The following is a 55,911-nucleotide window of genomic DNA, read 5'->3' on the forward strand; positions in this document are numbered from 1 at the left end:
GTTCACGCTGGCGGGCACGCCCTACCGGCTGGTGGCGGTGGACGGGACGGACCTGAACGGGCCGGGCACGCTCGCCCGTGCCGGCCTGCGACTCGCCGCGGGCGGCCGGTACGACCTCGCGTTCACGATGCCGTCGGGCCCCGTGCTCCTGCGCATCGACGACCGCACCGACTCCGTACGCCTCACCCCGCCGAGCGGACCGCTCGGTGCGGGCGAGGACACCGGCGCCGTTCCCGCCGCCGACAGCCCGACGGCGGACTGGCCGGAACTCGACCTCACCCGGTACGGCGCCCCGGCCCCCACGCCGTACACGTCCGGTAGTCGCTTCGACCGGGACTTCACGCTCGTCCTGGACAGGGGGTTCGCGCTGCCGAACGGGCGGCCCATGTACGCGCACACGGTGAACGGCCACGCCTTCCCCGACATCCCCACCGAGGTGGTCAGAGAGGGCGACCTGGTCCGGCTCACCGTGGTCAACCGCGGCCGGGATACCCATCCCTGGCACCTCCACGGCCATCGGGTGCTCGTGCTCTCGCGGGACGGCCGCTCCGTCACCGGCAGCCCCCTGTGGCTCGACACCTTCGACGTACGGCCCGGCGAGGTGTGGGAGGTGGCCTTCCGCGCCGGCAACCCGGGGCTGTGGATGAACCACTGTCACAACCTCAGCCACGCCGACCTGGGGATGATGCTGCACCTGGCGTACGAGGGGGTGACCACGCCCTTCCACGGCGCGCACAGCGGGTGACTCATCCCCTTCTCCCCGGTGTGTCGGGTAAAAAATCCAGGCGGGAATTCAACCGAGGTGTAAACGCTCGGTAATCAGATCAGAACTTCGGGTGAGCATCACTGGCCCCGGGTCCCCCCGGCCGGGCGTGGGCGATGCCGACCGAAGGGAGAGATCGTGACAGTGGCGAAGAGCATCGTTCCCGCGCTGGCGGCGTTGGCCGCCACGGGGTGGCTCGTCGCAGCCCACCCCGCGCAGGCCGCGGTCCGGCCGCCGGGTCCCGGTGAGCCCACCGCGTCGGGCCCTTACGGGCAGGTCGTGCACGAGGCCATGCAGGGGCCCGGTCTCGTGTGCGCCTACCGGCTCCGGCACGTGCACAAGGGGGGCTTCCTCAACGTCCGCGAGGGCGCCGGCGTCCACCACGCCCCCGTCGCCAAGCTGCGACCGGCCGACGGAGGGTTCTCCGGCGCCTGCACCGCCACCAACGGCTGGATCGCGGTGAAGACCGCCGGTGGGACCTCGGGTTTCGCCGCCGCCCGCTACCTCCACCGGCTCGACCTGAGCGGACGGCCCTCGCTCTCGTGCGCCTATCGCCTCCGGCACGTGCGCAAGGGCAGCTTCCTCAACGTCCGCGAGGGCGCCGGCATCCACCACGCCCCCGTCGGCAGGCTGCGGCCGGCCGACGGGAGGATCCCCGGAGGCTGCGACGCCACCCACGGCTGGGTCGCCGTGGACACCGCCGACGGCATTCCCGGATGGGCCTCCGCCCACTACCTGCGCAGGCTGTGACGGCCCGGGCCGCAAGGCCCGTGCCGCGCCGGCCGGCACTCGCCGGACGCGGCGAAGCCGCGCTGCCCTCGTCCCCGGTGTCCCCCTGGCCGGGGACGGGGGCACACTCCCTAGCCGAGGTCCGGATGTGGCGCGTAGCAGTCGAGCCGCATGAAGTCGTCGCTGGTCAGCAGCGTGTCCATGTCACCGATGTGCCAGCCCGCGTCCAGCAGCAGAGCGAGCAGCGGATGCGCGCCGGGCACCGCCACGTGCACCGGCCCGGCGCCGGGATGGGCGTTCGCCGCCTCCAGCACGATGTCGGCGCAGTCCTGCGGGGTCGCGCCCCCGGCCGGTCCGATGACGACCTTGTCTCCGGCCGTCCGCACGAACGCGTAGCCCGAGCCGCTGACGTGCAGGGTCACGCCCGGCAGCCCGGCATACCAGGTGAGTGTCGAGGTCCGGTCGCCGCCGGAGACGTGGGCGTCCATGGCCGCCGCCGCGTGGACGTCCGCCTCCCCCGGCGCCTCCTGACCGCTTTCCCGCCGTACGGACCGGTCGCCGAGCGGCCCCCGCTTCAGGTAGAACAGCGGGCAGCGCGGGCGCATCCCGTTCCTGACGTACAGCGCGAGCGCCCTCTTGTCGCTCGATGCGAAGGTGACCTTGGGCGTGTCGCCCGGCAGCAGGCGGGACAGGATCGTGCGGCCCACCCTCGACGACTGGTGGTCCGGCAGGACGAACAGGTCTCCGAGATGCGTGACCGTTCCCCGGCGCAGCGTGCCGCCGTAACCCACGATCTCGCCGTCCACCTCGGCGACGAGCACCTCGCCGAACGCGCGCTCGGCGTCCACGAAGTCCGGCTGCTCCGGCCACATGCCCAGAAGGCCGAAGTGGTTCGCGACGGCGCGAAGACCGGGCATGTCGGCGTCGGCGGCGGGACGGACGATCGGTTCCGCCATCGGTGCTCCCCCCTGCGAGTTCTTCCCTTGTTCCGGTCACCTTAGGGCGCGTTCATCCTCCCGTTCCCCGCCGGGGCATCGAACCGGGACGTACCCGGGCGGAGCAGGCGGAGGACACGTGAGGATCGGCGACCGGGCCGTACTGATCGTCCCGGCCCTGGCCGCGCTGCTGGGCGGTCTGTGGGGCGTCCGGCGCGGCTCGATGTGGCAGGACGAGGCCGCGACGTACGCCGTGGCGGGGCGGGCGCTGCCGGACCTGTGGCGCACGCTGGGGAACGTCGACGCCGTCCACGGCTGCTACTACCTGCTGCTCCACCCGCTGATCCGGCTCGTGGGGGACGCCGTCCCCGCGGAGGTGCTCATCCGGATTCCGTCCGTCCTCGCCACGGCTGCCGCGGCGGCCGGTGTCGCGGCCGTCGGGCGGCGGCTGGTCTCGGCCCCGGCCGGCCTGTACGCGGGCCTCGCGTACGCCGCCTCCCCGGTCGTCGTCTACCACGCCCAGGAGGGCAGGCCGTACGCGCTGGTCGCGGCGGCCGTGGTGGAGGCGACGCGCCTGCTCGCCGCGGCGCTGCACGGCCCGTCACGGAGGACCTGGGTGCGGTACGGCGCGGCGGTCGCCGTGGCGTGCCTGCTCAACCTGTTCGCCGTCCTGGCCCTCGCGGCGCACGCGGTCACGGTGCTCGTCGCCGTCGCGCGAGGTGGGGGCAGGGGCGTGGCGGCGCGCTGGGCCGGCGCCGCCGCGGCCGCCCTGCTCGCCGTCCTGCCGGTGGCGTGGACGGCGTTCGGCCAGCGCGGCCAGGTGGCGTGGCTGGAGCGGCCCGGCCTGCCGGAGGTGAAGGCGCTGGTGACGCGGTTCGCCGGCTCCGGCGTGCTGCTCGCGGCGACCGTCGTGCTCGTCGTGCTCGGTCTGACGACGAGTCGTGCGGGAGACCTGGCCGGAACCACCGCAGGACGAACACCCGGCGGGCCTGGCCGGCCGCCCGGGATCGCCGCGTTCGCGGTGCCGATGGCGCTCCTGCCGCCCGCCCTGCTGCTCGCCGTGTCGCAGATCCACCCGCTCTACCAGGACCGCTATGTCCTGTTCTCGATGGCGGGGCTCGCGATGGCGCTGGGCGCGGGGCTCGCCCGGGCCGTACGGCTGCTGCCGCAGGCGGCGCCGGGGTGGGTGCGGGCGGCGGCCGCGCCGGCGCTGCCCGCCCTGCTGCTGTGGGCGTCCCTGCCGGCCCAGGCCGCCGTCCGGCGGATCGACAGCCGCCCGGACGACCCGGCCGCCGTGGCACGGATCATCGGGTCGGAACGGCGGCCCGGAGACGCCGTGCTGTTCCTGCCCTCGATCCGCCGTCTGGTCGCCGAGGCCTACCCCGCCTCGTTCCGGGGCGTCCGCGACGCGGCGCTGCGGGCCGGCGGCGCGGCGTCGGGCACGCTCGCCGGGCGTGAGCTGCCCGCGGGCGAGATCGCCGCGTCGCTGGGCGCGGCGCCGCGGGTATGGGTGGTGAGCCGTCCCCATCCCGCGCCCGCCGACCTCTCGTCCTCGCGTGACTCGGCCAAGCGGCTGCTGCTGCGCGAGAGCTACCGCCGGGAGCGGACCGTCCGCGTGCTCGGCTACGCCGTACGGCTGTACACGCGGGTCAGCCCTTGACGGCCCCCGCGGTCAGGCCGCTGACGAGCTGGCGCTCGGCCACGGCGTAGAAGCCGAGGGCGGGCAGCATCGCGACCACGATGTAGGCCATGACCCGGGCGATGTCCGTCGCGTACTGGCCCTGGAATTGCTGGACGCCCAGCGGGATGGTGAAGAAACTGTCGTCGCTGAACACCACGAGCGGCAGCATGAACTGGTTCCAGCTGTTCACGACCGCCAGCACGGAGACCGTGGCGATCGCGGGACGGGCCATCGGCAGCAGGATCCGCCAGAAGAAGCCGAACGGGGAGCACCCGTCGAGGATCGCCGCCTCCTCGATCTCCCCCGGGATGGCCCGGAAGAAGCCGCGCAGGATGATGATCGTCATCGGCATGCCGAAGGCCGCCTGCGGGAGGATCACGCCGAGCGGGTTGTCGAGCAGCCCGAACATCCGCAGCAGCACGAACAGCGGCAGGATCGCCACCGCGAACGGGAACATGAGCCCGGCGGCGAACATCGTGAACAGCGCTTCGCGCCCCCGGAAGGCGAAGCGCGCGAACACGAAGGCCGCCAGCGCGGACACCGCGACGACCACGAGCGTGGTGAGCACCGCGATGTACGTGCTGTTCCAGAGCATCTGCCAGAACGATCCCGAGGCGAGGATGCTCGTGTAGTTCTCCGGCACCCAGGGGTCGGGCAGGCCGAGCGGGTTGCTCGAGAGCTGCCGGGTGGTCTTGAAACCGCCGAGCACGCCGTACAGCAGCGGGACGCCGACGAACAACGCCGTGATCACGACGATCGCGTGCAGGGAAAGGCTGCGCAGCGGACCGCCCGACGTCGGGGACTGCCGGTGACGGTTGGCGCTCATCGCTGGTCTCGCAGCACGGTGGAGGCTCCTTCGAGGTCGCGGCGCATGACGTATCTCTGGTAGAAGATCGCGAACACGAGGCTGATGAGGAACATCACGACGCTGATCGCGCTCGCATAGCCGACCTGGAAGCGTTTGAAGCCGAACTGGAACATCGTGACGGCCATGGTCTCGGAGGAGTGCGAGGGGCCTCCGCCGGTGATGATCCAGACCAGGTCGAACAGCTGGATCGCACCGATGACCGACAGGAACACGCTGATGCGGATCGTGGGTCCGAGCAGCGGCAGCGTGACGTAGCGGAAGACCTTCCACCCCGTCGCGCCGTCGATCTGGGCGGCCTCGGTGAGCTCCTTCGGAATGCCCTGCCGCCCGGCGATGTACAAGATCATGTGGAAGCCGAAGTACTTCCAGGTCATGACGATGAACACCGACATCATGACCGTCGAAGGGTCGGCGAACCAGTCGAGGGGATCGACCCCGAACCAGCCGAGGATGTAGTTGGCCAGACCGTCGGTGGGCGACAGGATCATCATGAACAGAACCGCGGTGATCGCCTCCGACAGCACGTACGGGGCGAAGAACAGCAGGCGGAAGAACGCCCGGCCGCGGATCTTCTGGTTGAGCAGCATGGCGATGCCCAGCGAGAGGGGAAGCTGGATCGCCACCGACAAGATGATCAGTAGCAGCCCGCGCCACAGGTCCCCGAGGAAGACCTCGTCGGCCAGCAGGCGGGTGAAGTTCGCCATGCCGATGAAGTCCGTCGGCAGCCCGCGCATGCCGTTCCACTTGAACACGCTCGCGTAGAAGGCGAGCAGGATCGGCGCCACGACGAGCCCGAAGAAGAGCACGAGCGCGGGCAGCAGGAACAGAAGGATCGTGGTGAACCCCCGGAGCCTGCGGCTCCGGGGTCTCGTCGTCTTCACGCGACAGTTACTCCTGCTTCGCCGTTTCCGTGATGGCCTGCGCCACCTGCTCGGGTGTCTTGGTCCCGGCGATCAACTGGGCCACGGTGTCGTTGACCTCCTGGCCGACGGCCGGCGGGAACGCCTGGTCGAGGTAGAGCTGGAACCCGGTGGCCCCGGCGAGGTTCTTGGCGACCACGCTCAGGTTCGGGTCCTTGACCGCGTCCTCCTCGCCCTTCAGCACCGGGAGCACGCCGCCGGTCCCGACCGCCTTGCGGTGCTCGGTGCTGTCGGTGAGGAACTTCAGGAACTCGATCGCCTCAGCCGGGGCGTCGGCCCCGATCGCGAAGCCACCGCCGCCGCCGAAGGCGTCGGTGACCGCGCCCTTGCCGCCGTCCACCGCGGGGAAGGGGAAGAACCCGAGGTCGTCGCCGAGGCCCTTGCCCGCGTCCTTCTGCACCGCGGGCGCCCACTGGCCCATCAGCTCCATGGCCGCCTTGCCGTCGCCCATCGTCGCGGCCTGGCCGCCCGGGTCGCCGTACGTCGCGCCGAGGTAGCCCTTCTGGAACGGCTGGAGATCGGCCAGTTCCTTGAGCTTCTGCCCCGCCTGCACGAAGGCCGGACCCGTGAAGTCCTTGCTCTCACCGGCCTGCTTGAGGGCGTCGAGGCCGCCGATCCGCATGGCGAGGTAGGCCCAGTAGTAGTGGCCTGGCCACTTGTCCTTGCCGGCGAGCGCGATCGGGGTGACCCCGGCGGCCTTCAGCTTCTTGACGTCGTCGATGAGCTGCGACCAGGTCCCCGGGGGCTCGGCGATCCCGGCCTTCTTGAACAGCGCCTTGTTGTACCAGAAGCCCACCATGCCGATGTCGTCGGGGATCGCGTACGTCTTGCCGTCGACCTGGTAGGCCGACAGCGCGGCGTCCGTGAAGTTGCCGAGCCAGGAACCGGCGTCGGAGGTGAGGTCCTTGACCAGACCCGCGTCGACCTGCTGCTTGAGCACGCCCCCGCCCCAGGTCTGGAAGATGTCCGGCGCCTTGCCGGACTGGGTGAGCGTCGTCAGCTTCGCCTTGAACGCCTCGTTCTCGTAGGGAACGCTCTTGATGGTGATATTCGGGTGCGCGGCCTGGAAATCCTTGATCGCCTGAGCGCCGTAGCTCTTCAGGGGTTCGGTGGTCCAGATGTTCCAGAACTCGACGGTCACCTTGCCGCCGGCTGAGCTCTTGCTCTCGCCGGCGTCGTTCCCGGTACTACCACATCCCCCGAGGACCAGTGCCGACGCCGCCATGAGCGCCGCACCTCGCCGACTCAACTTCACGGTGGTTTCCCTTCTGGATTCCGACCGAAACTTTCGGCAGTCGCCCGATAGTTTCTGCGATGGGGCAGACGTTACAGTGGGGTTAGGCTCAGATCAACGGCTGTTGTGCACCTGTTACGCACGGTCGACGGCGAAGGAAAGCACGACCGAACCACGACGCCCAAAAGGGATGAATAGGCAGCAATCAGGCGGCATTAAGGGGCAGCCGAAACCCGAACGGGCGCGGACCGCGCGGGAACCACAGGTACGGAAACGCCGCTTCGCCGCGAAACGTAAATCATGCGCGACGCAAGAAAGCCGCGCACGCGAAGAAACCCGGATGCCAGACCGGGTGAGGAGCCGGCGAAAGCGTCAGCGGGCGGCGGCGGTCGGGCGCTTGCCGTACGCGTGCTTGACGAGCTCGATCAGGACTTCCTTGCCCGATTCCCGCTTGCGCGCGTCGCACAGCATGATCGGCACGTCCTGGCTGAGGTTGAGCGCGAGCTTGACCTCGTCCAGGTCGAAGACCGGGGCGCCCTCGAAGCAGTTGACCGCGACGACGAAGGGCGTGCCGCGCCGCTCGAAGTAGTCGACGGAGGGGAAGCAGTCGGCGAGCCTGCGGGTGTCGGCCAGCACGACCGCGCCGAGTGCCCCCCGGGCGAGCTCGTCCCAGACGAACCAGAACCGCTCCTGGCCGGGGGTGCCGAAGAGATAGAGGACGAAGTCCTGCCCGATGCTGATCCGGCCGAAGTCCATGGCGACCGTGGTGGTCGCCTTCGCCTCGACCCCGGACAGGTCGTCCACGCCGACGCTGCGGTCGGTCAGCGTCTCCTCCGTGCGCAGCGGCCGGATCTCCGACACGGCCCCGACCATCGTGGTCTTGCCCACCCCGAAGCCTCCGGCGATCAGCAACTTGATCGCCGTGGGCATCTTCGGCGGGTTCTTCGCGGAATCAGAGCGCCCGAAGGCCATCGAGCACCGCCTTGTACATCCGCTCGTCGAGCACGTCCGTCTCCGGTTGGGGCTGCTGCACGGCCACGAAACCCCGGTCGAACAGGTCGCCGAGGAGGACCCGGACGATCCCGGCCGGCAGGTCCAGATGGGCCGCGATCTCCGCGACCGACAGCGGCCTGCGGCACAGCCGCACGATCGCCTGATGCTCGGGGTCCAGCCCGATCTCGGCTCCCGTGGTGGGCCGGATCGTCACCGCGAGCGAGATGAGGTCGAAGCGGTCCTGCGCCTCCGTACGGCCGCGTGCGATCACGTACGGCCGGATGGTCGGCGCGTCGAGTAAGCGCTCCTCGTCCGGGCTCCACTCGGGGTTCACCGGCGGACCTCGTTCCCGGCGGCCCGGTCCAGCGCGGCCCGGTCGATCGTGGTCCGGGCGGGCGAGGTCAGGTACTGCCCGACGCGCACGACGAGCATGGCCATCTCGTACGCCACCAGGCCGACGTCGGCGTCTCCCGTGCAGAGCACGGCCAGGCAGGCGCCCTGGCCCGCCACGGTCACGAGCAGGTAGGCCGACTTCATCTCCACGATGGTCTGCCGTACGGCCCCGCCCTGGAACCGCTCGCCCACGCCGCGCGCCAGGCTCTGCAGGCCGGAGGCGACGGCGGACAGGTGCTCGGCGTCCTCCACGTGGAGTCCCTGCGATCCCGCCAGCAGCAGGCCGTCCGTGGACAGCACGATGCCGTGCTCGACCTCGCGGACCCGCGCGACGAGGTCGTCGAGCAGCCACGCGAGGTCCGCGGAGGCCCCGGTCTTCTGCGTCACAGGTTGTCCTCCTCTTCACCCAGCATCTTCGCGGCCTCGGATCTGCCGCGCCTCGTCCCCGACTGGAACGAGCCCATGATCTTGCGGATTTCCTCCGGCGAGCGGTCCTCTTCCTCCTCCGCGTCGCTCGCTTTCCTCGGCTCCTCGGCGAGCGCGGGCGCGAGGTTGGCCTGCGGCACCCGGAAGGGCAGTCCCGACGGGGTGAACCCGGCCGAGGGCGCGGGCCCGTCCGGATCGCCGCCGCCGGAGAGTGGGGCGCTCTGCACGGGCCTGGGCGGCTCGGGAGCCCTCGGCACGGGAACCACCTCCTGAACTGGTCCGGGAACCGCCTCGGGCGCGCCGACCAGCGCGATCTTCCGGGAGCCGGGTTCCCGCCGCGGGAGACCGGGAGAGGTCTCCTCCTCGGGCAGGTCATCCCCGCCCTCGATGACGAGGTCGCGCGGCAGCAGCACGACCGCGGTCGTGCCGCCGTACGGCGACGCCTTGAGCGACACCTTGATCCCGTGCCGCTCGGCCAGGCGGCTGACGACGTACAGGCCGAGCCGGGCGGTGCTCGACAGGTTGAACTCGGGCGGATCGGCGATCCGCTGGTTGGTCGCGTCCAGGTCCTCGGCGCTCATCCCGAGGCCGCGGTCCTCCACCTCGATCGCGTACCCGCTGGCCACCACCTGGCCGCCCACCTGCACCATCGTGTACGGCGGGGAGAACGACACCGCGTTCTCGATCAGCTCGGCGAGCAGGTGGATGACGTCGCCCACCGCGCGTCCGATGAGCGCGGTCTCCCCCATCGGCATCACGGTGACGCGGGTGTAGTCCTCGACCTCGGCCAGCGCGCCGCGTACGACGTCGACCATCGGCACCGAGCGCCGCCAGGCGCGGGCGGGGGACGCCCCGGACAGGACGATGAGGTTCTCGGCGTTGCGCCGCATGCGGGTGGCGAGGTGGTCGATGCGGAACAGGTCCTTCAGCTCCGCCGGGTCCGACTCGCGCCGCTCCATCACGTCGAGCAGCGTGAGCTGGCGGTGCACCAGCGACTGAGTACGCCGGGCGAGGCTGAGCAGGATGTCGCGGATGCTCTGCCGGAGCTGGGCCTCCTCGACGGCGGTGCGGATGGCGGTCTCCTGCACGGTGTTGAACGCCGCGCCCACCTGGCCGATGACGTCGGGCCCGAAGTCGAGCGGCGGCGCCTCCGCCTTGACGTCGACCTTCTCGCCCTGGGCGAGGCGGGCGACCACGCCGGGCAGCCGCTCGTTGGCCAGTTCGAGCGCGGCCTCGCGCAGCTTCTCCAGCTGACGCACCAGCGCCCGGGCCGTGGTGACCGACAGGATGATCGACGCGATGACCGCCACCAGGCCGAGCACACCGGCCAGCACCAGCCGGATGATGACGCCGGCGGCGACGGGGGTCGCCCGATCGATCATCGTCTCGCCCGCGCCGCTGACCACGTCGTGCAGCTGTGTCAGGACGGCCGACGTCGCGGACTGCCACTGCTCTCCGCCGACGGGCACGCGCAGGCCGGGCCTGCCCTGCTGCGCGACCAGATCCTCCAGGCTGTGGAGCCGGGCGAGCGCGGCGCTCTTCTGCAGCCGCTGGTAGACGTCGGGAAGCGGCTCCTCCAGGTCGGCCTGCGCCAGGTCCATCACGTTGCGCTCGGCGCCGACGAGCTGGGTGAACTGGGCGACCTCCGCCTGGCCGAACCTGCCCGTCGCGATTACGCCGGCCAAAAGGGCGTCTTCGCGCGAAATGAGTTCTCGTGCCCAGTTCAGGCTGATAAGTGTCCGCGTGTCTTTCGCGAGCGCGTCGTCGTCGAGCGTGGCGAGCGAATAGTAGGTCTGGAAGAGAGAGTCGATGGGGTCGTTGTAGGCGTCGATGGCCCTGTTCCGGTCCACCTGGCGCGCGTCCACTGCGTGCCGCGCCGAACCGAGCTGGTCGAGCTGCCGGAACGTGCGGTTGATCCGTCTCTGGAGCTCGTCGGTCGCTGCGAACCGGAGGATGTCGCTGCTCGCGAGCCTGCGGAACTCGCCCGCGGCGGCGTCCGTACGGGTGCGCTGGGCGGCGAGGTCGGCGGACGGGACCAGCGCCGGGTTCACCAGGCGGGAGACCGACAGGCGCCGCTCCTTCTGCAGCTCGATCAGCAGGGACTCACTCGGCTGGGCGACGTTGCTGTTGTAGACCGTCACCCACGCGAGGTTGAGACCGTCCCGCACGGTCACCCACGCGGCGAAGACCCACAGGGCCGCAAGCGACACGAGCATGGCCGTGACTTTGGTCCGCACGCGCGAGTTGCGGAAGCGCATAACACCCACCAAGCGACATATGAAGAGCCGTCATAGCGCGTTTCCCGGCGATTAACCAGAAGCTCATCGCTAGGGCGGCGGACATCGCCCAACATTTATAGCCGCGCCACGCCCCGCCACCTTAGCAATGGACAGAAAATCGCTCAAGGCCGCATTATGTACGCCATTTGGGGCAAATGTACGAATGTATGCCTATATAGCGTGATCAAGCGACCCAGTGATCATAGTTGACGATGCCTGTCGACAACAAGTCGACTGGACTGTGCGAGGTGCAGGGCGGCGAGGATCGCGGCTCTGACCACCGCCACCGGCAGGTAGAGATCCTTGTCGTGCCACAGCGGCGGGTCGTCGGCCTCGTCCGCCCGGAGCAGGTAGTCATACCCCCTGGCGGCCGCCTCCACGACGGGCCCGTCCTCACGGTGGTCACGGCTCAGCAGCAGCAGTTGCATCGCATAGGCCGTCTCTTCCCGGGTGCCGCCCCAGCGGCCCCAGGATCCGTCGGCCCGCTGGGTCTCCAGCACCCATCGCACGGCCCGCCGCACGGAAGACGCGCAGCCGGCGCCGCCGAAGGCGTCCAGCGCCAGCGCACAGGAGACGGTCGCGTAGTAGGGCGAGGCGTGCCATCGGTCGTCCCACCACCCCTCCGGCCGCTGGCGCTCGCAGAGCCAGGCCCCGATCGCGTCCATGTCGGGCCGGTAGCGCTCGGCGGCCTCCGGCCGCACCGCCGCGTACTGCCCCAAGGCGTCGAGCACGTGGGCGTTCACGCTGACCGACGACCCCTCCTCCCCCTGCCAGGTGCAGAAGTGGGTGTCCGTGCGGAAGGCCCACAGGCTGCCCGGCTCGTACGGCATGCCGAGGAGCGCGAGGGCGTACAGGGCGACCGACGTGGTGTCGGCGTCCGGCGGCAGGCCGGCGCCCGCGGGCGTGCCGACCGGCTGGATCGCGGCCCGCAGGTCCGCCAGCATCTCCGGCGGCACCTCGAAGGGGACCCCCGCGCGGGCGAGCCAGCTCAGCACCCAGCCGCGCTCGAAGACCGTGATCGGGAGACCCACGGGGACCGGCCCGCCGTACCGCCGCGCGACCGCCTCCAGGTGCCGCCTGGCCGCGGTACCCGGATCCGGCAGGGCGCGGCGGCCGAGCCAGGCGGCGGTGGCCGCCGGGGAGGCGCCGACCGTGCCGATCGAGGTCGGCTGGACACCCGGGGCCGCATGGGCGGCGGGCCCGGCGACCTCCAGCGCGTGCATGAGCTTCTGCGGCAGTTCCGCGCCGGAGCCGACCCTCGACCTGACGGCGGCGAGCGTGTGCTCGTTCATGCCCGCGGGCAGCCGCAGCCTCGGACGCCCGGCGAGATGCGGCACATCCCGGTCGCCCAGCGTGTCCAGGTGCGCGTTGACCAGCTCGACCAGCGCGGGCACGACCAGCTCGATCGCCGGCATGTCGGGGAACAACGGCGCGGCACCCTGCGGCGGCCAGCCGAGCAGCCAGTCCAGCCCACGGCCGGCCGCCCGCGAGAGCGTCTCCCGGTCGGGCTCCCCCCGCGACACCGTGCACAAGAGCGCCTCGGTCGCGCTCAGCGTGGGGACGAGGGCGTACCCGTCCGGCCCGCCCCAGCGGCCGTCGGGCTGCTGGCCGTCCAGCAGGAACCGCACCCGTTCCGCGTGGCCCACCAGCCACGGCGCCAGGCTCACCAGCCGCCCGGTCTCGTACACCGAGGGGGAGACCGTGCCCCACGGCCGGACCATGAGATCCCTGACCAGTTCGGCGGCCGCGGCGGCCACGTCGACCGCCTTGGGGAAGGTCAGGCCGCCGACGCTCACAGCCCGCCCCAGTAGTCGGTGATCCCGTAGAAGCCCATGCTGTACCCGATCTGCCTTTCCAGATAGATCACCTCGTCCGGGCAGACGTCGCGCAGCGGCTCCAGGAGCTCGCCGCACCCGTCTACCAGGACGCCGACGCGTTCGGCGATCTCCTCCGGGCCCGAGCAGAGCAACCGCGCGTTGAGATCACCCCAGGTGAGGTCCCGCTCGTACGTGGCCAGGTCGTTGAGCAGGCGAAGGACGCGCTGCACCTGACCGCTCGCGGCCCTGAGCTCGTCGAGCCGGCCGAGCGCGGCCGGGTCTCCGCCCTGGATCCAGTGGGAGACGTTGACGAAGGACGAGCCGAAGTTGTCCGCGTTGTCGAGGTACTCGTCCAGGGTCGGCAGCGGCGCCCCCTCGCGGGCGGCCGTCTTCCAGTCCCACTCCCGTGCCATGGCCGTCAGCATGCGCCGCAGTTCCTCCCGCCAGACGGGCTCCCGGCCGGTGAACGCGGGCGCCGCGGCGAGCTCGTCCCGGATCTCGGCGAGGAAGCGGCCCAGGGGGAAGTCCTGTGGCGGCGGGGAGCCGTCCGCCACGTCCAGGCAGCCACGGACGAGGAGGTCCACCTCCTCCCGTGACTTCGCGACGTAGTCGAGCAGCCAGTCGAGCGCGAAGATCCACAGCGCCGTACGGCTCGCGACGCGCAACCGGTCCGCGCTCGCCCACGGGGCGCCGAACGCGTTCGCCTGCGCGACCGCGCTGAACAGCGCCGAGTCGAACGGCCGCGCGGGGAAGAGGCCGGGGTAGGCGTCCTGACACTTCCGCAGATCCCGCTGGAGTTCGGCGGACACGGCGGCGGCGGCACCGCACTCCCTGGCCGCCCGGAGCGCGTCTCCTGTCGGCTTCGTCATGTGCATGGATGTCCCGGTCAGGTACGAGGGATGGGGCGCAGTGTGATCTCGACCCGCTGGCGCGGCCGCAGCGAGGCTCCCATCTGGGGCGTGGCCACCTCCGGGCTGCAGGAGAGCAGTTCATAGCGGCTGAGGATGCCCGCGATGATCAGCTGGGCCTCCAGCATGAAGACGTGCATGCCGAGGCACTGGTGAGGGCCCCCGCCGAAGGGGAAGTACGCGTATCTGTGCCGGCCCGAGGACCGGGGCCCGGAGAAGCGGCCCGGGTCGAACTCCTCCGGCCGCTCCCAGAACGCCTCCATGCGATGGGTGATGAACGGGCTGATGACGATCGTCTCGCCCTTCTTGAGCAGCACTCCGCCGAGGGGCTCCGGCTCCACGACCATCCGGGGGAACAGCCAGCCCACGGGGAACAGCCGCAGAAGTTCCTGCAGGACCTGCTTCGTGTACGGCAGGTCCGCCAGGTGAGCGGGCCGTACGGGCCCGGCCCCGACCACGAGGCCGATCTCCCGCCGCAACCTCGCGGCCACCTCGGGATGCGCCTGCAGGAGCGGCCACAGCCAGGTGAGCGCGCCCGCCGTGGTCTCGGTGGCGGTGGCCAGCATGGCGACCAGGTTGTCGCGCACCCATCGAGCGCTCGGCCCGCCGCCCGCGGCGTCCCCGGTCCGGCACAGGACGGAGACGATGTCGTGGCCGTCACCGGGCCTGTCCTTGTGCCTGTCCACGAGTGGAACCACGACGTCGTCGATCGTCCGCAGGGCGTTCCTGAAGGCGCCGTCTCCTGGAAGCGGGACGCGGTAGGGGACGAACGGCAGCAGGTAGCGGAAGATGACGGATGTGCCGACCGCGTCGAACGCCGGAGCGAGCCGCTCGGCGTCCGCCATCTCGATCCTGTCGCCGAAGAAGATCCGCATCACGACTCTGTTGACGATCCGCGCCATCGCCGCCGGGACGTCGATCGGCAGGCCGGACTCGGCCGGCGCGGCAAGCTCCTCGATTCCCTCGTCGACCGCCTCCGCCATGCGGCCCGCGAGCGCTTCGACGTTCTTGGCGGTGAACACAGGCTGCAGAACCTTGCGGCTCTGCTCCCACGCTGGGCCGTCGGACATGACGCTCTCCCCGAAGAGCCGATGCAGCGGCTTCCAGAGGACGCCGTCACGCCGGTAGTTGGCGGAGTTGCCGCGCAGGACGTGCTGGAGGTGATCGGGGTGTGTGATCAGGTACGGCCGGAAGGGGCCCAGGTTCACCCTGACGACGTCGCCACCGGACTCCCGGCCGATCTCGAGGACGGCACGAACCGGATCACGAAGGATCGCGGGGAGGACCTGCCGGAGGGGAAGAGTTCTCGCATGTCGGATCGGGTTCGCGTCAACATCGATCGGCATTCCGGCTTGCTCCCACCTGACGATCACGCCGTTCGCGAAGTATCACATGATCCACTCCGATTGATCAATATTGCAGTGGAGTGACAGTTTTGTCCTATGAGGCGATAGATGCGGCGATGGCGTGCTTTGCCCACATAGTGATGTGTGACACGTTTTGCGGGGCGTAAAAGAGGGAAGGGCCGGGCCATCGCGGCCCGGCCCTCCTCAGGACGTGTCGTCAGGCGTGGCTGGTCACCAGCAGCGCGATGCCCACGAGGATGACGATGGGAATCAGCCACACCACGACCTCGCCGAGGAACTCCTTGTACATGGGGACCGAATCCTCTCGGTGACGTGCGAAAAGTAGACCGACGTGCAGCATATTCGGTCGTGCTGCCAGGTGGAACCCGGCATCGCCGCAGGCGATGAACGAGAAGGCGGCTGCGCCTCGAGTGCTCGCCGGGTCGGACGAGATGCGACCGCCGGCCGGTGAGTCATCGGATGAAACGTACATACATCCCCCGCTGGTCAGGGCTTTTGCCGCGCCTCGTCCCTGGGCCGGGCGGCGGGCCGCTCTCTACCATCGCGCCGGACAGCACGAGGGAGAGACGCGATGTCGAAGAGAAGCGCGGTGGTGGCGGCCCTGCTCGTGGTGCTCGGGCTGCTCGTCGCCCGGCCCGCCGAGGCGGCAACGGTGCGGATCATGCCCCTTGGCGACTCGATCACCGGATCGCCCGGCTGCTGGCGGGCCCTGTTGTGGAACAAGCTGCAGAACGGCGGCTTCACCGACATCGACATGGTGGGGACGCTGCCCGCCCAGGGGTGCGGGGTGCCGTACGACGGCGACAACGAGGGCCACGGCGGCTTCCTCGTCACGAACGTCGCCGACCAGAACCAGCTCCCGGGCTGGCTCTCGGCGACCCGTCCCGACATCGTGATGATGCACTTCGGCACCAACGACGTGTGGAGCAACAAGCCCACCGACACGATCCTCGCGGCCTACGGCAAGCTCGTGGACCAGATGCGGGCGAGCAACCCGAACATGAAGATCCTGGTCGCCCAGATCATCCCGATGAACCCGAGCACCTGCCCCGAGTGCGCCCAGCGGGCCGTCGCCCTGAACAGCGCGATCCCGGGCTGGGCCGCCGCGAAGACCACGGCGGCCTCCCCGATCGTGGTCGTCGACCAGTGGACCGGCTTCAGCACGAGCACGGACACCTACGACGGCGTGCACCCCAACGACAGCGGCAACCAGAAGATGGCGGACAAGTGGTACCCCGCCCTGTCGGCCCTGCTCGGCGGCGCGCAGCCGTCGCCCAGCCCCAGCCCGAGTCGCAGCCCCAGCCCCAGCCCCTCGCCGACCCGGTCGCCTTCTCCGTCCCCCTCGCCCTCGCCCTCGTCCGGGCCCTCGGGCTGCGGCGCGACCTACAAGATCACAAACCAGTGGGGCGGCGGCTTCCAGGGTGAGGTCACGGTCAAGAACACGGGCACCGCTCCCATCAGCGCCTGGACCGTGACCTGGACCTTCGCCAACGGGCAGCAGGTGACCCAGGTGTGGGGCGGCAAGGCCACCCAGAGCGGGGCGAGCGTGACCGTGAAGAACGAGAGCTGGAACGGCTCCCTCGGCGCCGGCGCGAGCACCACCTTCGGCTTCATCGCCTCCTGGAACGCGTCCAATTCCGCTCCCACGCCCGCCTGCGCGGCCGCCTGACCTCGATCGGGCCGGGCCTCTAACGGCGCGGTCGGCCCGCCCGGCAGGCGTGCGTCCCCCGGTGTCCCCCGGTGCCCCCTATGCGGGCCCGGGGGACGCGCGCTTACGGCCGGATGCACGTCTTTCGAACTGTTCGTGACAGCCGCCGTCTCGCGGTCGGCGACCGTGTTCCCTGGTACGGGTGATCCCCTCTGACCGGTCATGGCCGGATATCGACGTGGTCGGCGCCGCCGTCCGCGACCCCGTCACCGTGTACGGCGGCACCGGCTCTGTGCGCGAACTCGCCCACGAGGGCATCCGGGTCCCCGACGTCGCCGCCCTCGACGCCCGCCGTCTCGTGGTCGCCTGGCGGGCCGGGGCGGCCGACCCGGTGGACCCCACGCCCACCGACCAGGGCGCGATCATGTACGCCCGGTCCGGGGACGGCGGCCGCACCTGGACCACCGGCACTCTCGCGGCGGACACCTCCACCCATCGCTACCACTACGCCGTGTTCCTGAAGGACGGCGACGCGCTGCTGGCGCTGCTCGGCCGGATCACGATCGCGGCCGACCGCGACGCCGCGGGGAACGTCGACGGCTTCCCGGTGACGATGGTCGCCAGGAGGAGCACCGACGACGGCCGCACCTGGGCCGATCACCCCCTCTCCGTCGCCGTGCCGCCCAACTCCCGTGGGGTCGTCGTGGCCGGCAAACCCCTCAGGCATGAGGGCGTCTGGCTGGTGCCGTACTGGCAGGCGGCGGGCGGCACCACCAGGGCGGGCGTGCTGCGCTCGGCCGACCTGGTCACCTGGACGCCGGGCGCCCTGGCGGACAACCCGCCCGGCCTGTCCGTCGAGGAGCCGCAGGTCGTCGTGGCCCAGGACGACCCGCGCACGCTGCTCATGATCGCGCGCACCTTGCACGGCGGCACCGCGGCGGACAAGGACGCCCACTACCGCACCCATGCCGCGTACGCCGCGACCGCGACCAGCACCGACGGCGGGCTGACCTGGTCCGCCTTCGCCGTGGACCCCGAACTGCCGAACTACTACGTCAAGACGTTCTTCGCGAAGGACTCCCTCGGTCGCTATCTGACCGTGTACAACACCCTGGCCGGGCCGTTCACCGGCCCGGCGTCCGCGAAGCCCGACCAGTATCGCGAGGTCCTCTACTACAAGGTCAGACGGCCGGGCACACCGTGGGGCCCGGGACGGCTCTTCGCCGACGGCAGGCGGCTCACCCGGGGCGCGGCCCGCGGCTGGGACGTCTACGCCTCGGCCGACGAGTACGAGCCGGGCCGGTTCTTCGTGGTCTGGGAGCACAACCAGATCGAGATCAAGCTCGCCCGCCTCGACCTGGCCGACGTCTTCACCGGGGTCGCTCCCGGCTGGGGCGGATGGACCATGAGCGGCGGCGCCGAAGTCATCGGACCATTCGGCGAAGGCGGCCCGGCCAGGCCGGCCTCCTCCCCCGATGGCGTCCCCGCGCTGCGCCTGGCCGCCGGGCGGATCAGCCGCCCGTACGGACCGCGCGAGGGCTTCGTCCTGACCTTCCACGGCAGGGTGACGCGCTTCCCGAGCTCCGGCGACGGCCTGGCGATCGAGGTGAGCACGGGCACGCGCCTCCTCAGGGTGGCCGTACGGCCCGACGGCCCGCACGCCCTGACGGCGGAGGGATGGGTGGCCGTTCCGGGGGTGGGTGACCGGTGGCGGGTGATCGTCGACGCGGCGGGCACCGCGGCCGCGCAGGCCGTCCCCCCGGCAGGCCCTGCCGGAGCGCGGTGGACGCTCCCGGCGACGGACGGCCCGCCGGGCGTGTCGGTCGGCGGTGACGGGGAGGCCGTGCTGGATCTGGTCGAGGTCACCGACCACGTGGCGGGCGGCTCCTGGACGGGATGGGCACTCGACCGGGGAGCGACTCTCATGAACGGCGGCCTGCGCCTGCGCAGCACCACGAGCGGGGTCGTCTCGGCCGTGCTGCCCCTCGATGTGACCAGGGCGTGCGACTTCACCGTGGAGTTCCGCGGCCGGGTGATCGACGACAGCGCCCTGGACCCGCGGACCGGACGAGGGGTCAGCCTCGGGACGAAGGTCGCCAACGGCGCCCGGCGGCTCATGCTGACGGTGCAGCGGGGCGGCGTGTGGACGATGACGAAGGGATCCGGCACCTGGGAGAGGATCCTCACGCTCCCCGAGGCCGGCCGACCCGCCACCTGGAAGGTGACCGTGGACAGCGCGGGAGTGGCCCGCCTGCACCGCGACGGCGCGGACACGGGCGCGACCTGGGTGGTGCCGGACAGCAGGGAGACGCCGCAGGTAGCGCACTGGGTGGCGGGCACGGCGGGCGGCAACGCGGCCGAGGCCCACATCGACTGGACCCTGGTCACGGCCACCCTCGGCACCGCCTGATCGGCGCAGGCCGCCGCGCTGGGGCACCGGCGAGCATCCGATTTCCGGACGTCACTGATTTCCGGACGTCACCGCGCCGGCCGGAAGCCCCGGTCCTCGCTCCCGCCCGCTCCGCTCCTCGCGGTCCCGTCCGGCGTCTCCAGCGGGCGGAAGCGGGAACCGGACCGGCTCGGTCATCGGTAGCCGGTGACGTCGGCGGGGCGGCCGGCGTCCTGGACCTCCACGAGATATCGCCAGCAGTCGGGGCGGCTGCCGTCCACGTCGGTGAAGCCGTAAACCTGGGCCAGCTGGCCGCTGGACAGCGACTGCCCGTTCCAGCGGCTCACCTCCGGGTCGGCGGCCAGGGCCGCCACCGCGCGCCCGACGAAGGCCGGGGTCTCGGAGATGGCGAAGTGCGGCACCTTGTCCAGCGCGTCGCGCCAGTTGGCCTCAGTCACGCCGAAGTGCTCCAGCATGATCTCCGATCGCAGCCAGCCCGGCGTGAGCGACACCGCGGTCGCGCCATGCGGCGCCAGCTCCTTGGCCTGGGCGAACGCCATGCGGTTCACGGACGTCTTCGCGAGGTCGTAGAAGAACGAGACGCGGTAGTTGGCGGCGTTGTACTCCGCCGTGCCGTCGGTGACCTCGACCACCAGACCACCCGGCCTGCGAATCAGCAGCGGCAGCGCGTAGTGGCTGGTGATGATGTGCGTGTCGATCGCCAGCCGCAGAATGCGCAGGCCGTCGTCGAGCGAGTGCTCCCAGAGCGAATCGGTCCAGCTGAACAGCAGCTCGCCGCCCCAGATGTCGTTGACCAGCACGTCGAGCCCGCCCTGCTCGGCGTCGATCCGCTCCACGAGGGCCCGCACCTGCTCGCGGTCGAGGTGGTCCACCGGCACGGCGATCCCCCGCCCGCCGGCGGCCGTGACCAGCTCGGCCGTCTCCTCGATCGTCTCCGGCCTGTTCATCTCCGAGCGCCGCTCGCGGGTGCTGCGGCCGGTCACGTAGACCGTCGCCCCCGCCGCACCCAGCTCGACCGCGATGCCGCGTCCCGCGCCCCGGGTCGCCCCGGCGACCAGTGCGACCTTCCCCTCCAGGCTGCTCGTCATGAGACGGCATGCTGGCACACGCCACCGACAAAAACGGAACCCGCGGGTTGGCCGCGATCTCTGGGGGCAGCGCGTGCTTTCAGCTAGGGTGCTGATCGCGATCCCGGAGGAGGACGGCATGAGCGAATATGCGGCGACTTTTCAACTTATCGACACCGACGGGGACGGGCGGATCTCGGCCGAGGAGCTCGTACGCCTGATGGAGGTGCTCGGCCGGCCGCTCACGCTGCAGGGAGCGCAGGGCGCGATCGACAGGGTCGACGCCGACCGCGACGGCCTGATCGACCTGGAGGAGTTCGGCGCCTGGCTGAGCAGCGCCGAGCAGCGTTGAGCGGGCGCTGAGCGGCACTGACCGAGGCGAGCGGGGCGAGCGGGACGTTGAGCGAGCGCTGAAAGGCGACGACGAGTTCTGGGGCGCGGTGCCGGCGGGCGTCGCGAGGCTGCTGCGTCCCCGCATGGGCGACGTCGCGGACCGCATGATCGCGGAGATCCAGCGGCGGGTGCCCGAATACGCCCGCCCGGCGGACGAGGTCTACATCAAGGTCCTTCGGCTGTCGGTCAACCAGGCGCTGCGGGGGTTCCTGGAACGCATCGAGAACCCGCGGGCGCCGTGGGACCCCGAGGTCTTCCGGACGATCGGCAGGGGCGAGGCCGCCGAGGGGCGCGACCTCGAGCCCTTCCAAACCGCGATGCGGCTGGGCGCGCGAGTGGCGTGGCGACGGCTCACCGAGCAGTCCGAGCAGCTCGGCCTCGACCCGCGGACGCTGTACGACCTGGGCGAGGCCATCTTCGTCTACCTCGACCAGCTCGCCGCCGCGGCGGCGGAGGGCTTCGCCGAGGCGCGGGCGCACGCGGCCGGCGAGATGGAGCGCCGCCGCCGGCGGCTGCTCGACCTGCTGCTCACCCGTCCCGCGGCCTCGCCGGAGGCCGTCGCCGACCTGGCCAGGGCGGCCGCCTGGCGGCTGCCTCGCACTGTCGCCGGGGTGGCCCTGGAGGAACGCGACGGCGGTTCTCCCCTCCCGGTGCTGCCGCCGGACGTGCTGACCGGGCTCGACCGCAACGTCCCGTGTCTCGTGGTGCCCGACCCCGGCGGCCCCGGGCGGGTGCAGGCGCTGGAGAGCGCCCTGCGCGGCTGGCGGGCCGCGATCGGCCCTGCCGTGCCGCTCGCCGCCGCCGCGAACTCGCTCGGCTGGGCCAGGGAGGCCCTCGACCTCGGCACCCGCGGCGTCCTGCCCCGGCGGGGGCTGCTGCGCTGCGCCGACCACATGGCCACGCTGGTCGTCTTCAAGGACGAGGACCTGGTGGCCGCCCTGGCGGAGGTGCGCCTCGCGCCCCTCGCCCACCTGCGCCGGAGCCAGCAGGACCGCCTGGCCGAGACCCTGCTCGCCTGGCTGCGGCACGGCCGGGGCGTCGCCGAGGTCGCCGCGGCGCTCCACGTCCACCCGCAGACCGTGCGTTATCGCCTGCGCCAGATCGAGCAGCTGTACGGCGACGCGCTCGCCGACCCCGACGTCCGGTTCGAGCTGGAGATCGTCCTGCGCGCCCGCCAGGCCCGTCAGGACCCGCCCGGTTAGGCCGGGTCCGCTCTCTCTACGAGACGGTGCCGCCGCTGGTCCGCAGGCCCCGCGCCGTCGACCGCTCGTGCAGGCCGAACCGCGCCTCCGGCTCCCGCTCGCCGTCGAGGATCTCCGCCACGTATCCGGCCAGGGCCGGGGCGTGCTTGAAGCCGTGCCCGGACTCCCCGCCGAGCAGCCAGACGCCGTCCTCGACCTCGGCGATGATCCACTCGGCGTCCCTGGTCAGCGCGTACTGGCAGACCTGGCTGAACACCACCGGCGCGCCCACCAGTGACGGGAACCGCCTGGCAAGGTAGGCGCGCGCCTGCTCCTCGGTGTGCCGCAGCACCCGCCTGCCGCCGCTCTCCGGGTCGTACGGCTCGCCCTCGGCATCGCCGGTGATCTTCATCCCCATGCCGTCCAGGTCGCCGTGCCCGTACGCCGACAGGTCGTAGTCGCAGAACGCGGGCAGCGGCGGCGTGGTCCAGTCCCTGGGCACCCCGAAGTGGAAGGTGTCCTGCCGCGTCACCTGGACGTGTCCCGCCTCGTGCGGGAACAGCCGCGGCAGCCACGCGCCGCACGCCCAGACCACGCGGTCCGCCGTCAGCACCTCGCCGTCCGCCACGACACCGGCCCCTCGCCCGTACGGCACGGCCCGGGCGCGGACCTGCCGCACGCCGGCCGCGACGGCGAGGCGCGCGGTCACCTGCGTCGCCCGCCGGGCCCGCAGCACTCCGGCGTTCGGCTCCCACAGCACGAAGGCGAGGTCGTCGCCCCGCAGGCCGGGGAACCGCCGCGCCGCCTCGGCCGGATCGAGCAGCTCACAGGGGATGTCCAGCCGCTCGAGCACCCGGGCGCTGCGCGTCTCCCAGCCGTCCGGGTCGCGGGCGAACCACATCAGCCCCGACTCGACGTACAGGTCCTCGCCGGTCCGCTGCTCCAGCCGGCGCCAGGCGTCGCGGGCCTGCCGGGCCAGCCGGGGATACCAGTCGTCGGAGCCGTGCGCGCAGCGCAGCAGGCGGGTCTCCCCGGCGCTGGCCTGACGCACGTGACCCGGCGCGTACTGCTCGACGAGCGTCACCCGCCAGCCCTCGTCGGCCAGCCGCAGCGCCAGCGACGCCCCCCAGATCCCCGCCCCCACCACGATCGCCGACTTCATCCACCGCTCCTTGATCGCGGACCGAAACCTACGTCCGACGTAGGCTACGTCGGATGCAGGTTTCGCCGATCGCCGCACCGGTGCGGCGATAATCAAAGGCATGATGGCGGCCGAATCGGCGCAGACGCTCGAACGGGGCTTACGGCTGTTGCGGCTGCTCGCCGACGCGAACCGGGGCCGCACGCCGACCGAGCTCGCCCAGGAGCTGGGCCTGAGCCGGCCGATCGTCTACCGGCTCCTGACGACCCTGCAGGCCGAGGGCTTCGCCCGGCGGGACGCGCAGGGCCGCGTGCACCTGGGCTTCGGGGTGCTCGTGCTGGCCCAGGCCGTGCATCCCCTGCTGCGGGCGGCGGCGCTGCCGGCGCTGCGCGCGCTGGCGGAGCAGGCCGGGGCGACCGCGCACCTGACGGTGGCCGAGGGCGACGAGGGCCTGGCTGTCGCGGTGGTCGAGCCCTCGTGGACCGACTTCCACGTCGCCTACCGGGAGGGCTCGCGCCATCCGCTGACGCGCGGCGCGGCCGGGCTGGCGCTGCTCGCGCTGCGCGAGGGCCGCACGGAGCCGCCGCTGCACACGAGCAGCGGACACCTCCAGGAGGGCGCGCAGGGCATCGCCGCGCCGATCCCGGGCCTGCCGTGGCTGGAGGCGTCCGTCGGCGTGGTCAGCTTCGCCGACCTCGACGCGGACAAGGTGGGCCCGTTGGTCCTGGAGGCCGCCGGCCGCCTCACGTCCGCGCTGTCCGAGCCCCCGCGCTGACGATCACCACTTGAGCAATGGGCGGCAGCTTGACATTCCCGGCGGCATGGCGAATCGTCGTACATATATAGGACACTGACGTCCGATTAACGGACAATATCTGCCGGACAAGCACAGGCCGGACAAGCAGAGGAGGCGTCATGCCGTACTACCGCGTGGTCGGGGAGGTGCCACGCAAGCGCCACGTGCAGTTCCGCGCACCCGACGGCGGGCTGTACAAGGAGGAGCTCATGGGAGAGGAGGGCTTCTCCTCCGACTCCTCGTTGCTCTACCACCGCCACGCGCCGACCGCCATCGTCAAGGCCGAGGCCGTGGACGCCGGAGCGCCCGGCCTCACGCCCAACCTGCCGCTGTCCCCGCGCCATTTCCGTACCCGGGACCTGACGCCCGACGGCGACCTGGTCTCCGGGCGGATGCTGCTCGCGGGCAACTCCGACGTCCGCATCTCGTACGCCGCGACGCAGGCGCCCAGCGAGCTGTACCGCGACTCGATGGGCGACGAGTGCGTCTACATCGCGAGCGGCAGGGCCCGGTTCGAGTCGGCGTACGGCGCGCTGGACGTGGCCGAGGGCGACTACGTGGTGATCCCCACCGGGACGATCCACCGGTGGGTGCCCGAGGGACCGGTGACCGCGCTGGTGATCGAGGCGGCCGGGCACATCAGACCGCCGAAGCGCTACCTGTCCCAGTTCGGCCAGTTCCTTGAGCACGCGCCGTACTGCGAGCGCGACCTGCGCGCACCGGCCGAGCCGCTGCTCGTGGACGGGGAGGAGGTCCCGGTCCTGGTCAGGACGCGGGGCGGGCTGACCCGGCTGACCTACGCCCACCATCCCTTCGACGTGGTGGGCTGGGACGGCTGCCTCTACCCGTACGCGTTCAACATCCAGGACTTCGAGCCGATCGTGAAGCGCACCCACGCGCCGCCGCCGGTTCACCAGACGTTCGAGGGCCCGGGCTTCGTCGTCTGCTCGTTCTGTCCGCGGCCGCTGGACTTCCATCCGGAGGCCGTGCCGATCCCGTACAACCACCACAACGTGGACTCCGACGAGTTCATGTTCTACGTGGGCGGCGACTACACGGCGAGGAGGGGGTCGGGCATCGACGTCGGCTCGATCTCACTGCACCCGGCCGGCTTCACGCACGGCCCGCAGCCGGGCGCGGTGGAGGCCGCCGTCGAGGCCGTACGCCAGGGGCACACCGAGACGACCGAGATGGCCGTCATGATCGACACCTTCCGCCCGCTCGACCTCGGCCAGGCCGCCCTGGCGTGCGAGGACACCGACTACGCGTGGACGTGGGCGAGATGAGCTTCGGGCTCGACAACCTGCCGTACGGCGTGTTCTCCCGGCCCGGGGAGCCCCGCAGGGTCGGCGTCCGGGTCGGGGACCAGGTCCTCGACCTGGCGGCCGCCCTCGGCGGGGACGTCTACGCGGCGCCCAGCCTCAACCCGCTGCTGGCCCTGGGCCGTGCGGCCTGGCAGGAGACACGGGCGCGGGTACGCGAGGCGGCGGCCACGGGCGACCACCTGATCCCGCTGGCGGAGGTGACCCTGCACCTGCCGGTCGAGGTGGCCGACTACGTGGACTTCTACGCCTCGCTCGAGCACGCGTCGAACCTCGGGCGGATGTTCCGGCCGGACGACGAGCCGCTGAAGCAGAACTGGCGGCACCTGCCCGTCGGCTACCACGGGCGGGCGGGCACCGTCGTCGTCTCGGGGACGCCGATCAGGCGGCCGTGCGGGCAGCGGCCGTCGTTCGGCCCGTCGCAGAAGCTCGACATCGAGGCGGAGGTCGGCTTCGTCGTCGGGGTGCCGACGCGGCTGGGCGAGCGCGCGGGCGCGTTCGAGGACCACGTCTTCGGGGTGGCGCTCGTCAACGACTGGAGCGCCCGCGACATCCAGGCGTGGGAGTACGTCCCGCTCGGTCCTTTCCTGGGCAAGTCGTTCGCCACCTCGATGTCCGCGTGGGTCACGCCGCTCGACGCCCTGGAGGAGGCCAGGGTCGAGGGCCGGTCGCAGGACCCCGAGCCCCTTCCGTACCTCGCCAGGCAGGCGCCCTGGGGGCTCGACCTCACCCTGCGCGTCGACCTGAACGGCGAGACGGTCTCGACGCCGTCGTTCCGCGACATGTACTGGACGCCCGACCAGATGCTCGCCCACATGACCGTGAACGGCGCCCGTCTGCGCACCGGCGATTTGTTCGCGAGCGGGACGGTCTCGTCGATCGGGCAGCCGGGTTCGCTCATCGAGCTGACCTGGAACGGCGCGGACCCGGTCAAACTGCCCGGCGAGACCCGCACCTTCCTGGAGGACGGCGACACCGTAACGATCAGCGCGTGGACCTCGCACGGGATCAGCCTCGGCGAGGTTTCGGGGAAGGTCCTTCCGGCCACTTAGCGTATTTCTGTCGTCACCCCTCGCTATCTTGGGTGCCCGTGAAGCCACGCACCCTGCCTCCCGCCGCCCGTGCCCTGTTCGCGGTGCTGCTCGTGGCCTGTCCCGCGCTCGTCGCGGGCTGCGCCGTACGCGTGCCGCCCGTGCCGCGCATCACGATGACCCCGGCCTCCGGCGCGGCGTCCGTCGCGCCGGAGGCGGGGTTGGTCGTCAGGGCGGAGGGCGGCAGGCTGACCAGCGTGCTGGCGTTCGCGGGGCGCGACCCGGTGCCCGGCGCCTTCGACCCGGCCCGCACCGTGTGGCGGTCGTCGTGGACGCTGCGCCCCGGCACGCAGTATGTCGTCAACGCCGTCGCGACCGGCGCCCAGGGCGTCACCGCCCAGGTCGCGGGCCGGTTCCGCACGCTCACCCCGCGCCGTGAGGTCGCCGTCGCCTCGGTCGTCCCCTACGACGGGGAGACGGTCGGGGTCGGCATGCCGATCATCGTGACGTTCACCAGGCCGGTCGAGGACCGCGCGGCGGTCGAGCGGGCGCTGGAGGTCCGGGGCCCGGCCGAGGGCGCCTGGCACTGGGCGAGCTCCACCCAGGTCGTCTACCGGCCGCGGAAGTGGTGGCCGGCCGGTGTCGACGTGCGTTTCACCGCTCATCTCGCCGGCGTCCGCGCCGCTCCCGGCACGTACGGCGCGGCCGACCGGAGCGTTGCCTTCACCGTGGGGCGGGCCATGATCAGCACGGTCGACACCCGTGCCCACCAGATGGTGGTGCGGCAGGACGGCAGGGTGGCCCAGCGCATGCCGATCAGCGCCGGCATGGCGACCACCAGGGAGTACACGACCACGAGCGGGATCCACCTGACGATGGACAAGGGCAACCCCGTCCGCATGGTCTCGCCGGGCCGCCGCAAGGGCGACCCCGGCTACTACGACAAGCTGATCGACTACGCCGTACGGATCTCCAACAGCGGCGAGTACGTCCACGCGCTGGACAACCTGTGGGCGCAGGGCCGGGCCAACGTCAGCCACGGCTGCGTGAACGTCCACCCCGACCAGGCGCGGTGGTTCTACGAGCACGCGCTGCGCGGCGATCCCGTCGTCGTCACCGGCACCACGCGCGCACTGGAGTGGAACAACGGCTGGGGCTACTGGCAGCTCTCCTGGCCCCGGTGGCTGGCCGGCAGCGCCCTCCCGCACGCCGTCGCCGGGACCCCTTCCGCCGCCTCTTGACAGAGGTGGCCGCATCCAAGTCAGCGTCCTGCATTACGGTCGAGTCATGGCAGTAGCAATCGATCTGACCCTTTACTGCGAGAACGCCCGGCTCCTCGCCGAGTTCTGGAAGACGGCGCTCGGCTACGTCGACGAGATCCCGGCGGCCCGATACGCGACCAGTGATGAGTCGTTCGCGCGGTCCGATCTGCCGTCCGGCGGCACCGAGGACGACGGGGCCTGCCTCTGCGACCCCGAGGGGGTCGGCCCTCGGCTCTCCATCCTCCGGGTCCCCGAGCGGAAGACGGCGGAAAACCGGCTCCACATCGACGTCCGCGTGCCGGGAGACGGCACGGCCGCCGACCGGTGGGAGCGGATCAGGGCGGAGGCCGCCCGGCTGGTGCGCGCCGGCGGCACGATCCTCGAGGCGTTCGACGACCACATCCTGATGGCCGACCCGGAGGGCAACGAGTTCCGCGTCGCCCCGTCCCCGGCGTGAAACCCGCCTGAGCCCCGGCGCTCTGGGAGACCGCGGCCGTACGAGTTAGGTTTGAGGAGGAGGAACCCGGCCAGAGCGGTGTTCGTTCATTGCTATGGAGGCGGCAATGGACCCCTGGATCGTATGGCTCATCCTGGCGGCGGTGCTGGGTGCCGCGGAGATCTTCACGCTGACCGCGGCGTTGGGGCTGCTGTCCGTCGCGGCCCTGCTCACGACCGTCGTCGCGGCCGTCGGACTGCCGCCCGCGATCCAGTTGGCCGTGTTCGTCGTCGCCTCCGCCGCCGGCCTCGCCGGGGTGCGCCCGATCGCGCTCCGGCACATCAAGCAGCCGCCGCCGAAGCGCTTCGGAGTGTCCGCGCTCGTCGGCAAGTCCGCGTACGTGACCAAGGAGGTCACCGGCAGGGACGGCCGGGTCCGGATCGGTGGCGAGGAGTGGTCGGCACGTGCCTACGACGAGACGCTCGTGATCCCGCCGGGGGCCACGGTCGACGTCATGGAGATCGAGGGCGCCACCGCCCTCGTCTATCCCCGGGAGTGAGCAATGGACGCAGCAGTGATCGCCGGAATCGTCATCGCGTTCGTCGCGATCCTGACGGTGCTGCGGGCGGTCCGGATCGTGCCCCAGGCCAGAGCCGGCAACGTCGAGCGCCTGGGCAGGTACTACCGCACACTCGGCCCCGGCCTGAACTTCGTCATCCCCTTCATCGACCGGGTCCGGCCGCTGCTGGACCTGCGCGAGCAGGTGGTGTCGTTCAAGCCGCAGCCGGTCATCACCGAGGACAACCTCGTCGTGGACATCGACACGGTGCTGTATTTCCAGGTCACCGATCCCCGGGCGGCGGAGTACGAGATCGCCAACTTCATCCAGGGCGTCGAGCAGCTCACCGTGACGACGCTGCGCAACGTGGTCGGCGGCATGGACCTGGAGAAGACGCTCACCTCTCGTGACATGATCAACAGCCAGCTGCGCGGCGTGCTGGACGAGGCCACCGGCAAGTGGGGCATCCGGGTCAACCGGGTCGAGATCAAGGCGATCGACCCGCCGAAGACCATCAAGGACGCGATGGAGAAGCAGATGCGCGCCGAGCGGGACAAGCGCGCGGCGATCCTCACGGCCGAGGGCCAGCGGCAGTCGCAGATCCTCACGGCCGAGGGTGAGAAGCAGAGCGCGATCCTGCGCGCCGAGGGCGAGCGGACCTCCCAGATCCTCAAGGCCCAGGGCCAGTCGCAGGCGATCGACGAGGTGTTCCAGGCCGTGCACCGCAACGACCCCGACCCCAAGCTGCTCGCCTACCAGTACCTCCAGGTGCTGCCCCAGCTCGCCCAGGGCCAGGGCAACACGATGTGGGTGATCCCGAGCGAGGTCACCTCGGCGCTCAATACGCTGTCGAGGGCGTTCACCGAGTCGCTGCCCGCCAGCCGGGTCACCGGGGCGGACGGCAGGCACGAGCGGAGCGCGGCGGGCAGTGAGGCGGTCGCCGAGGCCGAGCGCGCCGCCGCCGAGGCCAAGGCGGCGGCCGAGGACAGCGAGCTGGGACCGCGCCAGATCGAGGCCCGTCGTCCCGCCCTCGGCGCGGACGGCGTCTCCAACCCCGACCCGGCCCACGCCGTACGCCCGGACGAGCGCCCGTAGCGCACTCCGGGGAGAGCAGGACCACAGCAGCTCGTTCCCTGTCAGGCGCCTGCCGCCGGTCCGTACGCTCGCAGGAAGGTGTCGACGGCGGCGTCGGCGACGCCGCGGGCCTCTTCGGGGGAGGCGGTGCGGGTGCCGAGCGCCGTCCGCGCCTCCATCGGGCCGGTGAGCAGCGCCAGGAACTGCTCGGCCGCGAGCGCCGGGTCGCAGGGACGTAGGCGTCCGGACAGGGAGAGCCGGGCCAGCCGATCCGCCAGGGCCTCGGCGAGCCGGCGCCCCGTCCGCCCCTGCACGATCTCGACGATGTCGGGGATTCGGGCGATCTGACCGTAGGTCAGCCGTCGCAGCGCGTGCGAGCGCTCACCGCAGCACACCTGGAGCAGGCTGTACGCCACGTCCTCGAAGACGGCCCGCAGATCGTCACCGGGATCCCGCAGCCTGTCCACCACGGCCAGGTTCTCCGCCGACACGGCGTCGGCCGCGACCTCCATCGCCTGCCGGAACAGGCTCTCCTTGTCGCCGAAGTGGTTGTAGACGGTCAGCTTGGCGACCCCCGCCGCTTCGGCGATCTCCTGCACGGACGCCTGCGCGTAGCCCTGCTCGGCGAAGACGGCGAAAGCGGCCTTCAGGATCGCCCGCCGCTTGTCGATGCGTCCCCGGGAGTCGGGGCGTCCCGCCGTCGTCAGCTCCGCCATCACGACCCGCACTGTACCAGCGGGACCACTTGAGTGAACCCGCTTGTTCAAAACCTTTCAGATCAATAGAGTAAACCGGCAAGTTCAATCTGGAAGGGGAACTCGTGATCGTCAACATCCTGCGGTTCAGCTTCAGAGACGGGACCACCGACGAGGAGAAGGAGGAGGTGCTGGCGGCGATGAGGCGCACGGCGTCCGTCGAGTCGGTGGCGTTCTCCAGCGTCGGCCAGGACCTGGGGGATCCCTCCGACGGCTACACCCACGCCTACCTCGCCGCCGTCGAGGACCTCGCGGCGCTGGAGCGGTACATGTACGACCCGGTGCATCTGGAAGGCGACCCGCACATCCTGCCCCGCCTCGACCGGCTCTCGGCGGTGCGCCTGTCGGACGACCCGGATCCCGGCCTGCACGAGAAGATCACCGCCATGCACCTGAAGAAGGTGGCGACCTATCCCGAGTGGGGCCGGCTCCTCGACGCCATCCCCAACGGCCGGGTCTCCGGTTAGCGGCGGCCCCCGGCGCTCAGGACGCGGCGAGGGCCACGCGATCGGCGAAGCGGGTGTAACGCGACAGCTCGTCGCGTGCCGGGGTGATGATCAGCTCCCCGGCGACCTGTTCGATGCCGGCGCGCAACTCCTTGGCGGCTCTGCGCGCCCTGCGCCGCCCCCCGGCCCAGGCGAACACCCGGCACAGCGCGGCGATCAGCACGCCCGCCAGCGCGCCGCCCAGCAGGAGCACGGTCGGCCACGGCGCCCGGCCGACCGTGGGGGTGGGAAGCCCGGGCAGCATGAGGTAGTCCAGCGCGAAGCGCACGAGCAGCCAGATCGCGCCCGCGACCATCGCGGCGACCGTCAGCCACTGCGCGGTCCCCGCCACCCGCCACCACCGAGGGGCGCTGGAGACGCCGCCCGAGGTGGCCGCGGCGATCGTGCGGTCCAGGGCGTCCGTCAGCTCCTCCGACCGCGACCGCGCCGCGTGCCGTACGGCTGTCGCCCACGGCTCGGGCACCGTGGCCGAGGCCGCGGCCCCGACGTCGCGCAGGGCGGTGTCCACGGCCGAGACCTCCACGGCGGTGGCCGCGGGCAGCGAGGAACGGGCACCCTTGGCCAGGTGGAGACGGCGCAGCGGATCGGGCCGCAGCCTGCGCAGCCAGCGCGTCACCGGCCAGCCCGTCGCGGCGATCGAGCGGTGCCGGTGCGACTTCGCGACCGCCTCGATCACGACGGGCACCCCGGCCGCCTGTGCGAGCGCCCGCGTCAGAGCCCTGCTCACGGCGACCTCCGGCACCGCGACCTGTCCCGGCGCGGGCGGGGTGTCCGCCCAGAGCGCGGCGGCGGCCGAGGCCACGTCGGCGGCGAGCCGCGACGACCAGGCGCGGCGGCGGGAGACCTGACGGTCGAGCAGCGCCCGCAGTTCGGGGACGCCCTCGCCGGTGCGGGCGGAGACGCCGAGCACCGGCACCCCTTCGAGCCCGTCGGCCGCCAGCAGGCCGCGCAGGTCGTCGAGACAGCGCTTGACCGACCGCTCCGGCAGCCGGTCCACCTGATTGAGCACGACGACCATGACGTCCCGGTGCCGGGCGAGCGGGCGCAGGTAGCGCTCGTGCACGGCCGCGTCGGCGTACTTCTGCGGGTCGAGCACCCAGACCAGCAGGTCGACCGCGGCGACCAGGCGGTCGACCTCCCTGCGGTGGGACAGCTCGATGGAGTCGTGGTCGGGCAGGTCCAGCAGGATCAGCCCCGACGCGTCACCCTCGACCGTGTGACGCAACGGGACGTCGAGCCAGTCGAGCAGCGGTCCCGAGCCGTCCGGGCCCCACAGGGCCGCCTGCGCCTTGGCGGTCGTCGGCCGGGTCACTCCCACCGTCGCCAGTTCGGTCCCGGACAGGGCGTTGAACAGCGACGACTTGCCGCTGCCCGTCGCCCCGGCGAGGGCGACCGCGGTGTGCTCCACCGACAGGCCGCGCCGTGCGCCCGCCCGGGCGACCACGGCGCGGGCGTGGTCCACGGCCTCCTGGCCGAGCCGGCCCTCCGCCAGGTCGGCGGCCTCGGCGAGCGCCTCCAGGCGGTCGTCCAGCGACGCATCCGCCTTCCTGCGCGGGAGCTTCACAGGACGCCCCTCTCCTGTACGGCCTTGGCGGCCTCCCGCAGCCGGGCCGCCGTCTCCGGAGCCGGGCCCAGCCCCTCCACGAGGGAGGTGAAGCGGGAGCGTTCCTCGTCGAGCAGCGCGCGGACGCGCCGTCGGAGGTCCTCGCGCGCCTCCTGGGTCAGCGTGCGTACGGCCTGGTCGCCGAAGACGGCTTCGAGCAGCTTCTGGCTGAGCACGCCGGTGCCTCCGGCGATGCCCAGCTCGATGCCGGTGATCCCGCCGGTCGTGGAGAACACCGCCAGCATGATCAGTACGCCGAGGCTGTTCACGCCGAACGACGCCGCCCGGGCGAGCGTGCGCCGGTCGGCGCCCTCGGAGCGGACGAGATCGAGCACGTGCCCCTGCCAGTCGCGTACGGCCGCGCCGGCCCGGCCGGGCAGATCGGCGGACGCGCGGCCGAGCCGCCCGGAGACGGCGACGCCGGACTTCTCCAGCAGGTCGCGCCCGGCGGGAAGGGCCAGCCACGCCTCGACGGCCCGCTCCGCGGCGCCGTCGGCGGTGGCGCGGATCAGCGACTCCACCCCGCTCTCCAGCGCGACCCGCAGCTCCCTGTCGGGCGCGGGGCGGCCCCGGAAGGCGGCGACGAGGCGATCGCGCAGCCAGCCGACACGGGACTCCAGGGCCCGCATGAGGTCGCCGGTGCCCACGAAGTCCTGCCAGCGGGCCAGCACCTCCCCGCGCAGCAGCCTGCCGTCGCGCATCCCCTCGTCGAACGCCGACATCGCCACGTCGTACGCCCTGGCCGCGATGTCGCGCAGCTCGGCGATCCCCGCCCGCTGGCGCTCCACCCGGTCGGCCAGGTCGGGCACCCGGGTGCCGAGGCTGTCCAGGGCGCCGGTCAGGGTCCGCCGTACGACCTCGGCCCGCGCCTTGGCGTCCACGGACAGGTCGGCGAGCCAGGTCGCGATCGGCTGCACGACGTGGGCGGGCAGCCGGGCCCGCTCGGACGGCAGCTCCAGCTCCGGAACGGCGAACAGCGGCGTGCCGCCCAGGCCGTTCTCCCGCAGGAGCCGGGTCAGGTCGGCGGCCACGGGGTCGCGTGCCTCGGCCGGGACTCGCTGGAGGATCACCGCGAGCGCCGTGCTCCGCTCCCGGGCCAGGCGCAGGAAGCTCCACGGCACCTCGTCGGCGTACCGCGCGGCGGTCGTGACGAACAGCCACAGGTCGGCCGCGGCGAGGAGCTGCGCGGCCAGCTCGCGGTTGGCCGTGACGATCGAGTCGATGTCGGGGGCGTCGAGCAGCGCCAGCCCGGGGGGCACGGCCTCCACGGGGGCGATCCGCAGGGTGCCTGGCTCGCCGCGTCCCGCGCAGGCCGACCCGCCCGTCACCCTCGCCAGCCCGGGCAGGATGGCGGTGGAGGTGAACCAGGCGGCGTCGGCGGGGTTGCACACCAGAGTCGGCGCGAGCGTGGTGGGCCGCAGCACCCCGGGCTCGGTGACGATCATGCCGGCCAGCGAGTTGACCAGGGTGGACTTGCCCGCCCCGGTGGAACCGCCGACCACGGCGAGCAGCGGCGCGTCGATGGCCGCCAGGCGGGGCAGCAGGTAGTCGTCGAGCTGCCCGCGCAGCTCCCCCAGGACGCGCCGGTCGCCCACGGCGTCCCCGATCTCCAGGGGGAACAGGTCCTGATCGAGGTGACGCCGCAGGCTCTCCAGGGCGGCCCGCAGCCTGTCGTTCCCCGCCATACTTTCGACCTTCCCTGAGGAAGGCCGCCGAATCAGCCGCCCCGGCCGGTCAGGCGGCGGGAGTGGGCGCGGGCAGCAGCACCTTGCACTTGTCGTACGCCTTGGCCACCTTGGGGTCCTTCGTGGACAGATCGCGCACGCGTCCGCCGGCGGGCAGCTCGGCGCCGTTGTCCTTCATGCAGGTGCGGAACGCCTGCATGGCCTGCGGATCGACGCCGCGCCCGCCGCCGAACCCGCCCCGGCCGCCTTGCGGCATCAGCGAGCGGCACGCCTCGAACGCCTTGCTCATGGCGGGGTCCATCGAGCGGAATCCGCCGAAGCCCCCGCTCGGTCTGGCGGTCGGTCTGCCCGAGGGTCTGGCGCTGGGCCGCCCGCTGGGCGGCGTGACGCCGTTCTTGCGCAGGCACTCGGTGAACGCGGCCCGGGGGTCGGCGCTCGAACCACCGCCGGCGACGGCCTGCGTGGTGGTCGGGGCGGCGGTGTCGTCACCGCCGCCGCAGCCGGTCACCGTGACCGCCAGGGCCGCCGCAGCGACCGCGATGGACAGGTATCGCAAAGGGATCACCCTCGCCTTTCGTTGGACTCATCGAGGAGGGCACGCGGGGAGGCGGACGCGGAACACCGCGCCGCGGCCGGGCTCGCTGTCGGCCGTGATGGTGCCGCCGTGGGCCTGGACGAGAGCGGCGGCGATGGACAGGCCGAGCCCCGTGCCGCCGGAGTCCGACCGGCTGCGCGAGGGATCGGCGCGGTAGAACCTCTCGAAGACGCGCTCGACGTCGCCGGGGGCCAGACCGGGCCCGTCATCGGCCACCTCGATCAGGGCCTGCGATCCGGGCACGATCCCCACGCCGACGCGGAAGGCGGTGCCCGCGGGGGTGTGCCGCAGGGCGTTGCTGACGAGGTTGCCGACGACCTGGCGCAGCCGCGCCTCGTCGCCGAGCACCCGCACCGGCTCGTCCGAGTCGTCCAGCCGCAGCAGGTCGATCTCCCGGTCGGGCGCGAGGGTCTGCGCGTCGAGCACCGCCCCGGCCGCGAGGCTGAGCACGTCGACCGGGCGGCGTTCGAGAGGACGCTGCTGGTCGAGCCGGGCGAGCAGCAGCAGGTCGTCCACGAGCAGGCCCATCCGTACGGCCTGGTCCTCGATGCGGCGCAGCAGCAGGACGGGGTCCTGCGAACTCTGCTGCCGGTACAGCTCGGCGAAGCCGCGGATCGAGGTGAGCGGGGTGCGCAGCTCGTGGGAGGCGTCGGCCATGAACCGGCGCATCCGCTCCTGCGACGCCTCCCGCTCCCGGAACGCCGTCTCGATCTGCGTGAGCATGCCGTTGATGGACCGGCCGAGACGGCCCATCTCCGTGCGCCGGTGCCGGAGCGGGACGCGCCGGGACAGGTCGCCCGCCGCGATCGCCTCCGCCGTCCGCTCGATCTCCCCCAGCGGGCGCAGGCTGCGCCGTACGAGCCAGTAGCAGGCGATTCCGAGCGCGACGAGCACGGCGAGACCGACCCCCAGGACGATCACCGCCAGCCGGGAGACCGTGCCGTCGATGTCGGCCAGGCTGATGGCCGCGACACGGAAGCGGGTGCCGTCATCCTCGCGTACGGCGATCGCCCGCCACAGCGCCCCCGAGGGGCTCTCCGCCGTGAACAGCCACTGCCTGCGGTCCTGCCGGGGCCGGGGCAGCGCGGGCGGCGGATCGGCGCTCGGCGGCTCCTGGACGGTGCGGACGACGGCTCCGTTGCGGTCGAGCAGGACGATGTAGAACGAGCCGAACTGCCGCGGCGGCCGGAACACGTTGCCCGTGACCGCGGACGGAGGGGGCGGCTCCGCCGGGCGCCGGCCGACGGCCATGAGCTGCGCGTCGACCCGGTCCACCAGGTAGCCCCGCAGGAGCTGTACGGCGAAGCCGCCGGTCAGTGCGATCGCGAGCGCCACGAGCAGCAGCGTCCCCGCCACGAGCCGCAGCCAGAGCGGGGTCCTCGCGACCCGCCGTCGCAGCTCGCGGATGCTCAGCAGGCGCAGCACCGCGCCCGCACGCGGCGGCCGCGGCCACCGGCGGGTGCGGGCCGGCCCACCGGCCTTGGCAGCGGCGTTGCGGGCCGGTCCGCCGACGTGGAGCAGGTCACTGACGCGGCGCACGGAGGACATAGCCCACGCCGCGGAGCGTGTGGATCAGCTTGGGCTCGGCAGTGTCGATCTTGCGCCGGAGATAGGACACGTACGACTCGACCACGTTGTGGTCGCCGCCGAAGTCGTAGTGCCAGACGTGGTCGAGGATCTGCGCCTTCGACACCACCCGGCCCTGGTTGACCATGAAGTAGTGCAGCAGCTTGAACTCGGTGGGCGACAGCCGTACGGGGACGCCGTCCCGCCAGACCTGGCGGGAGTCCTCGTCGAGCTCGAGGTCGGCGACCCGCAGCCGGGCGGGGACGGCGTCGCCGCCGCGCGTGCGGCGCAGCACGGCCCGGATGCGCGCGAGCACCTCCTCCAGGCTGAACGGCTTGGTGACGTAGTCGTCGCCGCAGCCGAGCCCGGTGATCTTGTCCTCGTTCGCGTCCCTGGCGGTGAGGAACAGCACGGGGACCCGCCGCCCGGAGGCGTGGAGCCGGTCGGAGACGGCGAAGCCGTCCAGATCCGGCAGCATGACGTCGAGCACGATCAGATCGGGACGCACCTTGCCGGCGATCTGGACCGCCTCCCGGCCGGTGGACGCGGTGATCACCTCGAACCCGGCGTACCGGAGGCTCGCCGACAGCAACTCCCTGATGTCGGGCTCGTCGTCGACGACCAGCAGGCGGCCCTCCACGGTCACGATCCCGCTCTCCGGCCCATGGCCGAGCCCTCGGTGACGGACGTCGCCGCCACCTGGCCCTGGGCGTCGGCGGTGCCCGCGACGGTGACGAAGCTGCCCGGCTTCAGGTCGGAGACCTTGCCCGTCCGGGTGACCTGGACCTTGGTGTCTCGCGAGGTCGTCACCGTGACCACGCCGCCGTTCACGGTCTGGACGTAGATCTTGTCGCCGTCGACCAGCTTGACCGTGCCGAAGGTCATGCCGCCGGGCCCTGCTCCTGCCCCTGCGCCCGCCCCTCTTCCGGCGCCGCCGCCCGCGCCCGCGAAGCCGCCGCCCGCGCCTCGTGCGTACCCGCCGCCGAGCCCGCCGCCCACGGGGGCCTGGCCGTACGCGCCGGGACCGGCCGCGCGGGACGGGACCTGGCCCGGCGTGGCGCCGCCCAGGAGCTTCTGCACCTGGATGCCGAGGAGCAGCCCGGCCACGAGCAGGACGCCTCCGGCCAGGGCGAGCGTCAGCTTCGACCCGCCCGCACCAGCGGGACGCGCGGCCAGCACCTCCTGGAGGTCGTCGTCGAACGGCGAGGTCTCCAGAAGCTCCTCGGTGTCGTGCCTGCTCACATCCATCTCCCTTCCATGGGCCCGGCCATCACTCGAAGCGGAGGGCTTCGATCGGCCGCAGCCCGGCGGCGCGGTTGGCGGGGTAGCTGCCGAAGAACAGGCCGATCGCGACCGAGACGCCGAGCGCCAGCGCGATCGACGTGGGGACGATCACCGGCTGGACGCCCGCGATCGTGAACTGGGCGCCGATCACGGCGATCAGCACGCCCAGCAGGCCGCCGACGAGGCTGAGCATCGTCGCCTCGGCGAGGAACTGGCCGAGGATCGCGCCCTTGGGCGCGCCGATCGCCTTGCGGATGCCGATCTCCCTGGTCCGCTCGGTGACCGTGACGAGCATGATGTTGGTGATGCCGATGCCGCCGACGAGCAGGCTGATCGCGGCCACCGCGCCGAGCAGGACCGTGAACGTCCCGGTCGCCGCGCTGACCGTCTCCTGCAGGGTCGCCTGGTTGAGGATGCGGTAGTCGGCGCTCGCCGAGCCGGTGATGCCGTGCCGCTGGTTGAGCACCTCGGTGACCTCGGTCTGCGCGGCGTCCACCGCCTCGGCGCTCTTGGCCTGGACGAGGATCTGCCCCAGCGGCCCGAATCCGGTCAGGCTCTGCTGCACGGCGGGCAGCGGGGCGATGGCCACGTCGTCGGCGTCCTGGAACCCGGACGAGCCGGCCTCCTTGAGCACGCCCACGACGGTGAACGGCACGCCCGACACCGTGATCTGCTTGCCGAGGGGATCGACCGTGCCGAACAGGTTCTCGGCCACCGTCTGCCCGATCACCACGACCTTGCGCGCGGCGAGCACGTCGTCGTTGTAGAAGTAGGCCCCCTTGACCACCGGCTTGTTGGACGCCTCGAAGTAGCTCGGGTAGGTGCCCACGAGCTGGCTGATCGAGTGGCTCGCCCCTTCGTACGTCGCGGTCTGGGACTGGGCCGTCACGACCGGTGAGACGCTCTTGACCGAGGGGGCGTTCGCCGGGTCGGCCAGCGCCCGCGCGTCGTCGACGGTGAGGTCCTTGGCCTGGGTGCGCGGGCCGGTGTTCTGCCGCCCGGCCTGCGTGCCGCCTCCCCCGCCGCCTCCCCCGCCGCCGAAACCGCGGGCGAACCCGCCGCCCGGGCCGCCCCCGCCGCCCGAGGTGGACGGCGTGACCGTCAGCGAGTTGGCGCCGAGCCGCTGGATGTTCTGCTGGATCTGCTGTGATGACCCCTCGCCGACCGCGACCAGCAGGATCACCGCGGCGACGCCGATCAGGATGCCGAGCATGGTGAGCGCGCTGCGCATCTTGTTGGCGGCCAGGCCGCGCAGTGCGAAACGCAGGACCTCCGCGGCGTTCACGAGGCCACCTCCGCGAGCCGCGGGGGCAACCCGTCGACCGGCGTCGTACGCACGTCCTCCACGATCTGGCCGTCCATGAGGCGGACGACCCGTTTGGCGTGCGCGGCGACCTCCTCCTCGTGCGTGATGACGACCAGGGTCCGGCCGCTCGCGCTGAGACGGTCGAAGATGTTCATGACGTCCTCGCTGGACTTGCTGTCGAGAGCGCCCGTGGGCTCGTCGGCCAGCAGCAGGGTCGGCGCGGTGACGAGCGCGCGGGCCACCGCCACCCGCTGCTGCTGGCCGCCGGACAGCTCGTTGGGCTGATGGTGGACGCGCTCGGCGAGCCCGACCCGGTCGAGCGCGGCCAGCGCCCTGCGGCGCCGCTCCGCGGCCTTGACCCCGCCGTACGCCAGGGGAAGCTCGACGTTGGCGAGCGCGCTCATCCGGGGGATGAGGTTGAACGATTGGAAGACGAAGCCGAGTTTGCGGTTGCGGACGACGGCGAGCCGCCGCTCGTCGAGCCCGCCGACGTCGGTGCCGTCGAGGTGGTAACTCCCCCCGGACGGGACGTCGAGGCAGCCGATGATGTTCATCAGCGTGGACTTGCCGGAGCCGGAGGCGCCCATGATCGCCACGTAGTCGCCGCGCTCCACCCTGAGCGACACGCCGCGCAGGGCGCGCACCGCGGTCTCGCCCTCGCCGTACACCTTGGTGACGTGGCCCAGATCGAGCACAGGGGGGTCGAGCACAGGGCGGTCGAGCACCTGTTGCGGGCCGGCCCTCATCGGTTGCCTCCGCCGCCACCGCCGCCGCCGAAGCCGCGGCCGAACCCGCCTCCGCCGCCGGGGAACTGGATGCCGCCGCCTCCGCCGGTCGTCGATGCCTGGGGCCGCACCACCTGGTCGCCCTCCTGGAGTCCCGACTTGATCTCGGTGGTGGTGTCGCCCTTCAGGCCGACCTCCACCCGCTTCACGACCTGCTTGCCGTTCTCCAGCACGGTCACCGTGGTCTGGCCGCCCGCCGTGCTGACCGCGGAGGACGCCACCGTGAGCACGTCGTCCGCCGTGCCCACGGTCACCTGGACCGTGGCCGTCTGGCCGAGCCGTACGGTGGAGGGCACGTCGGTCAGCGAGATCGTCACGGCGTACTGGACGACGTTGTTGTTCGTCTGCGGCTGCGGGTCGACCACCGTCACCTTGCCGGCGGCGGTGACCCCGGCGAGGGCGTCGAACGACACGGTCGCCGCCTGGCCGACCTTGATCCTGCTGACGTCGGCCTCGGTGAAGTTCCCCACGATCCGCAGGCGGGCGGGGTCGGCGATCTCGATGAAGCCGCCGGACCCGCTGGATCCGCTCGACGCCGCGGAACCGCTCTGCGACTGCCCCTGACCGCCCTGCGAAGACCCGCCGGATCCACCGGACCCGCCGGACGCGCCCGAGGAGCCGCCCACGGCTCCGTTGACCGCCGTGACGACCCCGGTGAAGGGCGCCTTGATCACCGTGCCCGCCAGCGTCCGCTTGGCCGACCGGTAGGCGTTCCTCGCGCTGATGTACTGCGAGTAGCCCGACGCCGTCGAGGTGTCCGCCTCCTCGGCGGCGTCCAGGCTCGCCCGGGCCGCCTCAAGGCTCTCCCGGGCGGCCGTGTCGTCGATGCGCGCGAGCACCTGTCCCTTCCTGACCTTGTCGCCGCTCTCGACCAGTACGGACTCGACGGTGCCGTTCGCAGCGAAATCGAGGGCGCGCGTCCTGGCGCTCTCGACGGAACCGGAGGCCGATACCGAGGCGAGCACGGTCCCGCGGGTCACCCGGGTCGTCAGCGGCGCGGCGCCGTCTCCTGAGGAGTCGCCTCCCACGGACGCCCAGGCCGCCGCGATCCCGCCGAGCAGCAGTACCACCAGGACACCGTTGATGATCAGCGTCCTGCGCTTCGTCGACAGCTTCACGACGTCGAACCATGGCAAACCCCGCTTCGGGCAACCTAGGCCGATGCTGAGGGTTTGCTGACAGTCCGCATCAAGGTGCGCATCCACAGACAACTCTCAGGTACGGCCAAGCCACCGGTCACGTGGCGTCAGCAGGATGTCCGCCATGAGATTTAGCGAGGGACTGCCGGATTCATCCGGCAGGGGATTCGCTTCCCTGATACCGTCTTCGCGTGCCCAGAGGGCATCGGTCAGGGCTTGGCCGTCGCCTACTCCGGCTACCTCAGCCGGGGAAAGCGAGAAGCCGTCCTCTTCAGGGGACGGAGGAGTCACGAGATCGAGCACTCCACTTCGGGCTGGAGGGCTCGCGCTGGCGGGGATCGTCATCGCGAGCGTCGCCGTGATCTCCGCCGGTGGTGGCGACACCTCCGCGGCCGACCGGATGGCGCTCGCCTCGGTCAGGCGGGGCACGGTCACGTCATACGTCTCCGCCGCCGGCAACACGGTCGACACCGGCGTGCGCGATCTCGCGTTCGGAGCTGAGGGCACGGTCGAGAAGGTCTACGTCAAGGTGGGCCAGAAGGTCCGCCGCGGCAAGGTCCTCGCCCGGATCGACGACACCATCGCCAGGGAGAACTACGAGGCCGCCAAGGCCGCCCTCGCCGCCGCCCAGGAGACCCTCGACGACGTCGAGAACGGCACGGCCACCACAGGCGGTTCCGGGACCGGGGCATCCACCGGCACAACCGGCTCGGGAGGCGCCGGCGGGGCCAGAACCCCCGGCGGCGGCACGGGCGCCGGAGCCGGATCGGGGAACGCGGGCGGCGCCGGGGCAGGAAGCGCGGGCGGTTCCGGCGCGGGAGCCGGGGCGGGAAGCCCGGGCGGTTCCGGGAGTGGCGGCGCGGTCTCGTGCCCGGCCCCCTCCGTCCGGCCTTCCGGGCAGGCGTCCACGCGCCCCTCCTCGCAGCCCTCGTCACGGCCTTCCGCGACCACCCGGCCGTCGAGCCGCCCCGCCGCCGCGGCGAACAGCGGCGCGAGCGCGGCGAGCATCAGGCTCGTGGCGTACCGGGGCGGTGACCACGGCGGCTCCAAGCCCGAGCCGAGTCCGGCGCCCACGGCCACGCCTCGCCCGCATCCGCACCCGAAACCGTCCAGGACGCACCGTCCGGCCCCCACGGACGGCGGCGCGACCGCGCCGAATCCCGAGGTGAGCGTCTCGATCCTGCCCACGGCGCCGGCACAGCAGCCGTCCACGAAGCCGAGCCCCTCCCCCAGCGGCTCCTCCTCCGCCTGCGCACCCGGCCAGGGCGGCCGGAACTCGCAGGGGCAGGGCTCGCAGGGACAGAGCGGACAAGGGCAGGGCGGCGGCGCACAGGGACGTGCGGGCTTCGGCGGCGGCCAGGCAGGACAGGGAGGCCAGGGTGGTCAAGGCGGCCAAGGGGGCGCCCGGCTCACCGAGGCACAGGCCGAGGCGCAGGTCAGCCAGGCGACGACCGAACTGGCCGAGGCCAAGGAGGCGCTCGCCGGTGTGAGGATCAAGGCTCCGGCGGACGGCACGATCCTGTCCGTCGCGGGGACCACCGGCTCCCGCTACACCTCGGGGACCTTCATCACCCTCGGCGACCTCGACGACCTGCAGGTGCAGGCGCTGTTCACCGAGTCGGACATCCGCTTCCTGAAGGTCGGTCAGGCCGCCACCGTGACGCTGCCCACGCAACCGGGGCAGGAGTACCCCGGAACGGTCGCCCACATCGACCCGACCGCGACCACCAGCAACCGCCTGGTCCGTTACGGCGTGACGATCGTCCTGAACAGCCGCCCCGCCCGCCTGCTGCTGGGACAGAGCGCCACCGTACGGGTGACGACCGGCGAGGCGGCCGACGCGCTCTACGTGCCCTCACGGGCCGTACGCACCCAGAGTGACGGCACGGCCGTGGTCACGGTGGCCGACGGCGGGACGCAGTCGCGCCGTACGGTCAAGGTCGGCGTACGCGGCGACAGCTACGTGGAGATCACGGGCGGCCTCTCCGAAGGCGACCAGGTCGTCCTGCCCGCCGCCTCCACCGCCTTCCCCGACGAAGGCTTCCCCGCCGCCCGCTGACCTCAGGCTCACGGCCCCCCGTTTGCCGGCGACACGCCTGTGGACGAGGACGGCCGTTCGTCCGGCGCAGGAGAGAATCGCATGAACGGAATGTTGTAGTGGACAGCCCATCCAGCGGAGCGGAGTCGCCCGAAGCGATGCGCGTGAACCTGGTTCGTGGATGGCGGCGACGTACGCTGTGCCCATGACCGCGGCGCACGATTACGAGGATCTGCACGCTCTGGTGGATAGGCTGCGGCCAGAGCAGGTCCGCGATCTGCATGCGGTCGTGCTCCGGCTGGTCAAGGCCAACGAGAGCACAGACAGGTCAGATGCGGAGCAAGAGGGCCGGCGGCGGCTGTCGTTCATCGGAGCGATGAGGTCGGGAGTCGGCGATCTGGCGGAACGCCATGAAGAGGTGCTTCGCGAGGGGTTGAATCGTCCGATGTGACGATCCTTCTCGATACGGGCCCCCTGGTCGCGGCGCTCGACGCCGACGACAAGGACCACGCGCGGTGCGCCGATCTTCTACAGACCGCCCCGGGGCCGCTGTTGGTTCCCGTGACAGTGGTCGTGGAGTGTGCTGGCTCGTAGAGAAGTATCGGGATGCCTTGGCAGAGGCCGCTTTCCTGACTTCGATCGAAAGCGGCGAGCTGGAGTTGGTTTCCCTTGAACAGAAAGACGTGACACGTATCGCGGAGCTCGTACGGCTCTACAAGAATCTCCCGCTGGGCGCGGTTGACGCGTCCGTGATCGCCATCGCCGAACGGCTCGGCCTGCCTGCGGTCGCCACGTTGGATCGGCGCCACTTCAGCATCGTGCGGCCCCGCCACGTCGCCGCTCTGCGGTTGCTTCCGTGAGTTCGCCGTACGCCGGTCAGGTGCGGGCTTCAGGGGACGGGCACCAGCTCCGGCAGCGCGTCACGGCAGCGGACGATCGGGGCCGAAAGCGGTCACCAGCGAAGGGAGGGGACTTGATAGACGGGCGGGCCGCCCAGCATTTCCGTGAGATCGTCCTCGGTGACGTCGAGGCCGAAGGCACGGCCCGCCTGCCAGGGGTCCCAGCCGCGTTTCAGGGCCATGCGGATGACCGCCGCCACGAGCGCCGGTCGTACGGCCATCGTCCGCTCTCCCACCCAGGCGTCCGGCCGGGAGAAGGGAAGCGACACCAGGAGCACCCGGCCCGGCCCTTCCGCCGGCTCGACCGGAAAGGTCAGCGTCCCCTCACCGATCGCCTGGCCGTAGGTGGGCTTGTGGCGGATCCGCCACCGGTAGGCGACGCCGTCAACTGTGATGAGCCGTGAGCCCTTCCTGGAAATCGCCACAGATACCTCCCGCCCCTAAACCTCCACTCTTGGGGACGCGTGCGTCAACGGAAATAGCGCTCAGGTGCGGGCTTCGGGGGCGAGGGGGAGGGTGACGCGGAAGGCGGCGCCGGCGCCGGGGGCCGTCTCCACGCCGACCTTGCCACCATGGGCCCGGACGAGGGACTCCACGATCGCGAGCCCCAGGCCGCTGCCGCCGGACGGCCGCGTACGGGAGGGGTCGGCGCGGTAGAAGCGCTCGAAGACCCGGGCCGCCTGCTCGGGAGTGAGGCCTGGCCCCTTGTCGGCCACCTCGATGAACGCCGTGCCGTCCAGGCTGCCGACGCGTACGGTGATCGGGGTTCCCTCGGGCGTGTGGGTCGTGGCGTTGCTCATCAGGTTGCCCACGACCTGCCTCAGCCGCACCTCGTCGCCCGAGACGATCAGCGCCGCGTCCCCCTCGACCACCAGCGAGACGTCGCGGTCGGGGCAGAGGGTCCTGGCGTCGTGGACCGCGTCGGCCGCCAGGGCCAGCAGGTCCACGGGCTGCATGCGCAGCGGGCGCTGCTGGTCGAGCCGGGCGAGCAGCAGGAGGTCGTCCACCAGCAGGCCCATGCGGGCGGCCTCGCTCTCGATGCGCGACATCAGCCGGGTGGTGTCGGCGTCCGGCACCTGACGGTGGAACTCGGCGAACCCCCTGATCGAGGTGAGCGGCGTGCGCAGTTCGTGTGAGGCGTCGGCCACGAAGCGGCGCATGCGCGCCTCCGACTCCCTGGCCGCGGCCTCGGAGGCCGCCCGAGCCTGGAACGCCGCCTCGATCTGGGTGAGCATGCCGTTCAGCGCACGGGCGAGCCGCCCGACCTCGGTGCGCGGGTCGCGATCGGGGATCCGGCTGCCGAGGTGCCCCCGGGCGATGGCCTCGGCGGTCGCCTCGATCTCCGCCAGGGGCCGCAGGCTGCGCCGTACGATCACGACGCCGACGACGGCGAGCAGGACCATCAGGGCGCCGCCGACCAGCGCCTCGATGAGGGCGAGCCGTGCGGTGATCTGCCCGACCGAGGCCAGGTCCATCGCGACGACGACCGTGCCGAAGCCCTCGACGGGCACCACCCGGGCCCGCCACAGGCCGTCGCCCGACACCGCCGGCACCGTCACCGGGTTCTGGGAGGTCACGGCTCCGGGGCCAGGAAGGCTCTCCACACCCATGCCCGCCTGGGCGAGCAGCGTCCTGCCCCCGGTGTCGCGGATCTCCACCCGGCCCTCGGGCGGCACCCTGAGCCGTACGAACGCCCCCGGACCCCGGTCGAGGCGTTTCTCGGTCTCGTGCGCCAGCATGCCGACCTGCATGTCCACCCGGCTGACCAGGTAGTCGCGCAGCACCGAGACGCTGCCCACGCCGATGACCGCGAGGGCGACCGCCACCAGCGCGAGCATGGCCGCGCTGAGCCGGATCCGCAGCGGCGTGCGCCCCGACACCGCTCAGGCGCCGCTGGGAGGTGTCCGCATGACGTAGCCGACGCCGCGCAGCGTGTGGATGAGCCGGGGGTGATGCCGGGAATGGGCGTTGTCGAGCTTGCGGCGCAGCACCGAGACGTACGACTCGACGATGCCGGCGTCGCCGCGGAAGTCGTAGTCCCACACGTGGTCGAGGATCTGGGCCTTCGACAGCACCCGGCCGGCGTTGCACATGAAGTAACGCAGCAGCTTGAACTCCGTCGGCGACAGGGGCACGGCCCGGCCGCCGCGCCAGACCTCGTGGGACTCCTCGTCCAGTTCGATGTCGGCGAAGGTCAGCCGCGGCGGAGCGATCATCGGGTCTCCGGCGGTGCGGCGCAGCACGGCCCGGATCCGGGCGATGACCTCCTCAAGACTGAAGGGCTTGGTCACGTAGTCGTCGCCGCCGAGCGTCAGGCCCCGGATCTTGTCCTCGGTGGCGTCCCGTGCGGTGAGGAAGACCACTGGGGTGTGGGTTCCGCCGCCGCGCAGCCTGCGCACGATGTCGAACCCATCCATGTCCGGCAGCATGACGTCGAGCACGATCAGGTCCGGCCGGTGCCGCTGGGCCGCGGCGACCGCCTCGCCGCCGTTGGATGCGGTGTGGACCTCGAATCCGGCGTACCGGAGGCTGGCCGCGAGCAGTTCGAGGATGTTCGGCTCGTCCTCGACGATCAGCAACCGGGCTTCGGGAGATTCAGCGACCATGGCGGCAGCACTCTAGACCTAGGAGGTTAAGGGAACCGTTAAAGCGATGTGCCGCGCGATCGCCAGGCTGCTCGTCGCCGCGGGCGAGGGCGCGTTTCGCACCAGCACGATCCGCCCGCGCACGTCGATGACGAAGTCGTCGAGCAGCCTGCCGTCCCGGGCCACGGCCTGGGCCCGCACGCCGCCTCCGGCGCGTACGAGGTCGGCCGGGGCCAACTCGGGCACGTATCGCCGGGCCGCGGACACGAAGGCCCGCTTGGCCAGCGAGCCGTACACCTCGCGCAGGCCGGTGCGCCAGTGCTCGGCCGCCATGCGCCGGGCGCCCGGCCAGGCGACGATCCGCCGCAGGTCGCGCAGCGACGCCGACCGCCAGGAGTAGCCCTCCAGGGCGAGCGCAGGCACGGCGTTGGGCCCGACCAGGACCTCCCCGTCGATCCTGCGGGTCAGGTGGACGCCGAGGAAGGGGTAGCGGGGGTCCGGAACGGGATAGATGAGACCTTTCACCAGGCCGCGTGCCGGGCTCGCGAGCCGGTAGTACTCACCCCGGAACGGGACGATCCGCACGTCGCCGCCCGCTCTCGCCAGGTCCGCCACGCCGTCGGTGCCGAGGCCGGCGCAGGAGACCAGCCGGTCGAAGGTGAGCCTCTCCGGCCCGGCGGCCACCGCCACGCCGTCGGTGGTCTGCCTGATCGCGCGTACGGGACGCGAGAGCCGTACGGACCCGCCGGCCTCGGCCACGTCGGCGGCGAGGCGGCGCGCGACCGCGGAGAAGTCGGTGATCGCGGTGTGCGGCGAGTGGACGGCGGCGACCCCGACCGCGTGCGGTTCCACCTCCCGCAGGCCGATCGCGTCGAGCTCGGCGATGCCGGGCACGCCGTTCTCCCTGGCCCGCTCGGCGATCCGGCGCAGCCCCGGCAGTTCGGCCCGGGTGGAGGCCACGACGAGCTTGCCCGCCTCCTCGTACGGCAGGCCGTGCTCGGCGCAGTACTCGCGCAGCATGGCGGCGCCCTCCCGGCAGAGGGTCGCCTTCAGCGAGCCGGGCTGATAGTAGATCCCGGCGTGCACGACCCCGCTGTTGTGCCCGGTCTGGTGGGCGGCGATCCTGGGCTCCTTCTCCAGCACGGTCACCTCGGCGCCCGCCCGCGCCATCTGCCGGGCCACGGCCAGACCGAGGATCCCGGCGCCGACGATCCCGATCCTCATGTCCGTGCGGTTGTCGACAGCATGCCCGACATTGTCGCAGCCGGAGCCGCTCCGCGGTGATCGAACCTGTGTTCGGTACGATGGCGGCGTGTACGTGCCACCCGGCTGGCCACCGGAGGTGCGCCCTCCTGGCAGCCCCGACTGGGAGGTCTCGGCCGTGTCGTGGCTGCTCGACGCCGTGCCCCCGGACTACCGCGCGTACGGCGTGCTGCGCCGCCATCCGCTCGCGCTCGCCCGGATGGCCCGCCAGCAGGTGGCGGCCTCGATCCAGGCGGCCAGGGAGGGATACCGGGGAGCGGCGGTGGACCTGAAGGAGCACCTTCCCCCGCACGCGATCGAGGCGGTCCTGGACGCCTACCGCCAGGAGGGCCCCCGGCTCGTACGGCTGGCCGAGTCGATCGCGCTCGTGGAACGCGCCCTGCGCGGCGAGCACTTCCTACCCCGGCTGTGACCGCGCTCTTATTTCCGGACATACGGGGCATAACAGCTTAAAAGAGGGAATCGGGGGTTAGCCATGACCACAGAGGGAGTAAGCAAGACCGCAGGCCAGGTCATGCACGAGGGCGCGGAATGCATCGGCGAGCACGAGAGCCTGCGCAGGGCCGCGGAGATGATGCGGGACATGAGCGTCGGCGCCCTTCCCATCTGCGGGGACGACGACCGGCTCAAGGGCATCATCACCGATCGCGACATCGTGATCAAGTGTGTCGCCGAGGGCAAGGACCTCGACCAGACCACGGCGAGCGAACTGGCGCGCGGCCTGGTCTGGGTGGACGCCAACGCCAACGTCGAGGAAGCCCTGGCCAAGATGGAGGAGCACCAGATCAAGCGCATGCCGGTGATCGACAACCACCGGATCGTCGGGATGATCACCGAGGCCGACCTGGCCAAGGAGTTGCCCGACAGCAAGCTCGCGGAGTTCGTCCACCGCGTCTACGCGCGGGGCTGACTCTCGCGGCGATCTCCGGGCCGGGCGCCGTCAGGATCGGCGGCCCGGCCCTTCGCATGCCCGTCCCCGAGGTCGCCCGAGGGCCTTCAGCGACCCGTGCGGTAGGCGATGAAGGCGATGATCCCGATCGCCCCGAGAGCGGCCGTCACCCATAACACCGGCATCGGCACGGCGAGCAGGCCGTCGCCGGCGGTCGCCCCGCTCGACGCCCTGACCGCGTGCGGCCGGGCGGAGGTCCGGACCGGACTGGGCGAGGGAGCCGGCCGGGCTGCGGCGGGCAGCGGCACCCGGTAGACCGGGCTGTCCTTCCCCTCGCTCCCGGTGAGCAGGGCCGCGCCGTCCCGGGTGTACGCGATCGACTCGGCCTGGTTGAGCGGCGGCATCGTGAGGTGCGCGATCAGCTTGCCGGGCGAGCGGTAGACGGACGCCGAGAAGTACGTACGGATGACGAAGCTCGACCCGTCGGGGGCGTACGCCGCGTCGGTGGCCATGAGGGGCGCGGGCCCCACCCGGCGCAGCACGTTCACCTTGTCGGTGCGCAGCTTCGCGGGGGCGGCGTAGACGCCCCCGGAGAACTCCTTGCTGACGACGTACAACCGGCCCGTGCGGGGATCGACCATCACCCCCTCGGCGTTGCGGGGGCCGTCGGCGTACCGGAAGCGATACCTGACGGCCCGCAGCGTCGCGTCCTCCATCGTCCTGGGCTCGACGACCTTGTAGACGGACACGTCCGGCCAGCCGCGTCCCCCGCCGTCCGCGAGGTTGTCCCCGATGTCGGCGATCCACAGCACGCCGCGCCCGGTCGCGCGGTCGGTGGAGGCCGCGATGCCCTCCCAGTCCCTGGCCTCGGCGTTGCCGATCGTGAAGGTCGCCCGCGTACGGCCGTCAGATCCGATCGCGTAGATCTGCGGTCCGTGGCCGCTGTCGTTGTGCGTGTAGACGATGTCCTTGTGGGTGGGCGAGACCGCGAGGCCGCTCGACTCGCTGATGCGCTCGTCCCGGATCCGGAACAGCGGCCGCTCCCCGTCGTCCGCCCGCGCCGCCGTCACAGTCGCCGTCACCGGGAGCACCGCGCACGCGACCGCGAGGAGAGCCAGGACGGCCCGCGGAATCCTTCTCGTCCGCGTCCGCCCCGATGTGCTCCCCATGCGGCCATCATTCCCGATGTCCGCCCCGCGTGCGGCGGGCGACATACCCCCGGTCGTCCCGGAATCGGTCAGGGGCGGGTATATGCCCGGCCTGTCACCGCAGGGCGGCGTAGAAGTCGCCCAGGTCGGCGGCGAGCACGTCCGGCCGCAGATGGGCGGCGTAGTGGCCGCCCGAGCCGTAGGACCGCCAGTGGACGATGTTCTTGTGGTCGCGCTCGGCGAAGGTGCGCATCGACACGAAGTCGCCCTCGAACATCGCCACGCCGAGCGGGACCGTGGTCGGCTCCTTCGGATGCTCGGCGTGCGCGTCCTCGTAGTAGAACCGCGTGGCCGAGGTGGCGGTGCCGGTCGCCCAGTAGAGCATCGTGTTGGTCAGGATGAAGTCGTCGTCGACGTCCTCACCGAACAACTGGGCGTTCCAGCCCAGCAGCCCGGCCGGCGAGTCGAAGATCCCGTACGACAGCGTCTGCGGCTGCTGCGAATGGACCATGTTGAACGACATCTTGTTCTCGTAGAACCACTGCAGCACCTCCAGCCCCTTCCGCTCCTCGTCGGTGAGGTTCGCCATCTCCGCCGGGTCGCCGGAGGGGAAGGAGTAGATCTGCGTGACGTGGACGCCGACGACGTGCTCGGGGTCCACCCGGCCCACCTCGGGCGAGACGAACGAGCCGCCGTCGTTGCCCACCGCGCCGTACCGGTCGTAGCCGAGCCTGCGCATGAGCTCCGCCCACGCCCGGGCCGTACGGAACCGGTTCCAGCCCCGCTCCCTCGTCGGGCCGGAGAAGCCGAAGCCGGGCAGCGACGGGATCACCAGGTGGAACGCCCGCTCCGGGTCCTCGGGGTTCGTCAGCGGTTCGATGACCTTGAGGTACTCCACGATCGAGCCCGGCCAGCCGTGGGTGAGGATCAGCGGAAGGGCGTCCTCGTGCGGCGACCGCACGTGCAGGAAGTGGATGTCCTGGCCGTCGATCTCGGTGACGAACTGCGGATACCGGTTGATCTCGGCCTCGTGGGCGCGCCAGTCGTACCCGTCGCGCCAGTACTCGGCCAACCGCTTCACGTACGCGACCGGCACGCCGTACTCCCATCCGGTTCCCGGGATCTCGTCGGGCCAGCGGGTCCGGCCGAGCCGGTCCTTCAGGTCGTCGAGGTCGGCCTGCGGGACGTCGATGCGGAAAGGCCTGATCAGGGACATGTTGTCGCTCATGACGCCGACATTACGGACCCTTCCGGACAGGTTCTGTCCTGAAGTGCCGTCAGACTGAGAACATGCTGGAAACCTCGGCGCGGCTGCTGCGCCTGCTGTCGTTGCTCCAGGCCAGACGCGACTGGCCCGGCGCGATCCTGGCCGATCGGCTCGGTGTGAGCGAGCGGACGGTACGCCGCGACGTCGACCGGCTGCGGGATCTCGGCTATCCGGTGGAGTCCACCCGCGGCACGGACGGCGGCTACCGGCTGGTCGCCGGGGCGGCGATGCCACCCCTGCTCCTCGACGACGAGGAGGCGGTGGCAGTGGCGATCGGGCTTCGGGCCGCCACCGGGGTGGCGGGCGTCGAGGAGGCGGCCGAGCGCGCCGCCGCCAAGCTCGAACAGGTGCTGCCGTCACGCCTGCGCCGCCGGGTCGGGGCCCTGCAGGCGTACACCGAGCCGGTGCCGCCCGACCGGCCGGGTCCGGCGGTCGACCCGGCCGTGCTGAGCGTGCTGGCGGCGGCCTGCCGCGACCGCGAACGGCTGCGGTTCGACTACCGCGGCCACGACGGCTCATCCGGCGTCCGGCTGGCCGAGCCGTACCGGCTCGTGTCGTGGGGCCGCCGGTGGTATCTCGTGGCCTGGGACGTCGACCGCGACGACTGGCGCACGTTCCGGGTGGACCGGATCGCGCCGCGTACTCCCACCGGTCCACGCTTCCCGCCCCGCGACCCGCCGGAGGGCGGAGCGGCGGCGTACGTCGCCCGGGGGGTGTCGGCGGCGGCCTGGCGGCACCGCGCCCGGGTGCTCGTCCACGCCCCCGCCGAGGTGGTCGCCGCGCGGATCAACCCCGCCGTCGGCGTCGTGGAGGACGTCGACGACCACACCTGCGTGCTCGCGACCGGCGCCGACACCCTGAACTCGCTCGCCGTCCACCTCGGCCTGCTCGACCTCGACTTCGAGGTCACCGGCCCGCCCGAGCTGGTGGACCACCTGCGCGCCCTCACCGCCCGCTACGCCCGCGCGACCGCCAGCACGACAGAGGGGTCAGGCTGAGGCGCCGCCGTCGAGCACGAGGTCGAGCCCCACCGCGAAGCCGGCGTCGTCCGAGGCGAGCCAGAGCACGGTGCCGGTGATCTCGTCGAGGCCGCCGACGCGGCCGATCGGCAGCGATTCCCGCACCCGGGCGGCCCGGTCGTCCTCGGTCTCGCCGGGGCGCAGGGACATCGTCGTGTCCAGCGCGCCCGGGCTGACCGCGTTGATCCTCACACCTGCCCTGATGTTCTCCAGCGCGGCCGTGCGGGTCAGGGCGCTCACGGCGGCCTTGGACGCGGCGTAGGCGCCCACCCCGGGCATCCGGATGTGAGCCCCGATGTTCGAGGCGATGTTCACGATCACGCCGGAGCCCTGGGCGCGCATCGCGGCGATCTCGTGCTTCAGGGCGAGGAAGACGCCCGTCGTGTTGACCTGGAGGACACGCGCCCAGTCCTCCTCGGGCATGTCCACGACGGTCCCTCCCGCGAAGATCCCGGCGTTGTTGACCGCGACGTCGAGGCGGCCGAACCGGGTGACGATCTCCCGGACGAGCCGGGCCACAGCCTCCGAGTCGGTCACGTCGACCGTGAGCGCGGCGGCCCGGCCTCCCTCGGCCTCGATCAGCTTGACGGTCTGCTCCAGCGGCCCACGCCCCCGCCCGGCCGCCACCACGGTGGCGCCCTCCCTGGCGAACCCCCGGGCGACCGCCCGGCCGACGCCGGAACCCGCCCCGGTGACCAGCACGACCTTGTCCGTGAATCTCATCTATCGCTCCCTTGACTGGTTGAACGCGACGGCGACCATCGCCGCCACGAGAAGGAAGACCGGTGCCATGGCGGTGAGGGCGAACCCGTAGCCCTCGGCCACGGCCTGTGCTCCGCCCGCGTCCACGGCGTCCGCGCGGGCCGCGGCGAGCGCCACGAGCACGGCCAGGCCGGCCGTCGGCCCCACCTCCATGGCGGTGTTGACCAGCCCGCCGGCCGCTCCGGAGTCCTCCGCGGACACGCCGTCGAAGGCCGCCACAGTTGCGGCGGAGAAGGCCAGCCCCGATGCGACCGGGAAGACCAGCAACCCGGCGAGCACGGTTCCCGTGGCCGCGATCCGGCCGACCAGCAGCATCGCCACCGCCGCGAGCAGCAGTCCGGCGACCAGGACGCGGCGCACGCCGAGGCGGCGCAGCAGGCGACCGCTGATCGGGCCCATGACGACGACCAGGAGGAAGGGCAGGAAGGCCGCGCTCGTGGAGATCGGCGACAGGCCGCGCACCTGCTGCAGATAGAGGCTGAGCAGGAACGTGACGGTCGCGCTGGCCGCCGCCGTCAGGAACACGACGACCAACGCGACGCCCCGCCCGCGGTGCGCGAGGAGCCGGAGCGGCAGCAACGGCCGTGACGTCCTCGCCTGGACGACGACGAACCCGGCCGTCAGCAGCAGGCCCGCACCGGCGACGGCCGCCGAGCCCTCCACGAGGCCGTACGTGACCGCCACCAACCCCGCGGTGGCGAGCAGCGCGCCGGGCACGTCGAGGCGGGCCGCCGTACGAGGCGCGGCCGGAAGCAGGAAGGCCCCGGCGGCCACGGCCGCGACGCCGACGGCGGCGGGCAGGAGGAACGACCAGCGCCACGAGGCCACGGCGGCGACGAGCCCGGACAGCAGGCTGCCCCCGACGGCCCCGGTGACCGACAGCGTGCCCCACACCGCCAGGGCGTCCTGGCGCTCCCGCTCGTCCGGATGGAGCCGCGTCACCAGGGCGACGGCCGCGGGGGCGGCCATCGCGGCGCCCGCTCCCTGGGCGAATCGGGCGGCGAGCAGGACGGCGCGGTCCGGGGCGAGCCCGCCCGCCGCCGAGGCCAGGGCGAGCAGGACCATCCCGGCCAGGAACATCTCTCGGGCGCCCAGGCGGTCGGCGAGCCTGCCCCCGAGGAGCAGCAGCCCGCCGAAGGTCAGCCCGTACGCCGAGGTGAGCAGGGCCAGGTCTCCCTGGCCGAGGCCGAACTCCCGCTGGATCGACGGCAGCGGCACCGTCATGAGGGTGATCGCCGCGACGAGGGCGACCTGGGCGCCCCCCAGCACGACGAGCGCCGCCCTCTTACTAGAACGAACGGTCAAGAATAAGGACATGAAAAAGCCCACTCCCGCCATGAGGTGGTGATCAGCGGAGGGTTGCGAGGGCCTGGGCGGCGGCGTCGCGGAGGCGGGCGGGGTCGCCGTGGCCCTTCCCCATCACCCGCAGCCCCTGGAGGAAGACGAGCACGAACCGCGCCAGCGCCCGGGGGTCGGCCTCGGCGGAGATCTCCCCCTGGGCGCGGGCGCGGATGAGCGCCGTGGTCAGCGCCGTCTCCAGGCTCGTCCAGCTGGTCTCGACGAGCCGGGCGACCGGCTCGTCGTCCGGCAGGAGCTCGGTCGCGGCGTTCACGATCATGCAGCCCCGCCTGTCGCGGTCGCGGATCGACTCCTCGGTGTAGCGCTCGACCAGGGTCCGTACGGCCGGCAGGGCCGGGCCGGGCTGCGACAGCATCTCGATGGGGTTGGGGTCGCGGATCTGCACGTACCGCTCCAGCGCCTTCACGTAGAGGTCGTGCTTGCCGCCGAAGGTGGCGTACAGGCTGGCGCGGCCGATGCCGAGGTGCTCGACCAGGTCGGCCATCGACGTGGCTTCGTAGCCGCGCCGCCAGAACAGGTCCAGGGCCCGCTCCAGCACGGCGTCGGGGTCGAACTCCTTGGTTCTCGCCATGGCCCCGACCCTAGACCATTCGGAAACGATCGGTCAATTAAGCCGCGACGCGGTCGTCCCAGGTGATGCGGTAGTCGTGCATCCAGGCCAGCGCGTTCCGCTTCTCCACCTGCCGCATGATCACGGGAAGGATCAGGTCGCGGACGAAGGCCCCGCCGGCGCCCGGCGCCTTGCCGTCCCCGTTCCGCTTGCCCTGCGCCACGACGCGCTCGACCCGCTCGCGCCGCAGCCGCTCGAAGGCGGCGAACGCGTCCGCGGTGTCCGGCACGTCGCGCAGGCACTTCCCGAGCACCACGGCGTCCTCGATCGCCATCGACGCGCCCTGCCCGGAGGACGGCGAGGTGGCGTGGGCGGCGTCGCCGACGATGACCATGCGCTCGCCGAACCACTTCGGCACCCTCGGAAAGTCGTAGGTGTTCCAGGCCGGCACGATGCGCGGGGTCGCCGCGATGATCTCCCGCATCGGCCCCGTGTCGCCCTCGAACAGGTCCATGAGCCTCGCCCGCCACTGCTCGGGAGTGATCGCCGCGAGCTCCTCGGGGGTCATCTCCCTGCGGCTCGGCGGGTTGGCGAACCACCACACCTCCCCGTTCGGGTGGATCATGTAGCCGAAGAAGCACCGCCTGCCGAAGATGAAGTAGCAGACCCCCGGCCTGCCCGGCGGCCGCACCCCCTCGGCGTAGCCGCCGGTGTTCAGCAGCCCGACGTACCGGGCGCGGGGGGCGCCGGGGTCGATGAGGGCGCGGGTGCGCGAGCGCAGCCCGTCGGCGCCGATCAGCAGGTCACCCTCGGCCTCGCCGCCGTCGGCGAAGACCGCCCGCACCCCGTTCGAGGTGGCCGAGGCGTCGGCGAGCCGCTTGCCGTAGTGGATCCGCACGCCCCGCCGTACGGCCTCGTCGCGCAGCGCCTGGTAGAGGTCGGCGCGCCTGAGCGTACGGCTCGGCTGGCTCGTGGTCGCCAGCAGCTTGCCGCGCGCGTTGCGGATCTCCATGACCGGCGTGTCCATGCCGAGGTCGCAGACGAGGTCGTGCAGGCCGAGCAGGCGCAGGGCCTCCAGCCCGTTGACCGCGAGCGTGAGGAAGGCGCCGACGCCCTCGGCGCCCCGGTCGTAGGCCTCGAAGACCTCGCTGTCGATTCCGGCGCGCTGCAGCGCCATGGCCGTGACGGGACCCGCGATCCCACCGCCGATGATCAGTGCTCTCTTGGTCATGCCATGACTATACATATTATGACTATCGCGCGGCAAGACCCCTA

At 72.1% G+C, this 55,911-nt stretch carries 54 protein-coding genes (1 of these 54 cut by a window edge); 21 read left to right on the top strand and 33 right to left on the bottom strand.

Going from position 1 to position 55,911, the window contains the following annotated elements; all coding sequences use genetic code 11:
• Positions 1–745 carry the 3' end of a multicopper oxidase family protein gene (locus Msi02_RS25555; RefSeq protein WP_204050617.1) on the top strand. It extends 1,262 nt beyond the left edge of the window, so 745 of the gene's 2,007 nt are visible here — the last part of the coding sequence; its start codon lies off the left edge, out of view; it ends in the stop codon at positions 743–745.
• Between the two features lie 156 nt (positions 746–901).
• Positions 902–1,513 (top strand): SH3 domain-containing protein, encoded by a 612-nt coding sequence (locus Msi02_RS25560; RefSeq protein ID WP_204050618.1) that lies wholly within the window; start codon positions 902–904, stop codon positions 1,511–1,513.
• 110 nt (positions 1,514–1,623) lie between these two features.
• Here the strand turns inward: Msi02_RS25560 and Msi02_RS25565 are convergent, their stop codons facing one another.
• A complete protein-coding gene (locus Msi02_RS25565) occupies positions 1,624–2,448 on the bottom strand; it encodes a GNAT family N-acetyltransferase (RefSeq protein ID WP_204050619.1) in 825 nt (274 codons plus the stop codon).
• 118 nt (positions 2,449–2,566) lie between these two features.
• On the opposite strand from Msi02_RS25565, the gene Msi02_RS25570 reads away from it, so the two are divergent.
• Positions 2,567–4,087 (top strand): glycosyltransferase family 39 protein, encoded by a 1,521-nt coding sequence (locus Msi02_RS25570; RefSeq protein ID WP_204050620.1) that lies wholly within the window; start codon positions 2,567–2,569, stop codon positions 4,085–4,087.
• On the opposite strand, the gene Msi02_RS25575 is transcribed toward Msi02_RS25570, so the two are convergent.
• The 10 genes from Msi02_RS25575 to Msi02_RS25620 all read right to left on the bottom strand — a co-directional run bounded on the left by Msi02_RS25575 (position 4,077) and on the right by Msi02_RS25620 (position 15,292).
• Positions 4,077–4,934: a carbohydrate ABC transporter permease gene (locus tag Msi02_RS25575; protein WP_204050621.1), complete on the bottom strand. Its 858-nt coding sequence runs from the start codon at positions 4,932–4,934 to the stop codon at positions 4,077–4,079. The two genes, Msi02_RS25570 and Msi02_RS25575, sit on opposite strands and share 11 nt — an antisense overlap.
• Positions 4,931–5,857: a carbohydrate ABC transporter permease gene (locus tag Msi02_RS25580; protein ID WP_204050622.1), complete on the bottom strand. Its 927-nt coding sequence runs from the start codon at positions 5,855–5,857 to the stop codon at positions 4,931–4,933. The genes Msi02_RS25575 and Msi02_RS25580 overlap by 4 nt, the downstream gene beginning before the upstream one ends.
• Positions 5,858–5,864: 7 nt before the next feature.
• Positions 5,865–7,121, bottom strand: a complete 1,257-nt coding sequence (locus tag Msi02_RS25585) for an extracellular solute-binding protein (RefSeq protein ID WP_204050623.1) — start codon at positions 7,119–7,121, stop codon at positions 5,865–5,867.
• Positions 7,122–7,502: 381 nt separating this feature from the next.
• On the bottom strand, positions 7,503–8,102 hold the full coding sequence (locus Msi02_RS25590; protein WP_204050624.1) for a GTP-binding protein: 600 nt from the start codon (positions 8,100–8,102) through the stop codon (positions 7,503–7,505).
• Positions 8,083–8,457 (bottom strand): DUF742 domain-containing protein, encoded by a 375-nt coding sequence (locus Msi02_RS25595; RefSeq protein ID WP_204050625.1) that lies wholly within the window; start codon positions 8,455–8,457, stop codon positions 8,083–8,085. The genes Msi02_RS25590 and Msi02_RS25595 overlap by 20 nt, the downstream gene beginning before the upstream one ends.
• On the bottom strand, positions 8,454–8,903 hold the full coding sequence (locus tag Msi02_RS25600) for a roadblock/LC7 domain-containing protein (RefSeq protein WP_204050626.1): 450 nt from the start codon (positions 8,901–8,903) through the stop codon (positions 8,454–8,456). The genes Msi02_RS25595 and Msi02_RS25600 overlap by 4 nt, the downstream gene beginning before the upstream one ends.
• On the bottom strand, positions 8,900–11,158 hold the full coding sequence (locus Msi02_RS25605; protein ID WP_239108698.1) for a sensor histidine kinase: 2,259 nt from the start codon (positions 11,156–11,158) through the stop codon (positions 8,900–8,902). Before Msi02_RS25605 ends, Msi02_RS25600 begins: the two co-directional genes overlap by 4 nt.
• A gap of 263 nt (positions 11,159–11,421) precedes the next feature.
• Complete coding sequence (locus Msi02_RS25610) at positions 11,422–13,017, bottom strand: prenyltransferase/squalene oxidase repeat-containing protein (RefSeq protein WP_239108699.1); 1,596 nt, start codon at positions 13,015–13,017, stop codon at positions 11,422–11,424.
• A complete protein-coding gene (locus Msi02_RS25615) occupies positions 13,014–13,907 on the bottom strand; it encodes a terpene synthase family protein (RefSeq protein ID WP_204050628.1) in 894 nt (297 codons plus the stop codon). Before Msi02_RS25615 ends, Msi02_RS25610 begins: the two co-directional genes overlap by 4 nt.
• 17 nt (positions 13,908–13,924) lie before the next feature.
• Positions 13,925–15,292: a cytochrome P450 gene (locus Msi02_RS25620; RefSeq protein WP_204050629.1), complete on the bottom strand. Its 1,368-nt coding sequence runs from the start codon at positions 15,290–15,292 to the stop codon at positions 13,925–13,927.
• A 592-nt stretch (positions 15,293–15,884) separates the two neighbouring features.
• Between Msi02_RS25620 and Msi02_RS25625 the strand changes: the two genes are divergently transcribed.
• Both Msi02_RS25625 and Msi02_RS25630 read left to right on the top strand, forming a co-directional pair.
• Positions 15,885–16,982 carry a cellulose binding domain-containing protein gene (locus Msi02_RS25625; protein WP_204050630.1) on the top strand — a complete coding sequence of 366 codons (1,098 nt, stop codon included), beginning with the start codon at positions 15,885–15,887 and terminating at the stop codon, positions 16,980–16,982.
• 181 nt (positions 16,983–17,163) lie between these two features.
• The gene (locus Msi02_RS25630) at positions 17,164–19,371 is read left to right on the top strand and encodes a sialidase family protein (protein ID WP_204050631.1); all 2,208 of its coding nucleotides are present in this window, start codon (positions 17,164–17,166) and stop codon (positions 19,369–19,371) included.
• Positions 19,372–19,544: 173 nt separating this feature from the next.
• Here Msi02_RS25630 and Msi02_RS25635 read toward each other — a convergent pair whose 3' ends face one another.
• Positions 19,545–20,459, bottom strand: coding sequence for an SDR family oxidoreductase (locus Msi02_RS25635; protein WP_204050632.1), 915 nt, complete (start codon positions 20,457–20,459; stop codon positions 19,545–19,547).
• A 118-nt stretch (positions 20,460–20,577) separates the two neighbouring features.
• On the opposite strand from Msi02_RS25635, the gene Msi02_RS25640 reads away from it, so the two are divergent.
• Positions 20,578–20,790, top strand: a complete 213-nt coding sequence (locus Msi02_RS25640) for an EF-hand domain-containing protein (RefSeq protein ID WP_142563672.1) — start codon at positions 20,578–20,580, stop codon at positions 20,788–20,790.
• 88 nt (positions 20,791–20,878) lie between these two features.
• Entirely contained in the window at positions 20,879–22,033 is a 1,155-nt protein-coding gene (locus Msi02_RS25645) for a PucR family transcriptional regulator (RefSeq protein WP_505745419.1), read from the top strand.
• Positions 22,034–22,049: 16 nt separating this feature from the next.
• On the opposite strand, the gene Msi02_RS25650 is transcribed toward Msi02_RS25645, so the two are convergent.
• Entirely contained in the window at positions 22,050–23,174 is a 1,125-nt protein-coding gene (locus Msi02_RS25650) for an NAD(P)/FAD-dependent oxidoreductase (protein WP_204050633.1), read from the bottom strand.
• Between the two features lie 100 nt (positions 23,175–23,274).
• Here Msi02_RS25650 and Msi02_RS25655 point away from each other — a divergent pair, with 100 nt between their 5' ends.
• The 7 genes from Msi02_RS25655 (at position 23,275) to Msi02_RS25685 (ending at position 29,654) form a co-directional block, all read left to right on the top strand.
• The gene (locus Msi02_RS25655) at positions 23,275–23,928 is read left to right on the top strand and encodes a helix-turn-helix domain-containing protein (protein WP_239108701.1); all 654 of its coding nucleotides are present in this window, start codon (positions 23,275–23,277) and stop codon (positions 23,926–23,928) included.
• A 140-nt stretch (positions 23,929–24,068) separates the two neighbouring features.
• On the top strand, positions 24,069–25,235 hold the full coding sequence (locus tag Msi02_RS25660; RefSeq protein ID WP_079319515.1) for a homogentisate 1,2-dioxygenase: 1,167 nt from the start codon (positions 24,069–24,071) through the stop codon (positions 25,233–25,235).
• Positions 25,232–26,323, top strand: a complete 1,092-nt coding sequence (fahA, locus tag Msi02_RS25665; protein ID WP_204050687.1) for a fumarylacetoacetase — start codon at positions 25,232–25,234, stop codon at positions 26,321–26,323. The genes Msi02_RS25660 and fahA overlap by 4 nt, the downstream gene beginning before the upstream one ends.
• Positions 26,324–26,361: 38 nt before the next feature.
• Positions 26,362–27,543, top strand: a complete 1,182-nt coding sequence (locus Msi02_RS25670) for a L,D-transpeptidase (RefSeq protein WP_239108702.1) — start codon at positions 26,362–26,364, stop codon at positions 27,541–27,543.
• A gap of 46 nt (positions 27,544–27,589) precedes the next feature.
• Positions 27,590–28,021 carry a VOC family protein gene (locus tag Msi02_RS25675; protein ID WP_204050634.1) on the top strand — a complete coding sequence of 144 codons (432 nt, stop codon included), beginning with the start codon at positions 27,590–27,592 and terminating at the stop codon, positions 28,019–28,021.
• Positions 28,022–28,127: 106 nt separating this feature from the next.
• Positions 28,128–28,559, top strand: coding sequence for an NfeD family protein (locus Msi02_RS25680; protein WP_079319517.1), 432 nt, complete (start codon positions 28,128–28,130; stop codon positions 28,557–28,559).
• A 3-nt stretch (positions 28,560–28,562) separates the two neighbouring features.
• A complete protein-coding gene (locus tag Msi02_RS25685; RefSeq protein WP_204050635.1) occupies positions 28,563–29,654 on the top strand; it encodes an SPFH domain-containing protein in 1,092 nt (363 codons plus the stop codon).
• Between the two features lie 41 nt (positions 29,655–29,695).
• Here Msi02_RS25685 and Msi02_RS25690 read toward each other — a convergent pair whose 3' ends face one another.
• The gene (locus tag Msi02_RS25690; protein ID WP_204050689.1) at positions 29,696–30,349 is read right to left on the bottom strand and encodes a TetR/AcrR family transcriptional regulator; all 654 of its coding nucleotides are present in this window, start codon (positions 30,347–30,349) and stop codon (positions 29,696–29,698) included.
• 104 nt (positions 30,350–30,453) lie between these two features.
• Between Msi02_RS25690 and Msi02_RS25695 the strand changes: the two genes are divergently transcribed.
• On the top strand, positions 30,454–30,855 hold the full coding sequence (locus Msi02_RS25695) for a Dabb family protein (protein ID WP_079319519.1): 402 nt from the start codon (positions 30,454–30,456) through the stop codon (positions 30,853–30,855).
• Between the two features lie 16 nt (positions 30,856–30,871).
• Here the strand turns inward: Msi02_RS25695 and Msi02_RS25700 are convergent, their stop codons facing one another.
• From Msi02_RS25700 to Msi02_RS25740, 9 genes are read right to left on the bottom strand one after another with little or no spacing between them, the layout of a single operon-like run.
• The gene (locus Msi02_RS25700) at positions 30,872–32,458 is read right to left on the bottom strand and encodes a YfjP family GTPase (protein WP_204050636.1); all 1,587 of its coding nucleotides are present in this window, start codon (positions 32,456–32,458) and stop codon (positions 30,872–30,874) included.
• Complete coding sequence (locus Msi02_RS25705) at positions 32,455–34,182, bottom strand: P-loop NTPase family protein (protein ID WP_204050637.1); 1,728 nt, start codon at positions 34,180–34,182, stop codon at positions 32,455–32,457. The genes Msi02_RS25700 and Msi02_RS25705 overlap by 4 nt, the downstream gene beginning before the upstream one ends.
• Positions 34,183–34,231: 49 nt before the next feature.
• Complete coding sequence (locus tag Msi02_RS25710) at positions 34,232–34,747, bottom strand: hypothetical protein (RefSeq protein ID WP_204050638.1); 516 nt, start codon at positions 34,745–34,747, stop codon at positions 34,232–34,234.
• Between the two features lie 18 nt (positions 34,748–34,765).
• A complete protein-coding gene (locus Msi02_RS25715) occupies positions 34,766–36,316 on the bottom strand; it encodes a sensor histidine kinase (RefSeq protein WP_239108703.1) in 1,551 nt (516 codons plus the stop codon).
• A complete protein-coding gene (locus Msi02_RS25720; protein WP_079319522.1) occupies positions 36,300–36,989 on the bottom strand; it encodes a response regulator transcription factor in 690 nt (229 codons plus the stop codon). Before Msi02_RS25720 ends, Msi02_RS25715 begins: the two co-directional genes overlap by 17 nt.
• Positions 36,986–37,585 (bottom strand): hypothetical protein, encoded by a 600-nt coding sequence (locus Msi02_RS25725; protein ID WP_204050640.1) that lies wholly within the window; start codon positions 37,583–37,585, stop codon positions 36,986–36,988. The genes Msi02_RS25720 and Msi02_RS25725 overlap by 4 nt, the downstream gene beginning before the upstream one ends.
• A gap of 28 nt (positions 37,586–37,613) precedes the next feature.
• On the bottom strand, positions 37,614–38,912 hold the full coding sequence (locus Msi02_RS25730) for an ABC transporter permease (RefSeq protein ID WP_204050641.1): 1,299 nt from the start codon (positions 38,910–38,912) through the stop codon (positions 37,614–37,616).
• Positions 38,909–39,679, bottom strand: a complete 771-nt coding sequence (locus Msi02_RS25735; RefSeq protein WP_275414173.1) for an ABC transporter ATP-binding protein — start codon at positions 39,677–39,679, stop codon at positions 38,909–38,911. The genes Msi02_RS25730 and Msi02_RS25735 overlap by 4 nt, the downstream gene beginning before the upstream one ends.
• A complete protein-coding gene (locus Msi02_RS25740) occupies positions 39,676–40,836 on the bottom strand; it encodes an efflux RND transporter periplasmic adaptor subunit (protein WP_204050642.1) in 1,161 nt (386 codons plus the stop codon). Before Msi02_RS25740 ends, Msi02_RS25735 begins: the two co-directional genes overlap by 4 nt.
• Before the next feature lie 379 nt (positions 40,837–41,215).
• Between Msi02_RS25740 and Msi02_RS25745 the strand changes: the two genes are divergently transcribed.
• From Msi02_RS25745 to Msi02_RS43450, 3 genes are all read left to right on the top strand, one after another.
• A complete protein-coding gene (locus Msi02_RS25745) occupies positions 41,216–42,916 on the top strand; it encodes an efflux RND transporter periplasmic adaptor subunit (protein ID WP_204050643.1) in 1,701 nt (566 codons plus the stop codon).
• A 184-nt stretch (positions 42,917–43,100) separates the two neighbouring features.
• Positions 43,101–43,346: a hypothetical protein gene (locus Msi02_RS25750; RefSeq protein WP_204050644.1), complete on the top strand. Its 246-nt coding sequence runs from the start codon at positions 43,101–43,103 to the stop codon at positions 43,344–43,346.
• Positions 43,347–43,506: 160 nt separating this feature from the next.
• Positions 43,507–43,755, top strand: a complete 249-nt coding sequence (locus tag Msi02_RS43450) for a PIN domain-containing protein (protein WP_239108704.1) — start codon at positions 43,507–43,509, stop codon at positions 43,753–43,755.
• 92 nt (positions 43,756–43,847) lie between these two features.
• Here Msi02_RS43450 and Msi02_RS25760 read toward each other — a convergent pair whose 3' ends face one another.
• Genes Msi02_RS25760 through lhgD form a run of 4 tightly spaced genes read right to left on the bottom strand, consistent with a single transcriptional unit; the run spans position 43,848 to position 47,603 of the window.
• Positions 43,848–44,219, bottom strand: a complete 372-nt coding sequence (locus Msi02_RS25760; RefSeq protein WP_204050645.1) for a hypothetical protein — start codon at positions 44,217–44,219, stop codon at positions 43,848–43,850.
• 60 nt (positions 44,220–44,279) lie between these two features.
• Entirely contained in the window at positions 44,280–45,674 is a 1,395-nt protein-coding gene (locus tag Msi02_RS25765; RefSeq protein WP_275414174.1) for a sensor histidine kinase, read from the bottom strand.
• A gap of 3 nt (positions 45,675–45,677) precedes the next feature.
• A complete protein-coding gene (locus tag Msi02_RS25770; RefSeq protein WP_193206903.1) occupies positions 45,678–46,400 on the bottom strand; it encodes a response regulator transcription factor in 723 nt (240 codons plus the stop codon).
• An 18-nt stretch (positions 46,401–46,418) separates the two neighbouring features.
• Positions 46,419–47,603: an L-2-hydroxyglutarate dehydrogenase gene (lhgD, locus tag Msi02_RS25775; protein ID WP_204050646.1), complete on the bottom strand. Its 1,185-nt coding sequence runs from the start codon at positions 47,601–47,603 to the stop codon at positions 46,419–46,421.
• 88 nt (positions 47,604–47,691) lie between these two features.
• Between lhgD and Msi02_RS25780 the strand changes: the two genes are divergently transcribed.
• Both Msi02_RS25780 and Msi02_RS25785 read left to right on the top strand, forming a co-directional pair.
• Positions 47,692–48,054, top strand: a complete 363-nt coding sequence (locus Msi02_RS25780; protein WP_079319376.1) for a hypothetical protein — start codon at positions 47,692–47,694, stop codon at positions 48,052–48,054.
• Between the two features lie 63 nt (positions 48,055–48,117).
• Positions 48,118–48,552 (top strand): CBS domain-containing protein, encoded by a 435-nt coding sequence (locus Msi02_RS25785; protein ID WP_079319375.1) that lies wholly within the window; start codon positions 48,118–48,120, stop codon positions 48,550–48,552.
• Between the two features lie 86 nt (positions 48,553–48,638).
• Here the strand turns inward: Msi02_RS25785 and Msi02_RS25790 are convergent, their stop codons facing one another.
• Positions 48,639–49,613 (bottom strand): hypothetical protein, encoded by a 975-nt coding sequence (locus tag Msi02_RS25790; protein ID WP_239108705.1) that lies wholly within the window; start codon positions 49,611–49,613, stop codon positions 48,639–48,641.
• 181 nt (positions 49,614–49,794) lie between these two features.
• Entirely contained in the window at positions 49,795–50,907 is a 1,113-nt protein-coding gene (locus tag Msi02_RS25795; protein ID WP_239108706.1) for an epoxide hydrolase family protein, read from the bottom strand.
• A 62-nt stretch (positions 50,908–50,969) separates the two neighbouring features.
• Between Msi02_RS25795 and Msi02_RS25800 the strand changes: the two genes are divergently transcribed.
• Positions 50,970–51,944 (top strand): helix-turn-helix transcriptional regulator, encoded by a 975-nt coding sequence (locus tag Msi02_RS25800; RefSeq protein ID WP_204050647.1) that lies wholly within the window; start codon positions 50,970–50,972, stop codon positions 51,942–51,944.
• Here Msi02_RS25800 and Msi02_RS25805 read toward each other — a convergent pair.
• From Msi02_RS25805 to Msi02_RS25820, 4 genes are read right to left on the bottom strand one after another with little or no spacing between them, the layout of a single operon-like run.
• Positions 51,936–52,688, bottom strand: coding sequence for an SDR family NAD(P)-dependent oxidoreductase (locus Msi02_RS25805; protein WP_204050648.1), 753 nt, complete (start codon positions 52,686–52,688; stop codon positions 51,936–51,938). The genes Msi02_RS25800 and Msi02_RS25805 overlap by 9 nt on opposite strands.
• Positions 52,689–54,044, bottom strand: a complete 1,356-nt coding sequence (locus Msi02_RS25810; protein WP_204050649.1) for an MFS transporter — start codon at positions 54,042–54,044, stop codon at positions 52,689–52,691.
• Positions 54,045–54,075: 31 nt separating this feature from the next.
• Positions 54,076–54,657: a TetR/AcrR family transcriptional regulator gene (locus tag Msi02_RS25815; RefSeq protein ID WP_204050650.1), complete on the bottom strand. Its 582-nt coding sequence runs from the start codon at positions 54,655–54,657 to the stop codon at positions 54,076–54,078.
• Between the two features lie 37 nt (positions 54,658–54,694).
• A complete protein-coding gene (locus Msi02_RS25820; protein ID WP_204050651.1) occupies positions 54,695–55,867 on the bottom strand; it encodes an FAD-dependent monooxygenase in 1,173 nt (390 codons plus the stop codon).
• Between the last annotated feature and the right edge of the window lie 44 nt (positions 55,868–55,911).

The sequence above is a fragment of the Microbispora siamensis genome (genome assembly GCF_016863095.1).
Lineage (GTDB): Bacteria > Actinomycetota > Actinomycetes > Streptosporangiales > Streptosporangiaceae > Microbispora > Microbispora siamensis.

What these genes read in the sequence shown, in the direction of transcription:
- Msi02_RS25650 (WP_204050633.1), bottom strand. Translation starts at nt 23,174, where the DNA reads ATGAAGTCGGCGATCGTGGTGGGGGCGGGGATCTGGGGGGCGTCGCTG.
- Msi02_RS25685 (WP_204050635.1), top strand. Translation starts at nt 28,563, where the DNA reads ATGGACGCAGCAGTGATCGCCGGAATCGTCATCGCGTTCGTCGCGATC.
- Msi02_RS25735 (WP_275414173.1), bottom strand. Translation starts at nt 39,679, where the DNA reads ATGAGGGCCGGCCCGCAACAGGTGCTCGACCGCCCTGTGCTCGACCCC.
- Msi02_RS25655 (WP_239108701.1), top strand. Translation starts at nt 23,275, where the DNA reads ATGATGGCGGCCGAATCGGCGCAGACGCTCGAACGGGGCTTACGGCTG.
- lhgD (WP_204050646.1), bottom strand. Translation starts at nt 47,603, where the DNA reads ATGAGGATCGGGATCGTCGGCGCCGGGATCCTCGGTCTGGCCGTGGCC.
- Msi02_RS25640 (WP_142563672.1), top strand. Translation starts at nt 20,578, where the DNA reads ATGAGCGAATATGCGGCGACTTTTCAACTTATCGACACCGACGGGGAC.
- Msi02_RS25635 (WP_204050632.1), bottom strand. Translation starts at nt 20,459, where the DNA reads ATGACGAGCAGCCTGGAGGGGAAGGTCGCACTGGTCGCCGGGGCGACC.
- Msi02_RS25815 (WP_204050650.1), bottom strand. Translation starts at nt 54,657, where the DNA reads ATGGCGAGAACCAAGGAGTTCGACCCCGACGCCGTGCTGGAGCGGGCC.
- Msi02_RS25750 (WP_204050644.1), top strand. Translation starts at nt 43,101, where the DNA reads ATGACCGCGGCGCACGATTACGAGGATCTGCACGCTCTGGTGGATAGG.
- Msi02_RS25800 (WP_204050647.1), top strand. Translation starts at nt 50,970, where the DNA reads ATGCTGGAAACCTCGGCGCGGCTGCTGCGCCTGCTGTCGTTGCTCCAG.
- Msi02_RS25820 (WP_204050651.1), bottom strand. Translation starts at nt 55,867, where the DNA reads ATGACCAAGAGAGCACTGATCATCGGCGGTGGGATCGCGGGTCCCGTC.
- Msi02_RS25795 (WP_239108706.1), bottom strand. Translation starts at nt 50,907, where the DNA reads ATGAGCGACAACATGTCCCTGATCAGGCCTTTCCGCATCGACGTCCCG.
- Msi02_RS25805 (WP_204050648.1), bottom strand. Translation starts at nt 52,688, where the DNA reads ATGAGATTCACGGACAAGGTCGTGCTGGTCACCGGGGCGGGTTCCGGC.
- Msi02_RS25680 (WP_079319517.1), top strand. Translation starts at nt 28,128, where the DNA reads ATGGACCCCTGGATCGTATGGCTCATCCTGGCGGCGGTGCTGGGTGCC.
- Msi02_RS25565 (WP_204050619.1), bottom strand. Translation starts at nt 2,448, where the DNA reads ATGGCGGAACCGATCGTCCGTCCCGCCGCCGACGCCGACATGCCCGGT.
- Msi02_RS25660 (WP_079319515.1), top strand. Translation starts at nt 24,069, where the DNA reads ATGCCGTACTACCGCGTGGTCGGGGAGGTGCCACGCAAGCGCCACGTG.
- Msi02_RS25605 (WP_239108698.1), bottom strand. Translation starts at nt 11,158, where the DNA reads ATGCTCGTGTCGCTTGCGGCCCTGTGGGTCTTCGCCGCGTGGGTGACC.
- Msi02_RS25625 (WP_204050630.1), top strand. Translation starts at nt 15,885, where the DNA reads ATGTCGAAGAGAAGCGCGGTGGTGGCGGCCCTGCTCGTGGTGCTCGGG.
- Msi02_RS25690 (WP_204050689.1), bottom strand. Translation starts at nt 30,349, where the DNA reads ATGGCGGAGCTGACGACGGCGGGACGCCCCGACTCCCGGGGACGCATC.
- Msi02_RS25620 (WP_204050629.1), bottom strand. Translation starts at nt 15,292, where the DNA reads ATGCCGATCGATGTTGACGCGAACCCGATCCGACATGCGAGAACTCTT.
- Msi02_RS25810 (WP_204050649.1), bottom strand. Translation starts at nt 54,044, where the DNA reads ATGTCCTTATTCTTGACCGTTCGTTCTAGTAAGAGGGCGGCGCTCGTC.
- Msi02_RS25585 (WP_204050623.1), bottom strand. Translation starts at nt 7,121, where the DNA reads ATGGCGGCGTCGGCACTGGTCCTCGGGGGATGTGGTAGTACCGGGAAC.
- Msi02_RS25615 (WP_204050628.1), bottom strand. Translation starts at nt 13,907, where the DNA reads ATGACGAAGCCGACAGGAGACGCGCTCCGGGCGGCCAGGGAGTGCGGT.
- Msi02_RS25785 (WP_079319375.1), top strand. Translation starts at nt 48,118, where the DNA reads ATGACCACAGAGGGAGTAAGCAAGACCGCAGGCCAGGTCATGCACGAG.
- Msi02_RS25770 (WP_193206903.1), bottom strand. Translation starts at nt 46,400, where the DNA reads ATGGTCGCTGAATCTCCCGAAGCCCGGTTGCTGATCGTCGAGGACGAG.
- fahA (WP_204050687.1), top strand. Translation starts at nt 25,232, where the DNA reads ATGAGCTTCGGGCTCGACAACCTGCCGTACGGCGTGTTCTCCCGGCCC.
- Msi02_RS25675 (WP_204050634.1), top strand. Translation starts at nt 27,590, where the DNA reads ATGGCAGTAGCAATCGATCTGACCCTTTACTGCGAGAACGCCCGGCTC.
- Msi02_RS25705 (WP_204050637.1), bottom strand. Translation starts at nt 34,182, where the DNA reads ATGGCGGGGAACGACAGGCTGCGGGCCGCCCTGGAGAGCCTGCGGCGT.
- Msi02_RS25575 (WP_204050621.1), bottom strand. Translation starts at nt 4,934, where the DNA reads ATGAGCGCCAACCGTCACCGGCAGTCCCCGACGTCGGGCGGTCCGCTG.
- Msi02_RS25590 (WP_204050624.1), bottom strand. Translation starts at nt 8,102, where the DNA reads ATGGCCTTCGGGCGCTCTGATTCCGCGAAGAACCCGCCGAAGATGCCC.